The organism is Chryseobacterium sp. OSA05B (assembly GCF_019970065.1).
In the GTDB taxonomy this organism is placed as follows: Bacteria; Bacteroidota; Bacteroidia; order Flavobacteriales; family Weeksellaceae; genus Chryseobacterium.
The window spans coordinates 1-57671 of record NZ_JAHXYH010000006.1; the positions used below are offsets into that span (position 1 = coordinate 1).

The 57671-nt window shown below is 38.4% G+C and carries 50 protein-coding genes (1 of these 50 running past the window's edge); 23 read left to right on the forward strand and 27 right to left on the reverse strand.

Annotation, left to right across the window (positions count from 1 at the left end; all coding sequences use genetic code 11):
* Positions 1-117: 117 nt before the first annotated feature.
* The 17 genes from LC419_RS19840 to LC419_RS19920 form a co-directional block, all read right to left on the reverse strand.
* Entirely contained in the window at positions 118-801 is a 684-nt protein-coding gene (locus tag LC419_RS19840; protein WP_223608974.1) for a hypothetical protein, read from the reverse strand.
* A gap of 2 nt (positions 802-803) precedes the next feature.
* The gene (rfbD, locus tag LC419_RS19845) at positions 804-1682 is read right to left on the reverse strand and encodes a dTDP-4-dehydrorhamnose reductase (RefSeq protein WP_368734506.1); all 879 of its coding nucleotides are present in this window, start codon (positions 1680-1682) and stop codon (positions 804-806) included.
* 66 nt (positions 1683-1748) lie between these two features.
* A complete protein-coding gene (locus tag LC419_RS19850; RefSeq protein WP_034727029.1) occupies positions 1749-2234 on the reverse strand; it encodes a thioesterase family protein in 486 nt (161 codons plus the stop codon).
* Positions 2235-2297: 63 nt separating this feature from the next.
* Entirely contained in the window at positions 2298-2801 is a 504-nt protein-coding gene (locus LC419_RS19855; protein WP_223608976.1) for an OmpH family outer membrane protein, read from the reverse strand.
* Between the two features lie 63 nt (positions 2802-2864).
* Positions 2865-3416 carry an OmpH family outer membrane protein gene (locus tag LC419_RS19860; RefSeq protein WP_223608977.1) on the reverse strand — a complete coding sequence of 184 codons (552 nt, stop codon included), beginning with the start codon at positions 3414-3416 and terminating at the stop codon, positions 2865-2867.
* A gap of 9 nt (positions 3417-3425) precedes the next feature.
* Complete coding sequence (bamA, locus tag LC419_RS19865) at positions 3426-5963, reverse strand: outer membrane protein assembly factor BamA (RefSeq protein ID WP_223608978.1); 2538 nt, start codon at positions 5961-5963, stop codon at positions 3426-3428.
* Positions 5964-5990: 27 nt separating this feature from the next.
* The gene (uppS, locus tag LC419_RS19870) at positions 5991-6740 is read right to left on the reverse strand and encodes a polyprenyl diphosphate synthase (protein WP_223608979.1); all 750 of its coding nucleotides are present in this window, start codon (positions 6738-6740) and stop codon (positions 5991-5993) included.
* A 5-nt stretch (positions 6741-6745) separates the two neighbouring features.
* The gene (locus tag LC419_RS19875; RefSeq protein WP_223608980.1) at positions 6746-7636 is read right to left on the reverse strand and encodes a DUF6089 family protein; all 891 of its coding nucleotides are present in this window, start codon (positions 7634-7636) and stop codon (positions 6746-6748) included.
* A 213-nt stretch (positions 7637-7849) separates the two neighbouring features.
* A complete protein-coding gene (locus LC419_RS19880) occupies positions 7850-10345 on the reverse strand; it encodes an exopolysaccharide transport family protein (RefSeq protein ID WP_223608981.1) in 2496 nt (831 codons plus the stop codon).
* Positions 10346-10347: 2 nt separating this feature from the next.
* Positions 10348-11202: a polysaccharide biosynthesis/export family protein gene (locus tag LC419_RS19885; RefSeq protein ID WP_223608982.1), complete on the reverse strand. Its 855-nt coding sequence runs from the start codon at positions 11200-11202 to the stop codon at positions 10348-10350.
* A 26-nt stretch (positions 11203-11228) separates the two neighbouring features.
* A complete protein-coding gene (locus tag LC419_RS19890) occupies positions 11229-12356 on the reverse strand; it encodes a glycosyltransferase family 4 protein (protein ID WP_223608983.1) in 1128 nt (375 codons plus the stop codon).
* A gap of 115 nt (positions 12357-12471) precedes the next feature.
* Positions 12472-13458, reverse strand: a complete 987-nt coding sequence (locus LC419_RS19895) for a glycosyltransferase family 2 protein (protein WP_223608984.1) — start codon at positions 13456-13458, stop codon at positions 12472-12474.
* On the reverse strand, positions 13455-14231 hold the full coding sequence (locus LC419_RS19900; protein ID WP_223608985.1) for an SGNH/GDSL hydrolase family protein: 777 nt from the start codon (positions 14229-14231) through the stop codon (positions 13455-13457). The genes LC419_RS19895 and LC419_RS19900 overlap by 4 nt, the downstream gene beginning before the upstream one ends.
* A gap of 11 nt (positions 14232-14242) precedes the next feature.
* A complete protein-coding gene (locus LC419_RS19905) occupies positions 14243-15310 on the reverse strand; it encodes a formimidoylglutamase (RefSeq protein ID WP_223608986.1) in 1068 nt (355 codons plus the stop codon).
* 159 nt (positions 15311-15469) lie between these two features.
* A complete protein-coding gene (gene topA / locus LC419_RS19910) occupies positions 15470-18028 on the reverse strand; it encodes a type I DNA topoisomerase (protein WP_223608987.1) in 2559 nt (852 codons plus the stop codon).
* A 274-nt stretch (positions 18029-18302) separates the two neighbouring features.
* Positions 18303-21734: a T9SS type A sorting domain-containing protein gene (locus LC419_RS19915; protein WP_223608988.1), complete on the reverse strand. Its 3432-nt coding sequence runs from the start codon at positions 21732-21734 to the stop codon at positions 18303-18305.
* 312 nt (positions 21735-22046) lie between these two features.
* Positions 22047-23186: an EpsG family protein gene (locus LC419_RS19920; protein WP_223608989.1), complete on the reverse strand. Its 1140-nt coding sequence runs from the start codon at positions 23184-23186 to the stop codon at positions 22047-22049.
* Between the two features lie 332 nt (positions 23187-23518).
* On the opposite strand from LC419_RS19920, the gene LC419_RS19925 reads away from it, so the two are divergent.
* From LC419_RS19925 to LC419_RS19950, 6 genes are all read left to right on the forward strand, one after another.
* Positions 23519-27172 carry an MMPL family transporter gene (locus tag LC419_RS19925; protein ID WP_223608990.1) on the forward strand — a complete coding sequence of 1218 codons (3654 nt, stop codon included), beginning with the start codon at positions 23519-23521 and terminating at the stop codon, positions 27170-27172.
* A gap of 43 nt (positions 27173-27215) precedes the next feature.
* Entirely contained in the window at positions 27216-28130 is a 915-nt protein-coding gene (locus LC419_RS19930; RefSeq protein ID WP_223608991.1) for a dialkylrecorsinol condensing enzyme DarA, read from the forward strand.
* 1 nt (position 28131) lies between these two features.
* Positions 28132-29271 carry a beta-ketoacyl-ACP synthase III gene (locus LC419_RS19935; protein WP_223608992.1) on the forward strand — a complete coding sequence of 380 codons (1140 nt, stop codon included), beginning with the start codon at positions 28132-28134 and terminating at the stop codon, positions 29269-29271.
* Complete coding sequence (locus tag LC419_RS19940) at positions 29271-29702, forward strand: hypothetical protein (RefSeq protein WP_223608993.1); 432 nt, start codon at positions 29271-29273, stop codon at positions 29700-29702. Before LC419_RS19935 ends, LC419_RS19940 begins: the two co-directional genes overlap by 1 nt.
* A gap of 5 nt (positions 29703-29707) precedes the next feature.
* On the forward strand, positions 29708-30151 hold the full coding sequence (locus tag LC419_RS19945) for an ABC transporter permease (protein ID WP_223608994.1): 444 nt from the start codon (positions 29708-29710) through the stop codon (positions 30149-30151).
* A 420-nt stretch (positions 30152-30571) separates the two neighbouring features.
* Positions 30572-30841: a hypothetical protein gene (locus LC419_RS19950; RefSeq protein WP_223608995.1), complete on the forward strand. Its 270-nt coding sequence runs from the start codon at positions 30572-30574 to the stop codon at positions 30839-30841.
* A gap of 78 nt (positions 30842-30919) precedes the next feature.
* Here the strand turns inward: LC419_RS19950 and LC419_RS19955 are convergent, their stop codons facing one another.
* Positions 30920-33832 carry a pitrilysin family protein gene (locus LC419_RS19955; protein ID WP_223608996.1) on the reverse strand — a complete coding sequence of 971 codons (2913 nt, stop codon included), beginning with the start codon at positions 33830-33832 and terminating at the stop codon, positions 30920-30922.
* Between the two features lie 262 nt (positions 33833-34094).
* On the opposite strand from LC419_RS19955, the gene LC419_RS19960 reads away from it, so the two are divergent.
* From LC419_RS19960 to LC419_RS20040, 17 genes are all read left to right on the forward strand, one after another.
* Entirely contained in the window at positions 34095-34499 is a 405-nt protein-coding gene (locus LC419_RS19960) for a hypothetical protein (RefSeq protein WP_223608997.1), read from the forward strand.
* Positions 34500-34566: 67 nt separating this feature from the next.
* Positions 34567-35562 carry a BtrH N-terminal domain-containing protein gene (locus LC419_RS19965; RefSeq protein WP_223608998.1) on the forward strand — a complete coding sequence of 332 codons (996 nt, stop codon included), beginning with the start codon at positions 34567-34569 and terminating at the stop codon, positions 35560-35562.
* Between the two features lies 1 nt (position 35563).
* Complete coding sequence (locus LC419_RS19970; protein WP_223608999.1) at positions 35564-36322, forward strand: ABC transporter ATP-binding protein; 759 nt, start codon at positions 35564-35566, stop codon at positions 36320-36322.
* Positions 36309-37577 (forward strand): ABC transporter permease, encoded by a 1269-nt coding sequence (locus tag LC419_RS19975; RefSeq protein ID WP_223609000.1) that lies wholly within the window; start codon positions 36309-36311, stop codon positions 37575-37577. Before LC419_RS19970 ends, LC419_RS19975 begins: the two co-directional genes overlap by 14 nt.
* A complete protein-coding gene (locus LC419_RS19980) occupies positions 37567-37992 on the forward strand; it encodes a thioesterase family protein (RefSeq protein WP_223609001.1) in 426 nt (141 codons plus the stop codon). Before LC419_RS19975 ends, LC419_RS19980 begins: the two co-directional genes overlap by 11 nt.
* The gene (locus LC419_RS19985; protein ID WP_223609002.1) at positions 37992-39125 is read left to right on the forward strand and encodes a beta-ketoacyl synthase N-terminal-like domain-containing protein; all 1134 of its coding nucleotides are present in this window, start codon (positions 37992-37994) and stop codon (positions 39123-39125) included. Before LC419_RS19980 ends, LC419_RS19985 begins: the two co-directional genes overlap by 1 nt.
* Before the next feature lie 10 nt (positions 39126-39135).
* The gene (locus LC419_RS19990) at positions 39136-39675 is read left to right on the forward strand and encodes a 3-oxoacyl-ACP synthase (protein ID WP_223609003.1); all 540 of its coding nucleotides are present in this window, start codon (positions 39136-39138) and stop codon (positions 39673-39675) included.
* Positions 39676-39755: 80 nt separating this feature from the next.
* Positions 39756-40013 carry a phosphopantetheine-binding protein gene (locus LC419_RS19995; RefSeq protein ID WP_034727005.1) on the forward strand — a complete coding sequence of 86 codons (258 nt, stop codon included), beginning with the start codon at positions 39756-39758 and terminating at the stop codon, positions 40011-40013.
* Between the two features lie 93 nt (positions 40014-40106).
* Positions 40107-41306 carry a beta-ketoacyl-[acyl-carrier-protein] synthase family protein gene (locus LC419_RS20000; protein WP_223609004.1) on the forward strand — a complete coding sequence of 400 codons (1200 nt, stop codon included), beginning with the start codon at positions 40107-40109 and terminating at the stop codon, positions 41304-41306.
* Positions 41303-42364, forward strand: coding sequence for a beta-ketoacyl synthase N-terminal-like domain-containing protein (locus LC419_RS20005; protein WP_223609005.1), 1062 nt, complete (start codon positions 41303-41305; stop codon positions 42362-42364). Before LC419_RS20000 ends, LC419_RS20005 begins: the two co-directional genes overlap by 4 nt.
* Positions 42365-42437: 73 nt before the next feature.
* Positions 42438-43184, forward strand: a complete 747-nt coding sequence (locus LC419_RS20010; RefSeq protein ID WP_223609006.1) for a polysaccharide deacetylase family protein — start codon at positions 42438-42440, stop codon at positions 43182-43184.
* 2 nt (positions 43185-43186) lie between these two features.
* Positions 43187-43813, forward strand: coding sequence for an outer membrane lipoprotein carrier protein LolA (locus LC419_RS20015; RefSeq protein ID WP_223609007.1), 627 nt, complete (start codon positions 43187-43189; stop codon positions 43811-43813).
* Positions 43779-44420: a hypothetical protein gene (locus LC419_RS20020; RefSeq protein ID WP_223609008.1), complete on the forward strand. Its 642-nt coding sequence runs from the start codon at positions 43779-43781 to the stop codon at positions 44418-44420. Before LC419_RS20015 ends, LC419_RS20020 begins: the two co-directional genes overlap by 35 nt.
* Before the next feature lies 1 nt (position 44421).
* Positions 44422-45024 carry an outer membrane beta-barrel protein gene (locus tag LC419_RS20025; protein ID WP_223609009.1) on the forward strand — a complete coding sequence of 201 codons (603 nt, stop codon included), beginning with the start codon at positions 44422-44424 and terminating at the stop codon, positions 45022-45024.
* Positions 45025-45028: 4 nt separating this feature from the next.
* Positions 45029-45400, forward strand: a complete 372-nt coding sequence (locus LC419_RS20030; protein WP_223609010.1) for a 3-hydroxyacyl-ACP dehydratase — start codon at positions 45029-45031, stop codon at positions 45398-45400.
* Between the two features lie 4 nt (positions 45401-45404).
* A complete protein-coding gene (locus LC419_RS20035; protein ID WP_223609011.1) occupies positions 45405-45881 on the forward strand; it encodes a hypothetical protein in 477 nt (158 codons plus the stop codon).
* A 4-nt stretch (positions 45882-45885) separates the two neighbouring features.
* Entirely contained in the window at positions 45886-47058 is a 1173-nt protein-coding gene (locus LC419_RS20040; protein WP_223609012.1) for a DUF2062 domain-containing protein, read from the forward strand.
* A 110-nt stretch (positions 47059-47168) separates the two neighbouring features.
* On the opposite strand, the gene LC419_RS20045 is transcribed toward LC419_RS20040, so the two are convergent.
* The 9 genes from LC419_RS20045 to LC419_RS20085 all read right to left on the reverse strand — a co-directional run.
* The gene (locus LC419_RS20045) at positions 47169-49829 is read right to left on the reverse strand and encodes a T9SS-dependent M36 family metallopeptidase (RefSeq protein WP_223609013.1); all 2661 of its coding nucleotides are present in this window, start codon (positions 49827-49829) and stop codon (positions 47169-47171) included.
* A 185-nt stretch (positions 49830-50014) separates the two neighbouring features.
* A complete protein-coding gene (locus LC419_RS20050) occupies positions 50015-50380 on the reverse strand; it encodes a DUF1648 domain-containing protein (RefSeq protein ID WP_223609014.1) in 366 nt (121 codons plus the stop codon).
* Entirely contained in the window at positions 50377-52059 is a 1683-nt protein-coding gene (locus LC419_RS20055) for a C45 family peptidase (RefSeq protein ID WP_223609015.1), read from the reverse strand. The genes LC419_RS20050 and LC419_RS20055 overlap by 4 nt, the downstream gene beginning before the upstream one ends.
* Positions 52046-53581, reverse strand: a complete 1536-nt coding sequence (locus tag LC419_RS20060; protein ID WP_223609016.1) for an NAD(P)/FAD-dependent oxidoreductase — start codon at positions 53579-53581, stop codon at positions 52046-52048. The genes LC419_RS20055 and LC419_RS20060 overlap by 14 nt, the downstream gene beginning before the upstream one ends.
* Positions 53582-53736: 155 nt before the next feature.
* Positions 53737-54621, reverse strand: a complete 885-nt coding sequence (locus tag LC419_RS20065) for a lipid A biosynthesis acyltransferase (protein WP_223609017.1) — start codon at positions 54619-54621, stop codon at positions 53737-53739.
* A gap of 118 nt (positions 54622-54739) precedes the next feature.
* Positions 54740-54994: an acyl carrier protein gene (locus LC419_RS20070; RefSeq protein ID WP_034727052.1), complete on the reverse strand. Its 255-nt coding sequence runs from the start codon at positions 54992-54994 to the stop codon at positions 54740-54742.
* Between the two features lie 4 nt (positions 54995-54998).
* Complete coding sequence (locus LC419_RS20075) at positions 54999-56219, reverse strand: beta-ketoacyl synthase (RefSeq protein ID WP_223609018.1); 1221 nt, start codon at positions 56217-56219, stop codon at positions 54999-55001.
* A gap of 100 nt (positions 56220-56319) precedes the next feature.
* Positions 56320-57051 carry a 3-oxoacyl-ACP reductase FabG gene (fabG, locus tag LC419_RS20080; protein ID WP_223609019.1) on the reverse strand — a complete coding sequence of 244 codons (732 nt, stop codon included), beginning with the start codon at positions 57049-57051 and terminating at the stop codon, positions 56320-56322.
* Between the two features lie 18 nt (positions 57052-57069).
* Positions 57070-57671: the 3' portion of a WG repeat-containing protein gene (locus LC419_RS20085; RefSeq protein WP_223609020.1), read on the reverse strand. The gene runs 505 nt beyond the window's last position; the window shows 602 of its 1107 coding nt (coding positions 506-1107); its start codon lies off the right edge, out of view; the stop codon is at positions 57070-57072.

A 57671-nucleotide genomic window follows, 5' to 3' on the forward strand; every position in this document is an offset into this window, starting at 1 on the left:
TTATTTAACATAAAATTCATGAAGAACCCAGATTTAATCATAAACGACTGGTATGCAGAGTGAAAAATTTTAAACTAATGTTTAATTTTTTCGCTTTCCTTTTCTGTGGTAGTGATTCTACCTTTTAGTATGTTCATAGATAACGCTCAAAAACTCGGCATAAGACTTTTCCAGACCTATGATATCACCGGATTTTAGATTTAAACCGCCGCTTCCTGATGTATCAGATTTTACTTTTAACGAAGAAACCTGGAAATATAAGTTTTCATCGGCTGTCTTTGGCTGAACCTTAATTGTAGAGCCCAGAAGTTTTTTGGTTGAAATGGTATAGATTTCCCCGGGAATGATATTCAGAGTCAGGTAAGATCTTGGTGTCAATATATAGTCCTTCTTATTGATATTAATCTTCTGATCTTTATCTGATGAAGCAAAAACATACAACATCCCCTTCTGTACCGTCAAATTTTCTTTAGGAGTATAGTATAAAGCAATTTTATAGTTTGCCGGATTGAGGGACTGCGGAGTTCCATCTATGTTTTCAAAAGGCTTAAATGAAAATGTATTGGCTCCAATTTCTTTTGCCTTCTTATATATTAATGAAAAAATAGCAGCGTCATCATTTGAGAATCCCTGAACTTCAATTTCTCCCAGATATTCTGCACCTACTGTAGCTTCTGTTTTTTGATACAGGAACTTGTCTGTGTGGTCATTTGTTTTTTCAACTTTTGAAAGGTATACATTCTGGGCGGTACACAAATGGGCACAGAATAAGGAAAAGGCAACGGTGAGATTCTTTATCATAATTATTGTTGTGTTAGTATTCTGACAGATTCCTCAAGACTGTTTTCCCAATGTTTTGGTTCAATTCTGTAAATTTCTTCTATTTTATCTAAAGACATGGTGCTTCTGGCCGGCCTTTTTGCAGGCGTAGGATACTGTTCTGTAGTAAGAGGATTTAACTGTATTGAAGCGTTTGAAAATGCTGCGATCTTTTTTGCAAATTCAAACCATGTTGTTTCAGGATAATTTGAAAAATGAAAAATACCAAAGGTCTTGTTTGAAGTCTGAATGATATCCATGATCGCTTCTGCAAGATCATTAGCATTGGTAGGCTGACCGAACTGATCGGCAACAATTCCAAGCTCTTCTTTCTGAGAAAAGAGGTTCAGCATTGTTTTAACAAAATTCTTATTGAATTCTGAGTAGAGCCAGGAGGTTCTTAAAACAATGGTTTTCGGATTGATCTCCAAAGCCAGTTCCTCTCCTTTTCTTTTCGATTCCCCATATACTCCCGTCGGGCTGGTGAAATCATCTTCTGAATATGGAAGATTTGTATCTCCATCAAAAACGTAGTCGGTGGAAATGTGGATCAGGATACTTTTGTGATCTGTACAAGCCTGAGCCAAATATCCCACTCCATCAGCATTGACCGCAAAAGCCTTATCACTTTCTTTCTCGGCAAGATCAACTGCTGTATATGCAGAGGCATTGATACAGTAGTCCGGTTTGTTGTCATAAAAAAAACCACTGACTTGATCTTCGTCTGTAATATCCAAGGTCTGTGAATCTGTAAATATGAACTCATATGAATTTTCATAATCAGGTGCAATTTTTCTGATACAGTTCCCCAACTGTCCATTGCTTCCTAATACGGCTATTTTTTTCATCTGCAATTTTATTATTTTACTTATCAAATGTAGTGTTAAAAGAAAATATTCACTTTTATAATAAGGGTTTATTTTTCTTTATTAAGAATTTTTTGCGTTTTGAGATCTTAAAAATTTCACTCTAGGCTGAAAATCTTTCTGTTCAAGGTCTACATAGAACTTATGGAACGTTTCTTTTATATCTTCCGGATGGATTTCTGATTTTCTTGTTTTGATATTGAAATAGATTACTGTAACCCATAGCACGGCATGAACTGTTTTTTCATCCAGGCTTTTCATTAAAATTTCCACCTTAGCTGTTCTGTCTTGTATTTCTATGGTCTTGCTGCTGATCACAACCTGTGTATTGTATCTCACTTCTTTCAGATAAGCGATCTCATTCTGAATGGCTATCCATGTACATCCTGTTTTTTTGGTGTATTCTTCATAGGTAAATCCATAAAATGTTTCTACGTGATCTTCTCTGGCATTGAACATATAATCCAGATATTTTACGTTATTTAAATGTCCTATCGGATCACAATCGCTGAACCTAACTTTTACGGTTGTTGATACTTCTTTTTCCATAGCGCAAAAATAAAAAAACCACCTCTAAAAGAGGCGGTTAATTTATAAAACTTTGTTAATTTATTAGTTGATCCCTAATTCTTTCTTAACAGCTGCTGTAGCATCAGCTCCTGATCTGTAAACAAATGCCGGAGAGTTTGCATCCATGATGAATTCGTATCCGTTAGCTTTAGCTACTTTCTCGATCGCATCATTCAATTTTTTCTCAATTGGTCCAAAAACTACATCCTTCTTAGCTTCTAAATCTTTAGCCGCTTTTTCCTGCATTTGTCCAATTTCTTCCTGAAGCTTCTGTAATTCTCCTTCTCTAGCTTTGTTCTCGTCAGCTGTTTTCTTAGGAGCTTCTTCTGTATAAAGCTTCAATTTAGCTTGACCTGCATCTGCTTTTTTCTTGATCTCAGATTGTTTTGTATCCAAGAAAGTTTTTATATCAGCGTCTGCTTTCTTCTTTTCCGGCATTGCATTAAGAACCCCCATTACATCAACAGTAGCAAATTTCTGAGCTTTTGCCATACTTACCGACACAACCATTATTATCGCGGCAAATAATACACTTAATTTTTTCATAATTGGTAAAATAAATAATTTAATTTGTTTTTAGATTGTAAATTTAAGCAAAAGTTAATTGATTTACTTTTTGCTTTTAGATTTTTCTTTCTTATCAGATGTAGTTCCCTTTAATAAGATGGTCAATACTTTTTCTGTATAATCATATCTTGGCAAAAGGAAAAGCACATTGTTATCGGTTTTATCAAGAACCGTGCCCAATCCATTTTTCTCAGCCATCGTTTTGATAGCATTCCAGATCTGATCCTGGAACGGCACTACAAGATTTGTTCTAAGTTTTGTAATTTCTCCGTTGACTCCAAAACGCAAGCTTGTTGTCGTTTTGATATTCTTTTCAAGATCCATTACTTCTTTTTCTCTAAGCTTCAGCTGGTCTCCTATCAACAATACTTTCTCACTTTCAAATGCCGCTTTTTTTCTTTCGTACTCAGACTGCAGATTTTGAAGTTCTGACTGCCAGGTATCGATTTGGGAATTTAATCTTGCTTCAGCTTCTTTGTATTGAGGCAGCTTATCTAAAATATAGCCTGTGTCTACCACCCCTACTTTCTGAGCGTTTGAAAACCCAAAAAGAAGGAACAATACAAATGTGAAAATGATTTTAAAGTTCTTCATATCTATGAATTATAATGATTGGTTCATCAGGAAGTGAGTTTTCCATCCGGATGGTTCTGTGCCTGAAACGGTCTTATCGAATCCATAAGCAAAGTCAAATCCGATCAAACCAAAAGCACCCATGTATACTCTTACTCCAACCCCTACTGATCTTTTCAATTGGAATGGATTGTATCCGCTCCAGCTATTCCACACGTTACCTCCTTCAGCGAAAGTAAGTGCATAGATCTTAGCGGTCTGGTTCATAGAGATCGGGTATCTTAATTCTAACGTAAATCTGTTATAAATTGTTCCTCCTCCTCTTTGTGTAATATCATCTGCTTCACCTCCATAAGTGGAAGCATTTTCATAACCTCTTAAAGGGATCAATTCACGACCGTCATATCTACCTCCGAATAAACCGGTACCTCCTACGTAGAATCTTTCGAATGGCGGAGCCCCAAGTTTTTTGTTATATCCGTCCATGAATCCCATTTCAGCAGAAGATCTTAATACCAGTTTTCCAGCGATCTCGTTATAGATATCGGCTTTGAACTTGATTTTATAGAATTCCATCCACTTGTATTTATCCACCGGTGACATTGTAGAGTAATCTTTATTGCTGAACAATGAGTAAGGTGCAGTCATTTTCGCGGAAAGCTCAATATTTGAACCCATTGTCGGGAAAATAGGGTCAAGACCTGCAGAGTTTCTGCTTAAACCTAAGTTAAGACTTAAGTTATTGGCATCACCATAATATTCGGTGGTATCTCCAAACTGGAAAGGATAGTTGCTGAATTTATAATTCTGAAACTGAATCCCTGTGTACAGTGAGAAATAATCATCTGGCCAGTTTAATAGTCTGTTCAGACCTACTGATGCCGAGAAAATATTAAGTTTCTGGTCATTTCCACTGCTATCGTTATATTTTACTCTGGAAGTATTTAAACTTACAGAAAGAGCCGTTGGTTTTGTTCCAAACAACCATGGCTCAGTAAATGAAATTCCATAGTTTTGGAAATACTGTCCAGCCTGTGCCTGAATAGACAAGGTCTGCCCGTCTCCCTGAGGTACTGGTCTGAAGTCTTTAAACTTAAGGAAGTTTTTCAGAGAGAAGTTGTTGAACGTAAGTCCTAAAGTACCGATAAAGCTGTTACCACCGTAACCTGCCTGTAACTGAACCTGAGAAGAACCTTTTTCAACTAATTTCCAGTTGATATCTACTGTATTATCCGTCTGATTAGGCTGGATATCCTGACCTACCTGCTGTGGATCAAAGAATGACATTCCTGCCAGATCAAAGTATGTTCTCTTGATCTCTGTCTTTTTGAAAAGCTCTCCCGGTTTTGTTCTCAGGGCTCTAAGTACCACATGGTCATGGGTAGTAGTATTCCCCTGCCACGTTACTTTGTTCCAGGTTGCCTGTTCTCCTTCAGTAATTCTGATCTCAAGGTTTACCGCGTCTCCTGATACCGATTTTTCTACCGGTGTAACGCTGGAGAAAAGGTAACCGTTATTCATGTACACAGACTTGATATCTGAGTCATCTTCCTTACCCCCGTCTTCTCCTACTTTTTTATTGAAACCTACGGCATCGTAGATATCTCCTTTTTTATATCCTAATAATCTCTGTAAATGCTCTGTAGCGTACACTGTATTTCCGGTGAATGTAATATCTCCGATGTAATACTTCTTACCTTCTTTAAGCTTTACGTTGATCTCGTAGTTATTTCTTTTATTTCTCCATACAGAATCTGAAACAATGGTAGCATCTCTGTATCCTAAAGAGTTATAATAGCTTACCAGACTCTGCTTGTCTTCCTGATATTTTTCTTCAATGAATTTAGAAGATTTCAGAATTCCGCCGATACCAAATCTTCTCTGTTTGGTTTCTTTGAATGCTTTTTTTCTAAGCTTGGCATCTGTAACGCTCTCGTTGCCTTCAAATTCGATATGGTCAATTTTTATTCTTTTCCCTTTCTCTACATTGATGGTCCAGTCTACCATAGACGGATCATTTGCGTTTACTTTATCCTGAATCGTAATTTTAGCGTCGGCAAAACCTTTTTTCACGTAATCCTTAGGGACTTTTGTCTTAAGGCCGGAGATCAGGTTTTGGGTGATCTTTGTTCCTGGCTTCAGATTATTGTCTTTTATCAGTTTTTCGTTTTTAGATTTACCAATCCCTTTCCCTGCGAATTTTACTTCACCAAGTTCTTTAAGGTCTTCCAGATAGAATCTTAACACTACGGTTTGCCCTTCAATACTCTGAACATACACTTCAACTTCTGAAAAAGACTGGGTATCCCAAAGCTTTTTAACAGCATTGCTGATTTTCTGTCCCGGAATATCTACAACTTCGCCTTTTGTTAAGCCTGTAAATCTTAAGATCTGAGCCGGCGTATATTTTTTTACCCCATCTACAACAATGTCTTTAAGCGTGTAAGTGCCTGTGCCATTTTCTGCATGTACAGCATTATTTACTTTAGTGCTGTCCTGAGGAGTCACTTGTCCATAAAAATGCGCAGAAGCAGCAAACATTATGATGGGTAATAGTCTAAACTTCATTTTATCGAGTCTTTCTTTTCTTTAAATTTATTGGGCTTTTATCTGATCGCCGGTTAATCCGTATCTTCTTTCCTTGTTTTGATAATCAACAATACACTGGAAGAAAATATCTTTTGTGAAATCGGGCCATAGGACATTTAAAAACTGTAGTTCCGCATAAGCAATCTGCCAGAGGAGGAAATTACTTACTCTTATTTCTCCGCTGGTTCTTATCAGCAGGTCTACAGGAGGAAAGTCTTTTGTATAAAGGTAGCTTTCGAATAATTTTTCATCAATATTCTCCACATCAACTTGTCCTTCTTTCACGTCAGAACTGATTTTTTTTACGGCATCTAGTATTTCGTTCTGTGAGCCGTAGCTTATTGCCAGCACTAAGTTCCCTTTTGTGTTTTCTTTTGTAAGCTCTACTACACGTTCCAGCTGTTCTCTCACCAGGAGAGGGAGCTTTTCGAGATTCCCTATAACATGCATTCTGAGGCCTTTGCTAAAGATTTCTTCAGCTTCCAGCAATAAGGTTTCCACCAACAGATTCATCAGTGTACTTACTTCATCTGCCGGACGGCTCCAGTTTTCAGAAGAAAATGTATACAGTGTTAAATAAGGTATATCAATCTCATTACAGGCATTAATGGCATTTCTTACTGCATTAATGGCATTCTTGTGACCGAAGGTTCTCTCTTCGCCACGAGTTTTTGCCCATCTTCCATTGCCATCCATAATGATGGCGACGTGTTTCGGTAAATTCTCAGAATTTATTTTATCTTTAATCAACGACATATTAATTAATCACAATAGCATGGAGGTCTTCCGAATGAATAGGTAAGTCCTAAACTAAAAGTATTCATCCAGTCCTTAGACCTGTCATCCCCTATATTTCTTTTGTTAAGAAGTTCTTTTTCTCTTTCTTTAGAAACTGCATAATAGTTTCCGGACTGCAGCAGTGAAGCACCGGTAGCAGGATCCAGAATATCCGCATTAAAGCTGGATGTTACATCTTTTGACATTAATCTGCTATGATCAAGCTGATCTGTCATTGTATATCTGAACGTAGCTTCTGCAAATATAGCCCAATTATGGTTGAACTTATATTTTAAACCTACCCCAAAAGGGATATGCATTGTTACTTTTTTTCCTAATGTATATACCGGAGTACTTTTAAAATCCAGTTCATTAAGAGGAGCCTGTGCCACTCCGTCTGCATCTCTTCTGAAGTCATTCACAAGATCAGCCTTTGGAGCATCAAACATCAAAGCACCGATACCTCCGAAGATGTATGGACTTACCATGCTTACCTGCTCATTATTAACAGGGAAAAGATTGTATTCGAACATTAAACTCGCTTCGTATACATTATTTTTTCCATAAGAGTTTCTATTTACTCTGTATTCTTCTTTCGCAGCTTTATCGCTGAACTGAACCTGATTGTAACCCAAGTCCAATCTCACGGTCTGGTGCGGGTTAAAATTAAATCTATATAATAAACCTCCATAAAACGGGAATCCCCATTCTGACATCCTGTCTAAATCCAACGGCTTTTGTAAAATATAATTGGTCCTTCCGATGTCCCCTACTAGGTTACTCATCCCTAGACGAACTCCCAATTCGTTTCTTTGTGCTTTAACACTTACCATTCCAAGGAAGGCAAGAAAGCTAAACAATAATTTTTTATTCATAAAAGAATATGGATTTATGGTTATTTTAAAATTTAATTTTTGCAAATATAAAACATTTTTATATTAATGATATTCTTAATGTATAGTTAAAAATAAACAAAAAAACATAATTTGTTATAAAGTAAACGGCAAAGTGCCAAAAATATTCTTTTTTCCTTAGATTCCAAATACTGAAAGTATAAGAAAACCCCCATTTGCTGAGGGTTTAAAACGCTATTTTTTATTAAATATTGCCTGTACCTTATTTCGTATTTTAATCAGTAACGGTTCTTTATAATTTTTGTCTTCATCAAAATAGCCGTATCCATATCCGTAACCATATCCGTAGCCATATCCATATCCCTGCTTCGTATTATAATCATTATATATCAATCCCAGATGATCAATCTCTCCCTGGTGGTATTTCTCCGTGATCATTTTCAGCATATATTTTTCTGTATATTCATGACGCACTACATAAATATTGGCATCAGAATACTTCATCAGTTCATAAGAGTCTGCTACCAGACCTACCGGCGGGGAATCTATGATGATGAAATCGTATTTTTCTTTCAGCTCTTCAATAAATTTGATGTTTCTTTCACTCATCAAAAGTTCTGAAGGATTGGGAGGAATCGGCCCTGAAGTAGCAACATCCAGGTTCGGGATTTTGGTCTTGTTGATGATCTGCTCAATATCTACTTCTCCTGTAAGATAATTCGAGATACCATATTTATTATCAATTTTAAAATCACCGAAGATCTTTGGTTTTCTAAGATCCATCCCCAGAAGGATTGTTTTTTTATCACTCAGTCCAATTACGGAAGCCAAGTTGATGGAAATATAGGTTTTCCCTTCCCCACCAATTGAAGAGGTTATCAGAATCGTTTTTCCTTTTCCTTCTTCTTTGTTGTCCATCAGGAATCTTATGCTGGCACGTATTCCTCTGAAGGCTTCTGATACTGAAGATTTAGGCTGTTCAAGAACAGTAAGCATATTCTCGTTGCTGTTGTTTCCAATCACCCCCAGAAGCGGGATCTTCGTTGCACTAAGCAATTCTTTGATATTTCTTACCTTATTATCCAGAACTTCTCCGATAAGGATGAATAGTAGCGGCAACAGCAACAACCCGGAAATAATTCCAAACTTGATTGCTTTCACATTCGGCCCTATCGCGCCCTGACCCAGATTCTTCGCAGGGTCAATCACCGTAATGTCAGACTGATTGGTCGCTACTTTCATCTGCGCTTCATTCTGTCTGGATAAAAGACTATTGTAGGTAGCTTCTATCATATTGTATCCTCTCTCTGCATCCAGGTATTTTCTTTCTTTTTCCGGATATGAGTTCAAATCGGAATTGGCATCTGCTACCTGTCGGTCTATCTTATTGATCTCATCATAATATCTCGTATAATAATTTCTCAAAGTACCCGATGAGCCTGATCTTGCTTCATCTATCAGCCTGTTTATTTCTTTCATCGGCTCTGAATTGGGCTTATAAATGGTAGCCATCTCTCTTTTCTTTGTGTACAGCGCCTTAAGTTCCGTAACTGTCGCTGAAAAGAAGCCGTCTTCAAAACCGGCAGCATTGGTGCTGATCATCTTATCGAAGTCCTGCGTCTGCAACGTAGTTTTAATATTATTCAGAGAACTGATCTTACTGATGATATCAGCTTTTTTTCCTTCAAGCTCTTTTATTTTATCCAAAGACTTCTCGTCTCTGTCTTTAATATTGTAGAGTTTTTCTGAAGTTTTTAAATAGTTCAGGACCGCCGCACTGGAATCCAGTTTTTTGCGGATATTATCGATGTTGGCCTGCAGGTAAACATCTGTATTCTTATTGACAATATTTTTGTCAGCCAGTCTTTTCTTCTGAAGCTCTGCAACTGATTTATTTAAGAAATTAACGGTACTGTTAAGATTAAATCCTTTTTTATTAATAATCATGATCGTCCCGATCTCTTTGTCAAATTCTACGGATATGGTAGAAACAATATCATTAACACTCTGGTTCACAGAATTAAGTGTTACAATAATATTATCCACTTTTATTTTAGGGGTCTCTGTATTTTTAACCAGTCTGAATCTCAGATTCGGGGAATTGTACCATTCATTGACTCTGATGATCTTATTGGCAGGTTTGGCATATTCGTTAACTGACTGAAAACCTTCTGATTCATAACTGTATAGATTGGTAGACTGACCTTCTTCAGGAAGAACTACTTCATACATGTCTTTCCCTTTGGGAATAAGAGTCACTGGATAATTGATCTGCTGCAGATGTTTTTTATCGATCTGCATAAAGATCGGTGAATCTGTCTTATCAATATAGGTGGATTTGATCACTCCTTTCGTAGAGTAGTTCACAAAAAGATCCAGCTCTTTCACCAAAAACTCGTTATGAGATCTGGATAAAAGCATTTTTTTCAGATAAACTCCGTCCTGATTTCCGTTTTGTCCCCAGATAAAGTTGATAGACTGCGTGGGGGTAAAATAGCTGGAAGTATTGTTGGATACGCTCAAAGAAAGATTTGAAGCATAAATGTTCTGCGCATAGTATTTACTGTATACCCACGAAACGACATATCCGATACACAGCATAAACACAAACCAATACCAGTTTTTGAGTATTCTTCTCAGGAAATGTTCTATATCAAATAATGCAAACGATCCGTACTTTTCCTTCTGGGGTTCGCTTTTCCCTACTTTGTTGTCTCTTTCTGGAATCATGGTTAAAGATTTTTAAGAAGCAGGTAAATAGATAGTGCTGTAGTAATCACCGATACTCCGGTGGTTAAAGTCTGTACCGGATCTTTTCCAAATCCGTTCAAGCTTTTCCCTCTGGTATTCAGATAGATTTCATCCCCATTCTGCACGTAGTAGAAAGGCGAATTCATTATATCTTCACGGGTAAGGTCAATTCTTGCCTTTTTGATTCCTTCCGGAAGTTTTCTGTGGATAACGATATTTCTACGGTCAATGGTTCTGTTCAAACCTCCGTTAATAGCTAATGCTTCTGTAATCGTCAGCGTATTTTTATGAACTACTTTTTCACCTGAAAGACCTGTGGTTTCCACATCTCCCAAAATATAATAAGTGATTCCGTTCGTATTCAGTCTTACTTCCGCTTTTCCTTCCTGAAAGTTTTCATTTACTTTTTCCTGAAGCTCCTGGGTAATATCTTCCACTGTTCTTCCTTCCGCTTTCACGTATCCTACTCCGAAAACATTGATGTCTCCTTTGGAATCTACCTTCAGACCATTAAAATAGAAGTTCATATTTCCACCGGTAGCAGAGCCGCCAACACCTGATCCTAATGCAGTGGGATTAGCACCACCCCCTATTCCTCCGGATGTATTCAAAGATGAATAAAACTGAGCAGCATCTCCCTTGGGAGTAGTCACAATGTTGAGATTAAGGATGTCGTTTTTTGTAATTCGGTAAACGGGAATATTGTAGGGAATAAGTCCTTCTTCATTGATGACCAGGCTTTCGCTCGGCTGCATATACCTTACATCTTTTTTGGTGATGCAGGATGTCATAAAAAAGGGTAATAGTAAAAATAAATACTTTAAGTTCTTCATCATATTTGAATGTTTTGCAAAAGTAAAAATTAAATTGTTATTTTCTTATTATTTCGTAAATGATAAATCAAATCTGGTAGATAAGCTCCAAAAAAACCTAATAAAACGATTATTAGAAGTAAAAGATTTATATTAAGGTGTCTTAAATAATAAGCCACGGTAACGATCATAAGATAATACACAATGATATAAAATGTGGAACGTCTGTGGGTAAGATCCAGTTTCAGTAATTTATGGTGGATATGGTTTTTGTCAGCGTCAAAAGGCGATTTTTTATTGCACAGTCTTACAATTATCACATTTAAAGTATCCACGATTGGCAGAATAAGAATAGCTACCGCTACTGCAGGTGCCGACTGAAGGTGATACCTCGGAACATTGGGAAGTTCTTTATCAATGAAAATATCGATGAAACAGATGGATGTAAAAGCCAGCAGGAAACCCAGAAGCATTGATCCGGTATCTCCCATGAAGATTTTATTGGTCCTGTAATTCGATAAATTATAATAGAGAAATGCGAGGACGGTGCCTATAATGATCGCGGATAAAACCACCAACGGGTAATTATATTCCCCGAGTCGGTAATAACTTATTCCGAACATGGCGCTGCAGATCACGGAATATCCTCCGGCGAGTCCGTCTATCCCGTCGATCAGGTTGAAAGCATTGATCAAAACTATAAAAGTAACAATGCTGAACAGCACACTCACGATATAATTCATCTCATATATCCCGAAAATTCCGAATAAACTTCTGATCCTTATATCTGATCCTATGACAACCAGTGATGAAACAACGATCTGTGCCACAAGTTTCTTATAGGCCCGCATCACGACAATATCATCCATCACCCCGACATATAACAGGATAATTAATGAGGCGAATAAAAATTTGTAGAGATCAAAGAGTTCATAGGCAAAGATTGATGCACTGATTCCGATCGAGTAAAAGATGGCAATCCCGCCAAGGTTGGGGATCTTTCTGAGGTGGGAACTCCTTACTCCAGGTTCATCCATAAGATTCTTTCTTCTGGATATTTTAATGATGGTGGGTATGGAGAAAAAGGTAATTAAAAAAGCAAACAGAAAACCTAATCCTATTTTCACATAAAAAATAGAAATTCCTGATTCGCTTAAGAACAATTCAAAATTCTTCATTTTTTTTTATCAAGCACATCATCAACGTCTTTGATAAAACTCATCAGGATTCCTCATAAAAGGCTTTCTGTCAAAGTTTTAGTGATGACTGAAATAATTGTACTTATCATTTGTGTTATAACATTTTTCTTATCAGCTTCTTTTGTCCGGCAAAAAATAACAGATAAAAAATCTTTTTTTTCACTGGCAAAGATAAAAGATAATTCTTACCAAAACGACTATAGTTCAATATATCTTGAATATTTATTTTCCTTTCACGCTTAAAAACAGCCAGTTCATCGGCCATTTTATTAAAAGTCTCCTCATTTTTCACAAAAGCCACATAAGCCAGAAATGAATATACCCCTTCAAATATCTGAAAATTTTTCAGTTCCTTCCTTTTATGGGAATATCCAGATTTTTCGAATGCAGATTCTACATCTTTTACGGCTTTCAGGATATCCAGCCCTTTTTCTGTGTGGGTTTTTGTAATGGAATCCGTGCGCTCCAGATACTGATAATGAAAATTCTGGGTCTGAGCCACCACTTCACACTCAAGAAGCAGTTGTGGAATCAGCTGAATATCTTCAAAATGAACTCCCCTTTTAAATCTTTTATGATCGAAAAGCTCTTTTTTAAACAGTTTATTGCAGGCAAAATAACTCAGATCTGAAAAAACGGAAAAATGATCTTTCAGTACTATCTTTTCAGTCATATTGGGAATCTGCGTCAGTTTCTGGGTTACTTTTCCATTCTGATCCACTTTCTGGATATTACAGATCACCATTTTGGATTCATGTTTTTCTGCAAGCTGTACCATTTCTTCAAACATGGTCTCAGTCACATAATCGTCACTGTCTACAAAACCAATATATTCTCCCGAAGCTCTGTCCAGACCAAAATTCCGGGCATCGCTTAAGCCTCCGTTTTCTTTATTGAAAGCCTTTATTTTATCCGGAAAATTCCGGGCGTATTCTTCAATGATCAGTCCGGAACCGTCTTTACTCCCGTCATCAACGACGAGAATCTCAATATCCTGAAGACTTTGGTGAACCAGAGAATTCAGGCATTTGGCCAGATAATTTTCGACATTATATACGGGAACTATAATTGAAACCTTCATCTTTTACCTGTTAAATTAACAATTCCTTTTGCTAAAAATTCACTGAACTTTTGATATCCCAGCTTATTCAAATGCAGAGGATCTCCGAACAGGTTCCGGTCTTTCTCATAATCTTTGGTCACCTCGTCGAAATTTAACACGACGACTTTCTGATCCAGACCATTCTGTTTTAGATCTTCAAGGAGAGCATTTCTGTAATCCTGTATTTTAAATGCTGCACCTCCGTTTAAAACCAGCTCAGCACCTTTGTTGCCAAATCCGCTAATGATATTTTTATTTTTAAAATCTTCTTCTACTCCAAACTCCGGCATAGAAACGACAACCGGTTTAATGTTATAATGCAGCAGTGTTTTAATGATCATCATCATGTGATGGGTGTAAAAATCCGGTCCTACATGGGTCGCTGCATCATTTACCCCGGCAATAACGATACAGTAGTCAGGTTTTTTTTCAATCACTTTTTTGGAAGAAAATTCTTCACCATCCTCTTTAAAAAGGTTTTCATAGATCCTTTTGGTCTTCGCACCCGGATTTCCGGATGAATAGATCTCTGCATGAACGCCCTGATCAGACAACTTCCTGCTTAAAAGGGAATCCAGGTTCTGCCGCACCACCCAGCTGTCACCAATAATACCGATCTGTAAACCTTGTTCGGGTTTTGTGACGGACGAAAAATAATTTTCTTCACCGGCATAAGCGTATTTATTCCAGAAATAAACGAAGCAGAAGGCTCCGGCTAACAGAACAATACTTAAAACAATCTTTTTTTTCATCTTGTGTATACTTAAAAGGTCAGCCTGGGATTAAGCGTTCCTCTTTTTGCTTCTTCAAAATCTTTTTTGGAACATGGAATGCAGTTTTCGATATTGTCATCATCTCCGAAGTACCATAAATTACTGAAAGTATCCCGTTTGAAGGCATACTGATCATCATCTATCAAAACATAGAACAGCTCATAATGTCTTTCTCTGGGATGAGACCGCTGGATATTGATTCCTTCGATCAGATACCAGATCATTTGAGCCAGTAACTGGTGATTCAGTTGGTTTTCCGAATAAATATTATAATTAAAAATCCCGACAGACTTTAAATTTTCACTCAGTCCTATTTCTTTCATGTAGGCACAAATCTCCCTTCTGTTCAATCCGTTGACCTGAGGATTCATAGAAAACGGTTCACTGAAACTTTCAACCGCATCACAGTTCAGTGTCACTAGGTCAGTTTTCCTGAAGAAAGGTTCTGTTTTTTCAGTAGAATTCATCATTTCAGCAAGGCGGACGATGTCAAATTGCACTTCCTTAATCAGTCTGATGGAATCTGCTTCATTCAAATGCTTCTGATAGCCTAAGTGATGGTAATTTTTAATCGAGAAATTCTTGGAACCTAATATTTTCCCTAAAAAAGTATGTTCATTAATCTGCTCACCCTGCTGCAGGGAAATAATATTGCTGATCTGGGTATAGTTGATATTTTTCTTATGAAAATTCAATGTGGAAAACAATGAAAAAGCAAAGTCATTGGATCCCCCGATGATCACCGGAAGAGCTCTTTTGTAATGACATGCCGACAAAACCTCCTGCAGAATATAATGGGAATCCTGAACAGATTTTCCGGAAACGAGATCTCCAAGATCTACGACAGGAATTTCAAAATCCAGCTGTGAAAGTTTATAAAACTCCTTCCTTACCGCTGTAAAATCCTGAACTTCCGCATCGCCGCCCGCACCTCTATAATCCGAAACAAAGAGAAGAACAATGCTGTCTTCTTTGATATCTTTCGTGATCCTGCTGCCTATCTGCCAGCTTTCCGTTTTGAAATTTCTTGGTGAAATGATAAAATCTTCAAAATCCATATTTTTAATTTGAAAACTTGAGAAAATGTTAGTTTATTAATTGCTTTACCGAACAAACATACAAAAAAACCACAGCAAGTACATATGCTGTGGCGCTTTTTGTTGATAAAAAAAGCCGTCAACACATATTGTTAACGGCTTTGTATACTTATTTTAATATTACTTCTTTTTGGCGGCTGGCTTTTTGGCAACAGTTGTTTTCTTAGCAGCAGGTTTCTTAGTGGCCGGCTTCTTTTTCTCTGCAAAAGCATTTTTATCCTGATCCGTGATCCACTTTTTCACCTCATCCAGAGACACATCTTTCAGCTCTTCAGATTCATATTTGGTATCGTCTTTTTTCTTCGGTATTTTGAACATGGCTTTCCCGAATTTCACGAATGGCCCCCATCTTCCGTTTTCAATAGAAATCTTTTCTTTTTCCCATTGCTGGATGTATCGGTTGGCTTCTTTTTCAAGTTTAGCATCAATCAGTTCATTGATGTCATCCTGAGAAAGATTATCAAAATTGTATTTTTTAGGAACATTGATAAACAGATCTTTGTATTTGATAAACGGTCCGAATCTTCCGGTTCCTTTTGTTACAGGATCTCCTTTATAAGAAGCAATCGGTGCATCAGCTTTTTTCTTTTCATTGATGATCTCTTCTGCACGCGCCTGGCTTACTGAAAGTGGATCTTCTCCTTTCGGAATGCTGATGAATGTTTCGCCCCATTTCACATAAGGTCCGAATCTCCCCACTCCCACGGAAACAGGCTGCCCGTCAAATGCGCTCAGTTCAAACGGCAATTTGAAAAGTTCCAGTGCTTCTGCCAGAGAAATGGTTGCAATATTCTGCCCTGTCATCAGTGAAGCAAAGATTGGTTTTTCTTCATCTTCCGTTTCGCCGATCTGGATCATCGCTCCGAATCTTCCGATTCTTGCATGAACATTTTTACCGGTCTTCGGATCTACTCCAAGCAATCTGTCACCATTGGCTCTGTCTGCATTTTCTTCTACATCTTCAATTCTCGGGTGGAATTTTGAATAGAAAGTGGTCATCATTTCTTTCCACTTCTGATCTCCGTTGGCAATTTCGTCAAAACTTTCTTCTACTCTTGCTGTAAATCCGTAGTCGAGGATTTCTTTGAAGTTATCCGTCAGGAAGTCATTTACAACCTCACCGATATCTGTAGGGATAAATTTATTTTTGTCGCCCCCGAATTTTTCTTCAAGAACTTCTTTTTTGATCTTATCTTTTGTAAGAGACATTCTCACCACCTCACGGGTGTGAGGATCGATCTCTCTTTTATCCACATATTCTCTGTTCTGAATGGTCTGGATCGTTGGCGCATAAGTAGACGGACGTCCAATTCCCAATTCTTCCAGCTTTTTCACCAAACCTGCTTCCGTATATCTTGCGCTTGGTCTCGTGAATTTTTCTGAAGCTGTGATTTTCTTATAACTTAAGATTTCACCTACACTTACTTTAGGAAGTAACTTTTCATTGTTTTCCTCATCATCATCTTCTGTCTTTACAATTCCGTAAGCTTTTAGGAAACCATCAAAAATGATCACTTCACCTTGTGCTTCAAAATTCTGAGGCAGTGATGCATTTCCTATTTCGATCACTGTTTTCTCAATTTTAGCATTCGCCATCTGAGAAGCCAGCGTTCTTCTGTATATTAATTGGTATAATCTGTTCAGTTGGGCATCACCGATACTTTTAACGGCAAAATCAGTGGGACGGATCGCTTCGTGAGCTTCCTGTGCCGATGCAGATTTTGTGGTGTAATTTCTTGGTGAAGAATATTCAGCGCCGTATTCTGATGTAATTTGTTTTTTTGCGCCTTCGATAGCTTCCTGGGAAAGGTTCACGGAATCCGTTCTCATATAGGTAATATATCCTTCTTCATACAGCCTTTGGGCAAGACGCATGGTGTTGGTTACATTATATCCTAATCTTGATGAAGCTTCCTGCTGTAATGTGGAAGTAGTGAACGGTGCAGATGCAGAACGTGTTCCCGGTCTTGTTTCCACATTCAGAACTTTAAATTCTGTAGTCTTTGCTTTTTCAAGGAATTTTTCTGCGTCTTCTTCTTTCTCGAAGTCTTTTTTAAGTTTAGCAGAAATTTCCTGCTCGATTTTATTTAAGAAGATTCCGTCCAGTTTAAAGCTCGCTTTCGGAACAAACTCACGGATTTCTTTTTCTCTCTCTACGATTAATCTTACGGCTACAGACTGTACTCTTCCTGCAGAAAGACCCGGTTTTACTTTTTTCCAGAGTACCGGAGACATTTCAAAACCTACGATTCTGTCCAGAACTCTTCTTGCCTGCTGGGCATTGACAAGATTCTGATCGATATCTCTTGGATTTTCAATGGCTTTCAGAATGGCATTTTTAGTAATCTCGTGGAAAACAATTCTTTTTCTGTTTTCAGGTTTTAATTTCAGCTCGTCTGCAAGGTGCCATGCAATAGCTTCCCCTTCGCGGTCCTCATCGGAAGCCAGCCATACCATCTCTGCTTTCTTTACTGCGGCCTTTAATTCTGTTACCAGTTTCTTTTTATCAGCCGAAACTTCGTAATCAGGACTGAAGGTGGCAAGATCTATTCCCATTCCTTTTTTTGGAAGGTCACGGATGTGTCCGAAACTCGATTTCACTTCGAAATCCTTCCCTAAATATTTCTGAATAGTTTTTGCTTTTGCCGGGGACTCTACGATTACTAAATTTTTCGACATTCTAAAAAAATTTTTTGCAAAAGTAAAGCTTTTTTATTATATACTTTTTGTTAAAACAGTTTAATTTAATATTTAGATGCGTTTAACAGGCCTTCCCGAGGGCATTTTAATAGATATCAAGTCCTTTAGGACGTACGGTTTAGGGCAAATTCCAGCGCTTATAAAATAAATGATATAGAATTTTTCACCAATGCTGATAGATGCAAAGTATATGGAAGGCATAAAAAAGCAGAACAGGAAACCCTATTCTGCTCTGCTATTGCTTTTTTAAGTTTTATTGTTTGATGATTTTCACAATTTTTTCAGAATTATTGATTCTTACCAAATATATTCCTGAAATAAGGGCAGAAAGATCTGTTTTCCCGTTTTCAAACTTGCCGGATCTTACCAGCTGTCCGGACATATTATAGATCTGATAAAAGTATCCGTCTTTTTCCGGTGCATCGATATAAAGAATATCTTTTACCGGATTCGGGAATAAAGTGATCTTGTTCTCACTTACTTTTTCTTTCACCTCAACACTGCTTAAAATTTCCGCTCCTTTTCCTGATGCTAAGGCTGTAACCTGTAATTTCGGAATAGGGCCGGCTTCATTTCCATCGGAATCATATTTCATTTTTACACATCGGCAGCTTGTTCCGAAATACGGATCATTATTATCATGAAAAGCAATGAAACGGTTGGATGTAGATGCTGCATCAAATAAAATATTAATGGATCTTCCCAGATAATTGGCCGCCAAGGCTCCCGTCCATACACCCGGAAACTGGAAATTTACTGTATTGAAGGTTCCTTGCGGAGACTGATTCGCCAGAACACTTCTGAATCCGCGGGATCCTGAATCGGGAAAATTTCCTACCGTGTAATTAGGACCGTTAAACATATATCCTATGGTGGATGTTGTAGAAGGATTTCTCACCCTTGTTCCTGAATAATCTGTGGTTACACTATAAAAAGTGGCTGCATTTTTATCTTTTTTATACCATGGCGACTGTCCAAAATCCTGGTTCGAGATCAAAGCAGAGCTTGTAATATCCGGAATTCTCCAGCCTTCAGGACATGGATCAAAAGGAGACTTCTTCCCTCCTCTTCCCCATCGGTCCGGAGCAAGATTCGGTTCATTGGCCAGCCAGTCCGTTCCATTGGTGTAATTCGGCATTGCACTGTTATAGGGGGCAAAAGAACTCGGAATCATATATACCAAAGGATTTTTAACGGAGTACGACAGTACTTTCGCTATTTTTTCTGCCGGTCTGTCTGTACTCTGTGCATTGGAAGCCGCTGCATACGTACTGTAAGGAACTATATAATTTCCTGACATATTATTATAAGTAGCAGGAGTAAGTGTTGTATAGGTCACTGTTCCGTTATCTGCCGCTGCTCCTAAAAATATATTATAGGAAGCTCTGTTATCTGCGTACTGAAAGGTAGGAATCGGATCTTTTCTTCCCCACTGATAATGCATTCCTGTCGAAGATCTGATTTTGGCAAGCTCTGCAGTAGTGGGACTAAGTCCGTTCCCCACCATCGGAAAAACATCTGTTGCACCCAAATTTCTGTCCATGAACTCTGTCTGAAGAACAACATCTGCCTTATTCACATAATTCACATAATTCACCGCCTCAATGGACGGAAGCTCTGTGGTATAATTAAAGGATCCAAGAGCAGAATCCGTGATCCAGATATGCCAGCTCCAGTATAGCGGAGATGTAATACTTCCGTTATGAAGTGTTACCACAGCATTTCCGCTTTGATTGGGTCTGATCTCCACTGAAATTTTTGAGCTGCTGATGCTTTGAAGTGAAGACGGTGAAGGATTAAACACACTGATTTTATTGATCAAAGCGGTATTGGTCGTCCACAGCACGTTTGCTTTTAAATTGCTGAAACTCGAAGGATTCAGAATTCCCTGGTTATTCAGTAACTGACTCTGAACTGAAAATGCTTTGCTTACAGGAATTTCTACTGTAAAAGATTGAGTACTCTTAACAGCCTGATAAGTATTGGGATTATTGATGCCCTCTCCGTATTCTGAAGCCGGAGCTAAATATTCAGAAGGGAAATTATATTTATTCACAACATAAAGCGGGTCTTTGATACATCGGCAGCCATTGGCTTCGGAGGTATACATTCCGGACATTGGCATGTACGTATATCTTCCTTTAATATTGGGATAAGCAGGATCAGGAACATCCGGCTGCCCTTTGTCGGGGATCATATAAAGTCCTCTTGTAAGTACCGTGGGAGATCCATCAAAATGTCTGCTCATCGTAGCGGTCCATAAAGCTACATGATGCTGGTCGGTATACTGTCCTTCATGTGCAGCCCTGATCAACTGTCCTGTCCCCGGAAACATGCCCATATTGAACCCGCCTACATTAGAAAGATCAAAACCGAGGTTGGGATAAACCCGGAATCCGGTCATGAATGAAGGGACACCGGCATCGGTAGGTTTTATGATATGGTATTTATTCGTTTCAAAAACGTTTTTAGCCATATTGGTTCTGACCCCAAAAGGAGAAAAATCTACCCTGATATCATCTGCATAAGACTGAGAACCTAAATTGGCAACAAGCATTGAGGGCACTCTCCATCCGTTCGGGCACGGGTCGTAAGGTGACTTGTCCCTGTATGGCTGTGCGCTGCCGTCATTATTATAGTCATCATTGATCATTCCCCGGGAATTGTCAGACCAAAGATTAAGCTCCGAAAGCCTTCCATCCCCCATTTCTGAGAAACGCCCAAACCAGTTGACAGGAAGATTCGGATTGTTATTATAATAGGCCTGGCTGCTGTTGTCATCTTTATTTACATAGATCAGACTTAACGGATTTTTCACTGAAAGCCTGATATTCCCGATCACTTCAGCATTTGCTAATGTGACGAACTTCGTGAGGTTATCGATACTTACAGCACCGTTAAAGTTCTTCGCTGCTCTGTGTCTAACTCTCCCCACGGAACCCGAGACTTCATAAAAATCATTCCCTCTCGTTACCAAGGGTGGCATCGGGTCTTTCCTTCCCCACTGATAGAGCAATCCTATATTTCTGTTCCAGTCTGAGGAGGTAATGGAACTGCTCAAAGCACCGAGATTACGGTCCATCCATCCCCACTCCGCATCGGGAATGGGCTCAACAGTTCCGTTGGCCCTCATTCTTGTAATATTGCTAAAGCTTTTGTAAGTTGATCCGTTACCGGGATCATCAGTTACCCAGATATGCCAGCTCCAGTAGATCTCTCCGTTTACCCTTAATGCAATGACCGCATTTCCTTTTTTGGTTTTATTGATGGGAACTTTTATTTTGGCATTCTGATTAGAATCCAGAATCTCGAGAGCATAGCCCGTTCCTGATTTGATGAGACCGTGGGTATCTTCCCACAATACATCCGCTGTTACCGTACCGGCAGGAATTCCGCCAGCTTTAACGTATTTATCTTCTGCCCACATGGCGTAGGCTTTTCGTACCGGAACCAGAAGGCCTTCACTACTTTGTCCGGGATCAAAAACATAGCTGTTGGGAGCTTTTGTCCAGTCCTGAGCTGCTTCTCTGCTACCAAGTTTCCGTAAGGTATCACCTGCTGACACTAATCTTTCCGTATATCTATACGAGGGAGGAATTTCATTTAATTCCCTGCTATTCATGGAATAGGTACCAATCGACACTAAGCAAAAAATTGCCGCAAAATTTTTAACTAAATTTTTCATATCCTTAGACTTGTGTGCCCTTTAGGAAATACAACTTTTAAGCCTTCGCCAATCATAAATCATTAATAATATAAATAAGAACATTATATTCAAATTACAATATTAATAATCAATAAGTAAAAGATTATAAATACAAAAACGGCACAATTCGTTTCACAGGATGCAAAAATAGATGATTCAAATGACATATCAGATCCGGAAATTTCAACTTGAATATATCTTAATATTCCGGAGGAAATCATCCAGAAAAGACCACAAAAAAAAGACAGGTCTGCCGCTGTCTTTTATATGATATGATCGATAGATTAATTACTAAGGAAGAATGTGATTTTTATAAAGTTCGGTTGTAAATCTGCCTACTTTTATATTATTAAAGGAGCAGAACACCACAAAATTAAAAATAACAAGGGCTATGATAAAGGAGTAAATTACCTTTTTCATTCCACTGGAAACCACATACATTGTATTGGGGATAATGATATAAGAAAACCCGATAAATGCTCCTACCAGCCTGGATGAGAATACGGGATTGTTTCTGAAAATAAAGTAAAAACATATCCCTATTACCGCATAGGCTCTATGGTATTCGTAGTACGGATACAGTTCTTTCATTTTGGTATCGAACGCAAAGAGGAAGAAGGTGAGGATCATCATCATGGCCTCCGGGATCCCGAAACCACCATTCAGTCTTTCTATGGACTCATCCATGTATCCATTCAGACCTTCTACAAGGATATTGTCAGACGCCATACCACTCAGGAAATCTCCAAAAACCCGGTAGATTTCAAACGGCGAAAGAAATATTGAAACTATGATCAGCACCAGCATTACGGTTTTGCTCAGAGGAATACGGGCTAGCCAATACAGCGGAAGAAACAGATAACTTACCGTGTGGATTCCGGATGCAATAAATATAAAGAAGAGATAATGCCAGAGTTTCCGCTCTTTGATATACCGGATGGCAAAGTAAACAATGAATGTTCCTAAGTTCTGCCGGATCTGCCCACTCTCCCCAACAAAGAAGTAGGGGACAAACATAAACAGGGTAAATGTGAAAGGATAAAAAGTATTGTCTTCCGTATATTCTATCTTAAAAGAAATAGCGCAGATCGCAATCACGAGCGTGAGGACGTAAAAAGGTGCATCAAAAATATTGAGCAATATCTTATTGATCAGAGTATACAGCCATTCTACATCCAGCTGATCGGGGCCTTCAATATGCAGCATCTTCAGAAAGATACTTTCATAACTTTTGGTATCGGAATAGATGTACAATCCTCTGTAACTTCCGTAGTCGGGTCCTACATTATCACGGAAACCAACCAGGATAATAAGATATACTCCCAAAAGCCAAAGCCACTTTTTTTCTACTTTTTTTCCAAATACTTCCATCAGACTGAAAAAAAGCATGTAGACCATTGCAACTAAGAAATATGGATGTAATATACTCATGCTAGTCTATCGTTTTTTTTAATCGGTACATTGCACAGGGAAAATCCAGATCTGTCACTAGATAGGAAATACAGCAGAAAAGGAAATACTATGGGAAATAGAAATCCGTCTATTTTTTCATCATTTTTTTTCAACATATCTAAAACAGATTCTTATTTCTTTAATAATAATATGGGTTGAAAATATATTTTTTGAAAGGGAACTTTTGCAAAAGTAGAATATTTTTTTATTCTGCCTAGAATATTTTGTTGATTTTCAGACAAAACTTATAGCCCAAATGTTTTGAACTAATGTTGAAAAAATTAAATTTGCAGACTTGATTTCACAATGTAATGCATCGTTTTTTTATATTTTTATATTATCTGATTTCCAAAAATAAGATTCTTTCTGCAATTATTACGCTAGGAATAGCTGTAATATGCGGTTTTTTTGCTTCAAAAATTAATTTTGAAGAGGACATTAACCAGATCATACCTAAAAATGAAAAATCAGATCTTACAGCAAAAGTTCTTAAACAGCTGAATTTTTCAGACAAGATCATCGTGATCATAGAAAACAAATCTAAGGAAGATGAATTCCAGCTTTCCGAGACGGCTGACACTTTTCTTCAGAAAGTGGAACCTCTGAAAAAATACATCGGCTCTGTTCAGGGAAAGGTCAATGACGGTGAAATCTCTGAAACATTTGATTTTGTGAACCAAAATCTCCCCCTGTTCCTTGATGAAAACGATTATAAGGAAATTGAACGGAAACTTCAGAAAGACAGCATTTCAAAACAGGTAGAGAACAATTATGTGTCCCTGGTTTCTCCAACGAGTCTTGTGACAAAAGAGTTTATCAAAAAAGATCCGCTGGGAATTACGTATTTAGGCATCAAAAAATTAAATGCTTTAAACATCAGCAAAGATTTCAAACTTGAAGATAATTATATCGTAACCAAAGACGGGGAAAATCTTCTTCTCTTCATTGAACCGAAAAATAAAAGCAATGACACCAAGGGCAATGAGGCTTTTATCAACCAACTTAACGAGATAAAAGATGGTATCAACAAACAGTTTAAAGGAAAAACAGAGCTCAGCTATTTCGGTTCTCCGGTAATTGCCGTGGCGAATGCTCAACAGATCAAAAAAGATATCCAGAATACGGTCATGATTTCAATGACAGTGCTATTGGTCCTTCTGATTTATTATTTCAGGAACTTTTTTACTCCGATCATCGTATTTCTTCCGACTGTGTTTTCGGTGCTCCTTGCCCTGCTGATCCTTTATTTCATTAAAGATAAAATTTCCGCTATTTCTTTAAGTGTAGGCGCTATCCTTATTGGAATTACGATAGATTATGCTCTTCATATTCTTACCCATTACAAGCATAATAACAATATAGAAGAGCTTTACAAAGAGATCACACAGCCCATCGTACTGAGCAGTGCCACGACGGCTGTTTCTTTTCTGTGTCTGGTATTTGTACGTTCTGAAGCGCTGAAGGATCTAGGTCTTTTTGCCGCAATTACTGTTATTTTATCTTCGGTCACGGCATTGATCATTGTACCTCAACTTTATAAACCTAAACAGAAAGAAGATCATCACAGTACCAATTTCATCGATAAGATCGGGTCTTATCCTTATGAGAAAAACAAACCTCTGATTATAGGCTGTTCTATCATCATCGTTGCCTGTCTTTTTGGCTTCAGGCATGTAGGTTTTAATGAAGATATCGGGGACCTCAATTACATTCCGAAAGACTTAAAGATAAGTGAAGCCAAGTTGCAGAAGCTTTCGGACATCACTTCCAAATCTATTTATACCATTTCTTATGGAGATTCGGAGGAAGAGGCACTGGCAAGAAACTCCCGCCTGAGCAATTTCCTTGAAAAAGAAAAAAAGGAAGGAAAAATCCTGAGCTACAGCTCCCTTGGAAACGTTGTCCTGTCTGAAAAGGATCAGAAACAAAGAATCGAAACATGGAAGAAATTCTGGGATCCGGATAAGAAAAACCGAACGGTTTCAGAAATGGTGAGCAGTGGAAATAAGTTTGGCTTCAACAGCAGTGCTTTTGATACTTTCAATGAAGTTTTAAATAAAAACTATACGGAATTAAGCCTCAAAGATTATGAGAAAGTAAAAGCTTTACAGATCTCCGAATTCCTGAGCAATGAAAACGGTTTTTATACGGTTTCCAATGTCGTCAAGGTAGATGAGAAGAAAAGAGACAACTTTATAAAAGATGTTGAGAAACATCATGATGCACTGGCTATCGACCGCCAGCAGATGAACGAAAACTTTCTGGGACTGCTGAAGAGAGATTTCAGTACGCTGATCAATTATTCTCTTCTCGCCATTGTTCTGACGATCATTGTTTTCTTCAGGAACTTCGAACTTACGGTTCTTACCATGTTTCCGATTGTATTGACCGGTGTGGTAACGGCTGGTATTCTTTATTTCCTGGGATTGGAATTGAATATTTTCAGTACAGTAGTTTGTACACTGGTATTCGGTGTGGGAGATGACTTCAGTATTTTCCTTACAAAGGCGATGCAGAAGGAACATACAACCGGGAAAAATGAACTTCCGACTTACAGAACCTCCATTATTCTGGCAGTTTTCACAACGATATTGTCTATTGGCTCTCTGATCTTTGCCAAACATCCGGCTTTACATTCACTGGCGCTGGTGGCCTTGATCGGGATGTTTTCCGTGATCATTATTACCTCAACGCTTTATCCCTTCTGGTTTAGATTACTCATTACAAACAGGGCCAAAAAAGGACTTTCGCCTATCACTTTCAGACTGTTTTTAAGATGTATCATTTCCTTCTTTTACTATGGATTGGGAGGTTTGGTTTTTTCACTGATCGGAAGTGTCTTTGTCAAAAAATCAAAAGGGAAAATGTTAGATATTATTAAATTAATTTTAGCTAAATTTTTAACATCGGTACTGCACATCAGTCCTTTTGTAAAGAAAACAGTGATAAAAAATCCGGCAGAAGATTTTAGCAGACCGGCCGTGATCATTGCCAATCATACCTCTTTCCTGGATACACTTGCCATCGCCATGGCAACGCATAAGATCATTTATCTGGTGAATGACTGGGTGTATGATTCTCCGGTTTTCGGAAAACTGGTAAGAGCGCTCGGCTTTTATCCGGTTTCGCAGGGAATAGAGAACGGTATAGAAAAGTTGAAAGAAAAAATTGATCAGGGATATTCGCTGGTTGTTTTTCCGGAAGCGGAACGTTCTTATACAAATGATGTAAAAAGATTCCACAAAGGAGCATTCTATCTTGCAGAACAGTTCGGATTGGATATTCTTCCATTATACATTCATGGGAATTCTGAAGTACTGCCGAAAGGGGATTTCATCATCTACGACGGAAGCATTACGGTAAAAGTAGGTGACAGGATCAGCAAAGATGATATGAGCTTTGGGAAAAACTATTCAGAAAGAACGAAAAAGATCAATGCGTATTTCAGAGAAAAATTTGCCGCGCTTAGAAACGAACTGGAGGATGAAAATTATTTCAGGAAAAAATTATTCCTGAGCTATTTATTCAAAGACAGTGAGGTGGTAAAAGAAGTTAAAGATGATTTCAATGCGAACAAATCAGTTTATTTTGAATTGAATAAGCACATTGCAAGGGATGCATCTATTCTGCATATGGCTAATGACTTTGGACAAAAAGATGTACTTTTAACCCTTTATCAGGCAGAAAGAAGGATTTTTTCACTCATTACAGATGAAGAAAAAAGGCAGGTTGCTATGCAGACTTATCTGGTGAAAAGGAGAAAGATTCATTACATCAAAACTGTTTCTGAGATCCACAAGAGCACTGATACTCTTCTGGTTACGGATCACCATTTTGACCTTCATACGCTGGAAAAACTTCCTGAGACGATTATCTTCCTGAATACAATTAATTCAGACTTTAATAATTCAGATTATTATGAACAATTTAATTCAAAAGGAATAAAAATATTCAAAAAACACTAAATAAATATGAAAAGCATATTTTTGTAACCGCTAAAGAATATTAATGAAAAAAAATATACTCGTAATCTATTATTCGCAGACAGGACAGCTGGAAGATATTGTGAAGAATGTGGCGCAACCTTTTGAAGCCAAAAAAGAGGAATATGATGTTACGTATTATAATATTCAGCTGAAAGAGGACTTTCCTTTTCCATGGCCGGAAGATGTTTTCTTCAATACTTTTCCTGAATCTTATCTTCAGATCCCGAAAGAGATCTTTCCACCTTCTGAAGAGATACTGAACAAAAAGTATGACCTCATCTTATTCGGATATCAGGTATGGTATCTTACCCCGTCTATTCCCATCATCTCCTTTTTAAAGAGTGGCTTTGCGGAAAAGATTCTGAAAGATACTGATGTGGTAACCATTTCCGGAACCAGAAATATGTGGATGCTTTCTCAGGAGAAACTGAAGGTATATCTAAAAGACCTTGGAGCAAAATTAGTAGGAAACATAGCGTTAGTGGACAGACACGACAATTATACAAGTGTACTGACGATCTTACGCTGGCTGACTACGGGAAAGAAAGAGAAATCGGGAATGCTTCCTGCTGCTGGGGTTTCGGATGAAGAGATTTCAGGATCTGTAAAGTATGGCCGCATTATAGAAAAGCATTTCAACAGTGGAAATCTGTCCGGTCTTCAACCTGAACTGGTACAAAACGGAGCGATAGAAATCCGCCCTTTTTTAGTGAGAGTGGAAAAAGTAGGAAACAAAATATTCACCATATGGTCTAATCTGATTATAAAGAAAAAAGAGAAACGTCCATTGCTGATAAAATTCTTTAAGGTATATTTGATGGCCGCGATATGGATTATCTCACCTGTCGTCTTAGTTTTACACCTACTGACAACCCCCATATTCTGGTTTAAAAGACAAAAACAAAAAACATATTTACAAGGAATTAATTTAAAATAGAATGTACGACGTATTTATAACAAAAGCATCAACATATTTACCTAACAACCCGGTATCAAATGATGAAATGGAGACTTATCTTGGTCTGATAAATGACGCTCCTTCTAAAGCAAAATCATTGATTTTAAGAAACAACAAGATCACGACAAGATACTATGCTTTGGACAAAGAAGGAAATCCTACTCACACCAATGCACAGCTGACAGCAAAAGCTGTAGAAGGACTATTCGATGAAAATTTCAAAAAGGAAGATATGAAACTGTTGTCCGTAGGAACTACTTCTCCGGATCAGATGCAGCCTTCACACGCTTCTATGGTTCATGGTGAGCTGAATATCGGTAAATCTATTGAAATTAATACCGCTACAGGTCTTTGTAATTCCGGGATGAATGCCCTGAACTACGGATTCCTTTCTGTAAAGGCCGGTGTGAATGAAAATGCAGTATGCGCAGGTTCAGAAAGAATGTCTGCATGGATGACCGCCGATAAATTCAACCATGAAGCTGAAAATTTAAAAGCACTGGAAGAAAGACCTATCATTGCCTTCAAGAGAGAATTCCTGAGATGGATGCTTTCTGACGGTGCAGGTTCATTCCTTCTTGAAAATAAGCCGAGAGAAACTGGAATTTCTTTAAAAATAGAATTCATCGATTTCTATTCTTACGCTCACGAGATTGAAGCGTGTATGTATGCAGGATGCGACAAGCAGGAGGACGGAAGCCTTAAATCATGGGCAGACTACCCTTCTGATGAATGGCTGAAGCAATCTATCTTTGCGATCAAGCAAGATACCAAGATCCTGGACAAATACATCCTGGTAAAGGGTGCGGAAAGCTTAAGATCTTCTTTCGACAAACATCAGTTGGATCCCGCAAAGATCGATCACGTTCTGGCTCATATTTCTTCAGGCTATTTCAAAGACGGTCTGAAAGACGAGTTTGCTAAAAAAGGAATGGATTTCCCGGCAGAGAAATGGTTCTACAACCTTTCTGACATCGGAAACATCGGAGCCGGTTCTATCTTCGTAGCCCTGGAAGAATTAATGAATTCCGGAACGCTGAAAAAAGGAGAAAAAGTATTACTTTGTGTTCCTGAAAGCGGAAGATTTGCTTACTCTTGTGCGCTATTAACGGTTTGCTAATGAAACACCAACTGCCAACATCCGATACAGATTTTGTAGGAAGCCTTATTCCACAGCGTTTTCCGTTTGTCATGGTTCATGAGCTTACGGAATTTTCTGAAAGTCATCTTATATCAGGATTTGAGATCAAAGATGATAATATTTTTATCCAGGACGGAACATTTCAGGCTTCCGGACTTATAGAGCATCAGGCACAGAGTGTGGCTTTACATACCGGTTACAAATATTATCTTCTAGGAAAAGAAGCGCCTACCGGATATATCGGTGCCATCAAATCTTTTGAAGCGGAAACCCTTCCTAAAACAGGTGACCGTCTGGTATCGGAAGTAACGATCCTGAATGAAGTAATGGGCGTAACGCTGGTAGATATTGTCACGAAACTGAATGGCGCAATCATTGCAAAATCCCAAATGAAAACTGCTGTAAAATAACTGTCATGGAGATCAGAGAAGACCAACTTATCAATATACATAACTTTCTGCCGCACCGCGAACCGATGCTGATGGCAGATTATATCCTGGAATTGACCAAAGAAAAAGTTGTGACTTCCTTTGAAATTAAAGAAGATAATGTTTTCGTCCACAATAATGAACTTGCAGAAGCCGGCCTGATTGAAAATCTTGCTCAAACCTGCTCTTCTATTCTGGGACAAAGCTTCTTCGAAAATCCAGAAGCAGATACCAAAGTGATCGGCTTTATCACCAATATTAAAAAGATCGAACTTTTTGGTCTTCCGAAGACAGGAGATAAGATCATTTCAAAAGCCTCACTGATCTCTCAGTATGAAAATGTCTGCAATATTTTTTGTGAGACATTTAATAATGAGGAGCTGCTGATTAGGGCAGAGATCAATCTGTTTATTCAGGAGGTAAAATCTTAAGAATCCACTTCAGTGAAAATATAGAACCGTACGATTATCGTGCGGTTTTTTTTTTGCTACATCAGATCAAATGTAGGTTTTAGCTAAATCCGGATCGATCGGATGTTGAACGTTAAGCGCCAAACAGACTAAAGTCCTTCTATTGATCTGCCTATTCGTGAAAAGATGAGTTTTTATGTTTCTAACCACGGATGGCACGGATTTTCAAAGATGATTGTGGAGAAGAAAGATAGAGGCTGGGAGTTATTGAAGTCGGGGAATAACTTTATGCCTGTTTTATTGTTCCTTTAAAACTCCCTTATCAAATTGTATAATAAGCTATCATACATTAAAAACCTGCCAGTAACTTCCAGCCTTCATCTTCCTTTCCCAAATACTTAATAACCCTTATTTTTCGATATATTTGATGAAAATAAAAGTATGAGTGTAAAAGTAAGGTTCTATTCAGATAATGTTGAATTTGATTTTGAAAATTCTGTTGAGTTTCCAATCGCTCCGCAAATTGGGGATGAAGTGAATCTTATTTCATTTTTTAAATACAAGACCTCTGAAAGATTGGAATATTATAACAATATGGATGATCTTGATCTGTATAATGATGCTGTTGTTTCTCAGCGCACCTGGTGCAACGATCTTGACAAAGAGGAAGTATATCTGCTGGTAAAACTGACTTACCGTCCAAACAGATAAATGTATTTCGAAATTAAAATCAGAAAATAAAAAAGCGGAGCATTGCTGCTCCGCTTAAAAAATTGGTATCATAAAGGGTTAGTACCCGAAGATTTCTTCAAGAGATACCTCCTGGAACGTTCCCATTTTATTGATGGATTCCATATTCAGGTTTTCTTTTTTACCAATGATCGCTGTATTGTATTTTACAGGTTTGATCTCAGTATCATAGAAGCTCGTAAGCTGCGGTAAGGTCAGCCCCTGAATCTCAGAATATATATCTTTTCTGATATCATAATCTACTCCCAGCTTTTTCAGTGCCATCTGATTAAAGAAAATATTCGTTCTGTTAATTCTGTTAGAAGCAATCTGCTTCAGCGCAGAACCCCTTGAGTTCTCGAACTGTGCAGGAATCTGTGGCAGAGACACCATAAGATCATTCATTGCATTGACTGCTAACGGAAGCTTATTGGCCTGAGTTCCGATATAGTTTGTGATATAGTTCGCATGTCCCTTTTCCGTTGCATTAGCGTAAGAAACATAAGCAGAGTAAGCCAGTGACTTACTTTCTCTGATCTCCTGAAATACAATAGAAGACAGTCCTCTTCCAAAATACTCGTTGAAAACATTCGCTTTTCCGAAGTTGCTTAAGTTCACCTCATTTCCTTTGGCTACTTTAGACATTTCCATCTGAACCATATCGTAGTTGGTGAAATATACTTTTCCCTCAGCAGCAGGCTCAGCATATTCTTTAGCTTTTGCCGGCTGAACACTTGTTTCAGCGATATATGGCTTCACTGCTTTTTCTAAACCTGACTGCTCCTGTCCGTAAAGAAATACTTCATAGGGAGACTGGTTAAGTACTTTGATTTTCTTAGTCAGTTCGTTCACATCAATACTCTCAAGACGTTCTTTAGAAACAATGTCCGTCATTCTTGAATTCTTACCATACTTAGCATAATTCGTCAGAGCAGCCATGATTCTTGTTTTATCCTTTTTACCGGCGGCTCTTGCCTCCAATATAGTTTTTACAGTCTTCGAATAAGTGTCTTTGTCTGCTTTTACATTCGTCAGCCAGTGATTCATCAGCTCAGCACCTTTCTTCATATTGGCTTCAAGACCGCTTAAAGTGATTATCACCTGATCATTTGAAGTTCTGAAACTGTAAGAGATTCCCAGTTTGTAGAACTCACCTTTCAGCTGTTCAGGAGTATATTTATCCGTTCCAAGATATTCGAAAAGGGTCACTGCGATGGACAGCTCCTTATCATTATCAGTTCCGAAAGGGAAAATATAGCTGATCTGCGCTACATCATTATATTTATTTTTTACAAAGCTAACTTTCTTGTCCTTGATCTGAGTGGTCTGGATCGCCGCTTTATAATCGATGAACTCAGGTTTCGTCTCAGCTACTTTACTGCTCAATATACCTTTAAGGAAAGGTGATTGTGCTTCTCTGTTCAGCTTGATCGGGGTAATTCCAGGATTCTGTACACGAACCAGTTTATCATTCACTCCTTTTTCTTTATACACAACCACATAGTTGTCTTTGAAAAATTCGTTGGCAAATTTCACGACATCAGCTTTTGTGATTTTTTCATATTGATTGATATCATTCAATTCCTGCTCCCAGGTTTGCTCGTTGATATAAGTACTGTACAATGTGGTCGCTAATCCGTCTGCCGTTTCCCACGACTTCATACGCTGTACTTTCTTATCATTAACGATCGCTTTCAGCATCCAATCCGGAAATTGTCCTTTTTTCACAAGATCCAACTGATCTAACAATAATTTTTTAGCATCATCAAAACTCTGTCCTTCTTTCGGAGTTACAGACATTGTAAAAGCACCATAGGTTTTAAAGGCAGATTCGTAAGCGCCTGCACCCAGTACTTTTTGTGTTTGGTTCATATTAAGATCTATAAGACCGGCATCTCCCCTGTTGCTTAAAATTTCTGCAACTACGTCTGCTAACCTTGCATTCTGGCTTCCATTGGAATCGGATCTCCATGCAAGAGTCATTCTCGGTGTGCTCGGGCTTTTCACGGTTCTCGTCACAATGCTTTCCATAGGCTGTTCCGATACCATCTTTTTCATCGGCAGCTCTTTGTATTTGAAAGCTCCAAAATACTGATCTACCATTTTTATGGTTTTATCAAAATCAAGATCTCCTACCAGAACAACTGCCATATTGTTAGGCACATAATAGGTGTCAAAATATTTATGAATAGCAACCATTGACGGGCTTTTCAGGTGTTCTGAAGTTCCGATAGTTGTCTGCTGACCATTCGGATGTTTTGGGAAAAGAGCCTCCATCATGGCATAATTGACAAGACGGCCGTCATTATCCTGAGCTCTGTTGTATTCCTCATACACCGCTTCCAGTTCTGTGTGGAAAAGACGCAGTACCAGTTCGGAAAAACGTTCTTTTTCCACCTGCAGCCATTTTTCAAGCTCGTTGGATGGGATATTGTTTTTATAAACCGTTTCATCAAGCCAGGTGTGAGCGTTTGTTCCCGTGGCACCTAATGAAGAAATCGCTTTATCATATTCGTTAGCGATCGCATATTTGGAAGCTTCCTGAGAAACCTCATCTATTTTCTTATAAAGCAGTTTTTTCTTTTCAGGATCCTTTTCAGCTTTGTGTTGCTCGTAAAGATCAGAGATCTGTTGCAGCAATGCTTTTTCCTTTGCCCAGTCCTGAGTTCCCAAATGAGAAGTTCCCTTGAAAACCATATGCTCCAGATAATGCGCCAAACCGGTATTGTCGCTAGGGTCATTATTGGATCCTGTTCTTACCGGAATATAGGTCTGAATTCTCGGAGCATCATCATTTTTAGCCAGATACACCTTCAATCCGTTTTTCAGAGTATACACCCTTACTCCGGACTGATCATTCTTTACCGTTTGATAGGTATAGCCCTGGTTATCTGTAAGTGTTTGTGTGTCAAATTTCTGCGCCATCGCACTGATCATACAGAAAAGCGAAACAGAAATAAAAAATTTCTTCATAAGTCTTATTTATTTTATCCAAATTTCTTAGAACTCTATTAGTCTACGAATATTATACAGTTGTTACAGCATAAATGTTACAAATTAGGAATTAATAATTTTGCATCAAAAACAGTCTGATCCCTTTCAGTAGCCCATCCTGAGCATTCTGATTTAATATGATTTACATATAATGTATTTTCACTATTTTAGCCAACTGATTAAAAAGAATTAAAAAGGTGAATGAATTTTCATCTTAAAGTAAAACAATAATACGGTTTACATGAAAAAACAAGACCTGCCTCAGGATGAAAGCAATCTGAAGTCAGCAAACATGACTGAAGTCTTGTATGTGACGGATGAAAACGATAATTATACGACGGCCAACAGCATCGGTTGGGAAGCTAAAAAAGCAGCCCTGGAAGAATCTTTGGAACTTATTCATGAAAGAATTGAAGAAGCCAGACAGGACGTCGCTAATCAGATATCAAGTCCCATCATTTATTTCATGGAACTGAATAAAATGGATCTGAGTGTGCTCGCTTCCTATGTCGGAATGTGGCAGTGGAGAGTGAAAAGACACGCAAAACCAAAAGTATTTAAAACACTAAGCGAATCCGTACTGAAAAAATATGCCGATGCATTCGGGATTTCAGTGGATGAATTAAAGAACTTTGACGGAAAATAATATTGAAATGAAGCATACCATCCTATGCATAATTTCATTTCGCCAATGAAAAAGATAAAAGCAGCAAATGAAACTTAACTTTGAACACCATCAGACCGCACATTGCGAAAACGGTGTTGCCTCCAATCTGTTACTCAACAAAGGCTTAAAACTCAGTGAACCAATGATCTTCGGGATCGGTTCCGGACTGTTTTTTGTCTATCTGCCATTTTTGAAAGTCAATTTTGCTCCAGGCTTCAGCTATCGTCCGATGCCGGGTGCTATTTTCAGTAAGGCAGCCAAAAGATTGGGAATTAAAATCAAAAGAGAAAAATTTTCTAATCCTAAAGAGGCCCAGTCCGCTCTGGAAAGAAACTTAAATCAGAATATCCCGACAGGACTTCAGGTAGGCGTTTTCAACCTTACCTATTTCCCTGAAGAATATAAATTCCACTTCAATGCCCACAACCTTGTAGTCTACGGAAAAGAGGACGGGAAATTCCTGATCAGCGACCCGGTAATGGATTATACAACTTCCCTGTCCGAAGCTGAACTGGAAAAGGTAAGATATGCCAAAGGCGCATTACCTCCAAAAGGACATATGTACTACCCGACGTACATCCCGGACCATGTAAATATTGAAGAAGCCATTAAAAAAGGAATCAAAGATACTTGCAAAAATATGCTGGCTCCGGTTCCCCTTATCGGTGTAAAAGCTATGAGATGGGTTGCTAAAAGCATCCCGAAATGGGCAGAAAAGAAAGGAACCAAAGTCACCAACCATTATCTCGGACAGCTGATCAGAATGCAGGAAGAGATCGGTACCGGCGGCGGCGGTTTCAGATTTATCTACGGAGCATTTCTTCAGGAAGCGGCCGTGATTCTTAAAAATGATGAATTAAAAGAACTATCCAAAGAAATCACCGCCATCGGTGATCTGTGGAGAGACTTTGCCGTAGATATTGCGCGTGTTTACAAAAACCGAAATTCAAAAAGCGACATCTACAACAACCTTTCAAAATCTATGCTTCATATTGCAGACCTGGAAGAAGCTTTCTATAAAAAACTGAGAAAAGCGATCTGATATGGCGGAGAACATGATTGAGATCAAAAATCTATACAAAAAGTACAAAAACTCCGAAGAGTTTTCTGTGAATGATATCTCGCTGAATATTGAGAAAAATGAAATTTATGGTATTCTGGGGCCAAACGGTGCCGGAAAAACCACTCTGATTTCCATGCTTTCAGGATTAATCAAACCCACTTCCGGACAGTTTACGATCAACGGTCTGTCTCCTCAGAAAGACAGTTTCAAGATCAAGGAGATCATCGGAATCGTGCCTCAGGAATATGCGCTCTATCCTACTCTTACGGCAAAAGAAAACCTAATGTTCTACGGAAGTCTGTACGGATTAAAGCATAAAGAACTTAAAAGAATCATCGATGAATCTTTAGAAATCATGGGCCTTTCAAAGTTTGCAGATAAAAAAGTAGAACAGTTCTCCGGAGGAATGAAACGCCGCTGCAATCTTATCGCAGGAACGCTTCACAATCCTAAAGTACTGTTTCTCGATGAACCTACGGTAGGTGTTGATGTTCAGTCTAAGAAAGTAATCATTGATTTCTTGCAGGAGCTGAATAAAAACGGAACGTGTATCATCTACACCTCCCACCACCTTTCCGAGGCAGAAGAATTCTGTACAAAGATCGCCATTATCGACAGAGGAAGAATTCACGCCGTAGGAACGCCGGAAGAACTGGTGGCACAGATTGCCAACGCTGAAAACCTGGAAGACGTTTTCATATCATTAACAGGAAAAGAACTAAGAGATGTTGTTGTATAAACTTTGGAGAAGCTTCGTGAAGGAAATCCTTCTTCTGAAGAGAGATATCGGGGGAATAGTCATTATTTTCGTCATGCCGTTGCTGTTAATTGTAACGATTACTTTAATTCAGGATTCTACTTTCAAAAATCTGGAAGGTTCAAAAATCCCGATTATTTTCATTGACAATGACAAATCCGAGGTATCTAAAAACATAAAACAGGAACTGGAAACCAGCAAAACGTTCCAGCTGCTGACCAATTACACCGAAAGGTCAGCACAGGAAGCTGTATTTTCCGGAGATTACCAGATGGCGATTGTTATTCCTGAAAACTTAACGAAAGATTTAAATTCAAATATAGATTCCAAAGTTCAGACGATCGTAAGTTCATTCGGACTGGAGGGAGATACGGCAGCTGTGAAAAAAGCAGCTCCGAAAGCCAAAGAAATTCATCTGTATTTTGACCCGGCAACCAATGTTGGATTCAAAAACTCCGTGATGAATTCCGTGAATAAAATGGTTTTTGAGATCGAAAACAAAAAGATCTACAAAGCATTTCAGGATCAGTTAGGAACGGAAGAAAACCTTGATGAAAACAAAAACCTCATCAGCTTCAAAGAGATCACCCCGAAAAAAGGAGCCATGGATGTGATGCCGAACTCGGTTCAGCACAATGTTCCGGCCTGGACGCTTTTTGCGATCTTCTTTATTGTCGTTCCGCTTTCTATCAATTTAGTCAAAGAAAAAAGTCAGGGCACCAGCGTAAGAGCAAGAATCAGCCCTACACCGTACTTTGTTCATATTTTAGGAAAAACATTTACGTATCTCATCATCTGTATCATTCAATTTTTACTGATGGTCGCTGTGGGAATCTATCTTTTCCCTTATATGGATCTGCCGGCATTTGATGTCTCAGGAAAAATGTTACAGCTTATTGTGGTCACTTTATTTTCCGGACTGGCAGCCATCGGATTTGGAGTTTTGCTGGGAACTATTGCAGATACTCAGGAGCAGTCTGCGCCTTTCGGAGCCACTTCAGTAGTGGTCTTAGCAGCTATCGGAGGAATATGGGTTCCCGTATTTTTAATGCCGGAATTTATGCAGACTGTAGCTAAATTCTCCCCGATGAACTGGGGACTGAATGCCTATTATGATATTATTTTAAGAAACAGTGGTATCGGAGGAATTGCCAAAGAACTTGCTTTCCTCTTTGCGTTCTATATTGCGATGGTCGCGATTTCTATTTTTTACGAAAGGAAACAAAATGCAGTCTAAAGAAAACATATTAACCTGTACAGAAGAAGTAAGGGTAAGATTCAATGAAACAGATCCGCTGGGCATCGTCTGGCACGGACATTATATCGTGTATTTTGAAGATGGAAGAGAAGCCTTCGGAAGAGAGCATGGCCTTACTTATCTTGATATTCAGAGAGAAGGCTACGTGACGCCTATCGTAAAAAGCACCTGCGAACATTTCCTTCCGTTAAAATATGGAGAAACATTCAGGATCGTTACCACGTTTGTGAATTCGGTATCTGCCAAACTGATCTATACCTATGAGCTTTTAAATCAGGATGATCAGCTGGTATGCAGTGGAGAAACCATTCAGGTTTTCTTAGACAGCAACGGAAGCCTGTGCCTTTATAATCCTGAGTTTTTTCAGGCATGGAAAGATAAAATGGGATTATAATGAAGAAAGAAATTTATATTACAGACTACAACTGTGTCACTCCTTTAGGATTTGACATCACTTCGAACTGGAATCATCTGGTAGAAGGAAAATCAGGCGTTGGTCTGCATCAGGTGATAGAAAATCAGGAAGCTTTTTATGCTTCCATTATTGACACTGAAAAGCTAGAAGAAGAATTTAAAAACAATTTTGACGATCAGGATTTTACAAGACTGGAAAAAATGTTTCTTCTCAGCTTAAAATCTTTGGTTGAAAAGCATGAAATTACTGAAGAAACCGCTTTTATCTTATCAACTACCAAGGGGAATATCAGCTTATTAAAAAATCAGACGGCATTACCGGAAGGTGTTTATCTTTCAAAATTAGCACAAAAAATTGCTGATTATTTTGGGTTTAAAACAAAACCCATCGTGGTTTCCAATGCCTGCGTTTCAGGAGTAATGGCTATTGCTGTTGCTAAAAACATGATCCAGGCTGGAAAATACAAAGATGCCTTCGTAATAGCAGGTGATGAGGTTTCGGAGTTTGTAATCTCAGGATTCAACTCTTTCCAGGCCATCGGAACAGAGCCATGCAAACCTTACGACAAAAAAAGAAACGGAATCAATATCGGTGAAGGCACAGCAGCAGTATATATTACTTCTGCCCCAAGTGAAAACGAAAAATTTAGGTTTAAAATACTGGGCGATTCCGCAGTAAATGATGCCAACCATATTTCCGGACCTTCCAGAACAGGAGACGGACTGTATGCAAGCATCAAAAATGCAATGACTGAAGCGAATATCACCGCTGATCAGATTGATTTTATTTCCGCCCACGGAACCGCCACGATCTATAATGACGAGATGGAAGCCATCGCTTTCAACAGAATGAAACTTCGAAATGCTCCATTGAACAGCATGAAAGGATATTACGGACACTGTCTTGGTGCGTCGGGACTTTTGGAAAGCATTATCTCCATGGAAAGCGCCCGCCACGGACTGCTGATTCCTTCTAAAAACTTTGAAGAAACGGGAGTTTCCCAATCTTTAAATATCATTACAGAAAACCAGTCTGCATCCATTCAATATATTTTAAAGACAGCTTCAGGCTTTGGCGGATGCAATGCAGCGATTGTTTTGGAAAAATGTTAAAATGAAAGTGATGAAGAAAACTGACAGCTGTACCATAGAACATTCAAAAATAACCGTTAACGGACTTCCTGTTTTTGAAAGCCAGGCGGAAACATTTCACGATTTCGCGAAAGAAGCTTATAAAAGTTTAGAACTCAATTATTCCAAATTTCACAAGATGGATAACCTGAGTAAGCTTGCTTTTCTCGCTGCTGAAATGATTTTAAAAGACGAAGATCACAGCAGAACAGCAGTGGTTCTTGCCAACCGATCATCCAGTCTGGATACCGATTTCAAATATCAGGAAAGTATCAACTCAGAAGAAAATTACTTCCCGAGCCCTGCCGTATTTGTCTACACCTTACCTAATATCTGTGTAGGTGAGATCAGCATTAAACATCAAATGCAGACGGAAAATGCTTTTTTCGTTCTGGATGAATTGGATGAACAATTTTTAAACGACTATGCAGAGCAGATCCTGCTGTCCGGGAAAGCAGAAAAAGTTCTCTGCGGCTGGACGGAACTTTATCAGGAAAATTATAAAGCTTTTGTATATTTGCTAACCTTATAAAAATGTAACACTATAACAGTGTAGCAATGTAACAATTATTGGTAAACTGGTACATTGCCAAACTGGTAAATTAAATAATTATGGAAAACTTAAAAACAGAATTAAAGCACAAAATCATTGAAGTTCTAAACCTTGAAGACGTTTCTGTAGAGGAGATCAAAGATACGGATCCTCTTTTCGGAGGCGGATTGGGTCTTGATTCTATCGACGCTCTTGAGCTTATTGTTCTTTTGGATAAAGACTACGGAATAAAATTAGCCGATCCTAAAAAAGGAAAGGAAATTTTCCAATCTATTGATACAATGGCTCAGTTCATTGAAGACAACAGAACAAAATAAATAAATGTACCCATGTAATAGTTTAACAGTGCAGCAATTATTGGTAAACTGGTACATTGATACATTGGTATACTGTTTATATTAAAATAATAAATGAACAAGAAAATTGCCATCACAGGAATGGGCATCATTTCTTCCATCGGAAACAATGTGGAGGAAAATTTTATTTCGTTAAAAACCGGAAAAAACGGAATTTCTGACATCCAGATGTTTGAAACCCGCCATGCCGGAAGTATAAAAACAGGCGAAATAAAATGGTCTAATGAAGAGCTTGTACAACAGCTTCAGCTGCCTGAAGACAATAATGTGACGAGAACTTCTTTATTGGGCATGATGGCCGCAAAAGAAGCTGTAGCATCTGCCGGAATTTCAGATATCAATGAATACAAAACCGGTCTGATCTCTTCTACCAGTGTAGCCGGAATGGATATCACTGAAAGGTATTTCTACTCTTACGAAGACTTTCCTGAAAAGCAAAAATACATCGATGCTCACGATGCAGGAAATTCCTCCTTGGCCATCGCTGATTATCTTGGATTAAAAGGTATGGTTTCCACCATCAGTACAGCCTGCTCTTCAGCCGCGAATGCTATCATGATGGGTGCTAAACTGATTAAAAACGGAGTTTTAGACCGTGTGATCGTGGGTGGAACGGATTCTCTTTCAAAATTTACTTTGAATGGCTTCAACACGCTGATGATCCTTACAGATTCTTACAATACACCATTTGATAACGACAGAAAAGGCTTGAATCTTGGTGAAGCTGCTGCTTTTATCATTCTTGAATCTGATGAAGTCGTAAAAAAAGAGAACAAAAAAGTCCTGGCTTATCTTTCCGGCTATGGCAATGCGAATGACGCCCATCATCAGACCGCATCGTCAGAAAACGGACAGGGAGCTTTTCTCGCTATGCAGCAGGCTCTTAAAATATCCGGACTGGAAAAAAAGAACATCGATTACATCAACGTTCACGGAACGGCGACTCCCAATAATGATTTATCAGAAGGAATTGCCATGATCAGAATCTTCGGTGAAGGACAGGTTCCTGAATTCAGTTCTACCAAAGCTTTTACAGGACATACTCTGGCAGCAGCGGCGGGAATTGAAGCCGTATTTTCCATTTTGGCGATGCAGCACAGCATCATTTTCCCCAATCTGAATTTCAAAACGAAAATGACAGAATTTGATTTAACTCCGGTTACAGAACTGAAAGAGAAAAATATTAATCATGTTCTTTCCAATTCATTTGGATTCGGCGGTAACTGTTCCACCTTAATTTTCTCAAAATCATGAACGCAGTATACATCAACAGTGCATCCTGCATCTCTGTTCAGGACACTTTAAAAGAAAATTTCTTCTGGGATCTTAAAGCTGACCAGTCGGTTCAGATTTTAAAAGCTGTAGATCCTAACTATAAAGAATTTATTCCGCCTGCGATGATCAGGAGAATGTCTAAAACTGTAAAAATGAGCTCCGTAGCTTCCAGTTACGCTTTAAAAGAAGCAGGAATTGAAAAACCGGATGCCATCATTGTAGGAACGGGAATGGGATGTTCCCAAGATTCTGAAAAGTTTCTGAAAAACGTCATCGATAATAATGAAGAGTTCCTGACTCCGACATTTTTTATCCAGTCGACTCACAATACCGTTGCAGGGCAGATTGCTCTGGGACTTCAGTGTCATGCGTATAATTTCACGTATGTCAACACCTCTTCCTCACTGGAATTCTCTTTTCTGGACGCTAAGCTTCAGATCAACGACGGAGAGGCTGAAAATGTTCTCGTAGGTGCTGCAGATGAGCAGACGGACAGAACAATGGAACTTTACCGTCTCAACAATACCATTAAAAAAGAAGATGATCTTCCCGCTGATTATTTACATTCAAAAACGGATGGTGTGATCTGGGGCGAAGGTGCTGCTTTCTTTGTTTTAGGAAAAGATCAGACGGAAAGTTCTTACGCAAAACTTAGAGACATTCAGATTATTAATAGATTGGATGCAGAAGAAACACCTTCTTTTATAGCAGACTTTTTAGCAAAAAACAATTTGAAACATGAAGACATCGATGCTGTGATCTTAGGATTCAGTAGTGACTCTACATCCGATGTTTATTATACAAAAGCAATGGATGCATTCCAGAATTCAGCTTTACTGTATTATAAACATCTGAGTGGGGAATTCAATACGGCAAGTGGTTTTTCCACATTTATGGCCTGTCATATTCTGAAGGAACAGCACATTCCGGAAATCATGATGATCCGTTCAGCACAAAAGACAGAAGTTAAAAATATCCTTCTGTACAATCATCTGGCGGGAAATGACCATAGTCTGATGCTGCTGGAAAGAACTTAATAAAAGGAAGAAAGTGACCCGTTGGCTTTCCGCATACACTGATTAAAATAATTACAATTCAAAATACCGGAAGATGAAGCACTATCCATTTATTCTATTTTATCTTTTCTGCAACGTATTTATTTACGCGTTTCATGGAAGTTTCTGGGTTTATCTGGCAGGTTTTCTGGCTTTTTCTTTCGTTGTGGTCTGGGGATCATTTGATATCACGCTGGGATATTTTGTGAACAGCATTACCCATAAAAGAACGAAAATCAATGAAGTTGCCCTGACTTTTGATGACGGACCCACTGAATTCACTCCGAAATTTTTAGATCTGCTTAAAGAACATCAGGTAAAAGCTACTTTTTTCTGTATCGGAAAACAGATCGAGAAATATCCGGAAACCTTTCAGCGGATAATTGCTGAAGGCCACACCATCGGAAATCACACGCTTTCACATTCAAACAATACAGGATTTCTGTCAACCTCAAAAATGGCAGAGGAGATTGAAAAATGTGACGAAATCATCTTAAAAACCGGTCATATTAAAACCGATTTGTACCGACCTCCTTTTGGTGTTACGAATCCGAATATCGCCAAAGCCATCAAAAGAACTCATAAAAAAAGCATCGGCTGGAATGTCCGTTCACTGGATACCATTACAGAAGATGAAAAGAAAATCTATAAAAAAGTAACCAAAGGCCTGAAGAAAGGAAGCATTATCCTTCTTCACGATACCTCTGAAAAGACGTATAAGGTATTGGTCGATTTATTGTTATTTTTGAAGGATAAAAAATATTCGACGTTTACAGTCGATTCAATTAACAAAATCAAATAAAAATGATTAAAAATATTGTTTTCGGAGCATTTATATTCATTTCAGGCTTCTTTTCAGCCCAGATGACCGCAATGTCCGGGGCAGAAGCCAAAGCATTTGTCACAAAAGTATCTTCCGAAACCCAGGAGATCAAAACACTTCAGAGCGATTTTACCCAGACCAAAAAGATGGATTTTCTGGATAAAAGCATTGTTACTTACGGAAAAATGTCTTTAAAATCGCCGAATATGCTGAGCTGGAAGTATACAAAACCTTATCAGTACAGCATTGTTTTTAAAGAAGGTAAAATTTTCATCAATGATCAGGGGAAAAAATCGTCTGTAGATGCCAAGAGTAAGACTTTTGAGAAGATCAATAAGCTTATCGTAGGAAGTTCAAACGGAAAAATGTTCAGCGATCCTGAATTTACAGTGTCCTATTATAAAAACGGAAATTTCAATGTGGCTAAATTCACCCCGAAATCTTCCCAATTGTTGAAATACATCAAACAGATCGAGCTTCATTTTCCCAAAAACCAATCTACGGTTTCACAGGTGAATATGACGGAAGCTTCGGGAGATACGACCAATATTGTATTCAAAAACACCAAGATCAATGCAGCGATTGCAGCTTCAGAGTTTAGTTTATAGTCTGGTTTTCCTGCTGTTTGTTTCGTGCAAAAGCTACCAACTGACAGATGCAAAACCGGTTCAGAGTTCTGAGAGAAAGGTCGAAAATTTATATTTTTCTTCCGGAGAAGATTATGTTTATAAATGTCAGATGGATATTTATAAAAATCATGTAAGCGGAATTCTAATTATTAAAAAGCTCAATGAAACAACGCATCGCGTGGCCATGACTTCAGATTTTGGAAATAAATTAATTGATTTTGAAATTTCTGAGAACGATTTTAAATTGAACTATGTCCTTCCGGATCTTGATAAAAAAATTGTCATTAATTTTTTAAAGAACGACTTCCGGGAGCTCCTGAAAAGAAAATTTCCAGTGAGTGAATCTTTCGAAAACGATCATTCTAAAATCTATCTTTCCAAAGCCGACAAAAGGGCTTACTATCTGTTTTTCAATAAGGAAAGCGGACTACTGAAGAACATCATTTACACCAAAAACAATAAGGAAAAAATCGATTTCAGTTTTGCAGCAAAAAAACATATCTTCGCAGATAGCCTAAGCCTGCAACATAAGGATTTTAAGATCAATATAAAACTATTTCAAATAACCGAAACCGAAAAAAATTAACATGAAAAAGCTTCTATTTTTAGTTGTCGCCTTACTGTCAGGACTGTCCTTTGCACAGGTGACTTTCAATCCGGGAATCAGAGCGGGTGCTAATTTCTCTCATTTCTCCAATAGTGAAGAGTTTAATTATTACTATCAGCAGGAATTCCCCAATGCGGCTACGCCTTATCTGGATTATAAAACCAAAACAGATTTTTATATCGGTTTTATAGGAAATATCCGTTTTGCAAAATTTTATGCTTTGCAGCCGGAGATCAATTATTCCAGACAGGGAGCGAAAATAAGCACGAATGTAAACAACTGGGACGGAAAAACGCTTTCCGTATCTTATCTCGGATTACAGCTGATCAATAAATTCTATTTCAACCAGTTTAATGTACATGTTGGACCAACTTTAGAATTTGTTGTAGATAAAAAGAATTTTGATCCTGAAAATGAGGTCGATTTGGGAATTACCGCCGGATTAGGATATGATATCACCAAAAATTTCGGTATCGAAGCCAGAGTGAAAAAAGGTTTTGTACCGGTGGACAGCTACAACAGGAATCACTCCAACGTTGTTTTCCAGACAGGGCTTTATTATACCTTTAACATGAAAAAATAATTGTATGCAAACTATTCTTACAGACTTTTACACTTTAGAATCCTTTGAAAAGGGAGACCATGGAAGTTTCACCGCAAACATTCATCTGAATAAAGATCATGATATTTTTAAAGGCCATTTTCCTGGCAATCCGGTGACGCCGGGAGTTTGTATGATGCAGATCGTAAAAGAGCTTACAGAAGAATTCACCAGTTCCAAATTATTTTTAAAAACAGCCTCGAATGTAAAATTCATGGCCATTATCAATCCTTTTGAGACGCCGGACCTGAAACTTCAGCTGGATATTACTGAAAATGAAGAAGATGTTAAAGTAAAGAATATCACTTCTTTTGGCGAGACTATTGCATTAAAAATGTCTGTAAGCTATAAAAAATAATTTCATGAAACTTCTCCTATCTCTCGTAACCGCTTTTATCCTTTTCTTCCAGACTGATCTTGAATCTTTAAGAAACAGCTATGCAAAGGCCAATCAGTCCAACGAAAATACCCAGGCGTTCATCAATCTTGCAGAAAAACAATCCGGTTCTGATGCCGTTACCACAGGCTACAAAGCCGCTGCACAGATCATGGAAGCGAAGATTGCTAAAAAGAACAGAAAAGCCCTTGTAAAAACCGGTGCGACTAGCCTGGAAAGCATTATCAAAAGTAATCCGAACAATATAGAATTACGCCTGATCAGACTGAGTGTTCAGGAAAATATTCCGAAAATAGTAGGATATAGAGGCAGTATCAAAGATGATAAAGCATTTCTTATCAGTAACTACAGCAAGCAGAACGCAACCCTGAAAAGCTATGTAAAAAAGTTTGCGATGCAGTCTAAATCCTTTACAGACGCAGATAGAGCCACTATAAAATAAAACAATGACCCTTCCAGAAGTACAAAATGCAGTGACCGAGAAAAAGATCTGTATTTTAATACCTACTTACAATAATGAAAAAACTCTGAAAAGAGTAATAGACGGTGTTTTGGATTACACCGAAAACATTATTACGGTTAATGACGGGTCTACCGACTCTACTCCACAGATTTTAGCAAACTATCCACAAATAACGGTTATTTCCCTGCCTGAGAACAAAGGCAAAGGAAACGGGCTTAAAATTGGCTTCAGAAAGGCCAAAGAGCTGGGTTATCATTACGCGATCACCATCGATTCTGATGGTCAGCATTATCCGGATGATATTCCTGTATTTGTAGAAGCACTCCTTCAGGAAAAACACGATGTGCTTCTGATCGGAAACCGCAATATGTCACAGGACGGAATTCCGAAAAAAAGCAGCTTTGGCAACAGGTTTTCCAATTTCTGGTTCTGGTTTGAGACCGGAATCAAGCTGGAAGATACCCAATCCGGCTACAGACTATATCCATTGTTAAAAATTCCGAAGAAATATTTTACGCCAAAATTTGAATTTGAGATCGAAATCATTGTAAGGACTGCCTGGAGACATGTTCCTGTAAAAAATGTACCGATCAAGGTTTTATACGACCCTGCAGAAAGGGTTTCTCATTTCAGACCGTTCAAAGATTTTACGCGGATCAGCATTCTGAATACGATTTTGGTGACGATCACGCTTCTATACATTATTCCGCGAAACTTCGTGAATAATTTCAAAAAAAAAAGCTTTAAAAGATTCATAAAGGAAGATGTTCTTGAAAGTAACGGCAGCAACCGTACAAAGGCATTTTCTATCGCTCTCGGCGTATTTATAGGGTTTTCTCCGTTCTGGGGATTCCACACGCTTCTTGTCATCTCGCTGTCTATTCTTTTCAAGCTGAATAAAGTTCTGGCTTTTGTGGCATCAAACGTAAGTCTTCCGCCATTTATTCCTTTTGTTATTGCTGCTTCGCTATTTTTAGGTTCTCCTTTTGTACACGGCGACAGTAATATTTTAAGCACTGAACTCAATTTTGAGCTGATTAAGAATAATCTACTTCAATATGTGATCGGGAGCGCTATTCTGGCCACATCTATGTCTGCCCTATCAGGTATTGCAACATTCCTTTTCCTGAATAAACTGAATCCGGAGAATGAGTAGGGAAATTTCAGATTTCAGACATTCTCAAACTCAGAAACACATCCAAAAAACAAAAAAGCCCTGAAGCAGAGCTCCAGGACTTTCCTCTCTATGTGGTTATTATTCTACTTTTATTTTGAAACAATAATTTTCTGGCTGTAATCAATGGTATTACCCTTGATCGTCACCATATAAGCTCCGTTCAGTAATTGACTTGCATTCACTGTAGTTTGCTTATTAAGATTGATTTTTTCTGAAGAAACCAATTTCCCGGTAAAATCATAAATTGAAACTGTAGTGATTCCTGAAAGATCCATTCCTGAAGGTGTTTTGATGGTAAATTCAGTTTTCACAGGATTCGGATAGATGGATATTCCTTTGGTGTTAGCAGCAGCTTCATTCACTGCCAATGCATTACATTCTGCAGGAACATCGAAATTTTCAACCTGGTCGCTCAAATCCGGAGCCGGCTGGTTGAATCCCTGCCAAACACCCGTCAATCCACCAGGAGCCGCATTGACACCAAGACCTCTTTTCGCAAATACTTTCCAGATCAGACATTTATCTGCTCCGTTAGTTTTAGCCTGATCCGCAGCTAAGATGGCGTCTCTTCCCTGTATAAAATTGGGGTTACACTGCTGTAACTTAAGAGCATCAACAACCAGTTGCAGTACTCTTGCGCTTCCACTGTTAGGATTAGCCAGTACATTACTGTTATAGCCGTATTTTTCTACATATTTCCAGTTAAGATCCCAAAGCATCGTTGCCCATACAAATCCTATACTGTGAACATCAGCTCTTGTAACAGGAAGAACTCCGCCAAGAATATCATTCACCTTCATCCCGTTAGTTCTTGCGTATGTAAAGTTATTAACAGCAAAATCAGGTGAATATTTAGCAGGTCTTATCCCTGGTCCATCTGTAGTCTGGCTGGCTGTAAAAGTAGCCATACCTCTAGGAATAGCAGCATTGTCTCCGGGTTTGTTGGTTAGCATTAAGGCAAAGAAATCAGACCATCCTTCTCCCATCTGCTCATTGGAAGTACCAAAATTCAGACAGTTGTTTCCTGTACCCGTCATACGGTTGGTAATTCCATGTCCATATTCGTGGGCCATAACTCCATTGTCTAAGCTTCCGTCTTTATAAACGTAATTTAATTTATCATATTTTAATGTTGCATTAATCGTTGCCCCACCAGTAATTTCAGCCGTCAAAAATTCTCCTTCCGTTTTTCCGATCATAATCGTAGGGATCGTAATCGTAGTGTCAGTCCCTCCTAAAGGTATTGGAGTATCACTGTTTGGATGATATTGTACAACTCCTATAGCACCGGCATTCTGCAAATTTTTGGTTTTAACTGCAAAACCACAAGTTGCTGCAGTTACTACTGCTATTTTACCCGTTAAGCTTCCCGCTGCTACAGCGGTACATGCATCTGCCGGTACAGAAAGCGCTAAATTTCCGGTTACAGGCGCATTTCCTTCAAGCCTTGGACCAAATTGTGCCGTCTTACTTATCGGTGTTCTTCCTGTATAAGTTGATGGTGAATTATAGAAAAGGTTCTGCATCTGCGTAGGCTCAAACAGATACATCTGCATTCTAGGTGCAGATCCGTCTGCCGGTGATTGGAAGTTTGCGTTATTATAGGCTCCACCGTCTCTGGCTTCTGCTAAAACAGCATCATTTCCTGTACCTCCAATGCCGAAGTTATTAGTTTGAAAGTTTCTTGCCGTCTCCGTGAATCCTAATTTATAAAATACATCATGCATTTTATTATTGACGTAAAATAAATTAGTTACAGCCGCAGAGGTATAGTTCTGTGGAGGAAGGGTCACATCCATTGGAAAATCAAAAGCTCTTGCTGCTCCGCCATCGGCAGAAAACTGAACTGTATTATTGTTATTTTCGTCGGTGTATGCGTAGGCATTATTCCCTCTTGTGTTGGTGTAATGATTGGTTCCATCCGAATGCCATCCTTCAGGAGAAGCGGTCAGATCCCAAGGGTTATTAAGCAGTGCTCTTGCCCCAAAAGAAGGTGCTTCCACAGGGAAAGGCAGGACATTATAAGAGGCATTGTCCGGAGCCAGAACAAAATTCTTGTTAAGGCTGTTATTTTCCTGCTTCATGTAAGCAGGAAGTACGGAAGGCTGATTATTCAGTTCTGACTGATGTAATTCGGTAGGAAGATGTTCGTGGTCACCGTCATGGAAATTACATGAAATAGTAAGATTTTCACGGTATAGAACTGAACCATCTTCTGTGCTGATCACCAAACTCCAAAGATTGCCACTTCCTTTCTCCTCTACATTGAACAAATATCCAAGGATAAGTTCTCCGCCTTTTGCGAAATAAACAAGCTTAGTTTTTATAGGCTCTTCTTTTCCTTCATTATTTTTAGCGGTAGTCAGTCCGTTCAATTGTTTTGCTGCTTGTGCTACCAGTACATCTTTTTGCGCACTTTGCTTACCTTTTACGCTGGAAGGATAGGTTTTAAGAAAAGTATCTGCAAAATTCAGTACTTTATTCTCTCTGATCAGTACATTCGCTGAACTTCCAAAGACAGGAACTCCATTAATGGTCTGCTGTATTCCTACAATGTCTCCGTTCAAACTTTTAGAAGGGTCAACATTCACAATTGTAAATGCTTTCAGTTCGGGATTTATTCTTTGAAATGTTTTTTCAGAATTAACGTAGTCTTTGATCACCTGCTCGTGTTTTTGAGCAGATATTGCGCCAAAACCAAAAAAAGAACAAAGCAATAAAAACTTAACACTTAGTCGAATTCTTTTCATATGATTACTTTTTAACGAAATATTAATTAAATTACTTCCCTAGTTAGTAGTAAAAATAACAAAATGTTACACGATTCACATCTTAACTTTAAAAATTAATTATCATATGAAGCAAAAAGTTCATTTCATATTCAATATGACTTATCCATTGATCCAAAAAATGAAATGGTAATGATTCTTCCTATTTATTTAAATACAACATGCGAAAAAGATAACGGACTCATAATCAAGGTTACAAATATGGCGAGAATGATTAAAACGAGCTGGTACTGATAATAGCTTTTTTCTTTATCTTCTTCTTTCACTTCAAAAGTAAATTTAATTTTGTCTGGTTTTCTGATTATTAGCCAGATAAAACCTAGAATAATAAGATTTAAGACGATGGGTGCAAAAAGAAACAGTTTACTACCGAATCCGTCATTCTTTCCTCCATACCCATGAATTGGGATAATATCCGGAATAGCGCTGTATCTGGTAAGCAAATAAGCGGTGTAACCGATAATGATGACGAAAGGAATACAGAACAGCAGTTTGATATGTTTAGGGATCATTTTAATTTTTTTAAAGTCTTCTTGAGATATTTCTCCACATTTTTCCGGTCCGGAACGGTAGTAATTTCTTTTGTCAGAGCTTTTTCAAAAGCTATTTTAGCATTTGAAAACTCTTTTTTACTGTAATAATATTGGCCGGACTGGTAATAGACCAACCAGAAATCAGGATTCAAAGACTGATAATGAGGAATGAAATCGTCTGTCAGGACTATATCTTTACTATCTGTCGCAGCACTTACCTCTTCGCTCATCATTTTATACATTTCATAGTTCTCAAATTCCTGAGAATCTACAAAAGGATCTCTCGCGATATTCAGTACTGTTTTTGCCTGTAAGCTTTCCGCTGCCTTTTTACCGGAAAAGATTTCATTGAGATCGTAGCATACGAATTCCCCCAGCTGATAAGGATTGGAAGAAACCCAGACAAGCCTTTTTTCAGGTGAAAATAAAACGGCGTGATGTGCCAGCAGCTGATTGATTGCCTTTTCATTTCCGTAGCCTATCTTCTGGCCTTTTAACCCTGATTGATCACGTAAAATAGCTGCCATTTTTTCAGGATTGAGCTTTTTCTTTTCCTCAAGAAGTTCCTGAAGCTTTTCGTAGCGGTATTCGGAATGACTTTCTACTATATGTTTCTGATTTCTTTTATCGTCTTTATAGGCTTCCGACTGAAAATGATTGGTACAAAAAACCCGGCTTGTATTTTCAACTTTGTAGACTCCGAAATTCTCAGGTGAAACTTCAATAATCACCGCATTTTTATCTTGAGCGCTTCCCACCAGAATAGATTCGGAGACGAATACTTTTCTTTTTTTTGCAATGGAAATCGCCTCGTCAATATTTTTCGCATACTGCAGAATTTCCCGTGTCACCAGAGAAATTGGAGTTTTTGCAGTCAGCGGGATTTTAGATTTCCCTGCATTGATTGTTACGCTGATCCCTTCTTTATTCATCCCTGAAACTACGCCTATCATTCCCGGCCAGCTGACGGACATATAGGGAATTCCGGTGTCCGGCTCTACAAATTCGATCAATTTATTTTTAGCAAAATCGTCTCCGACATAGAAATCAAAGTTTCTTCCGATCAGCAGCTGACCGTCTTCCGTATTTTCATTCCAGACCGCAATTGAGGTACATCCTACCATCGCCAGATCCTGCATGGCGTGGCCAATGTCGTGAGCACCGTGAAGATAGAGGTTACGAAGATATTTCGGAGCAATAAAATTGTATTGATCTGAGGAATACTGCGCCAGACCGTACAATTCAGCCTGATAATCTTCCCTTACATTCAGATACATTTTCCTGTTGTACCATTTTAAAAATCCACGAAGCAGTTTTTGTTTAAATTTTGAAGGAACAAAGCCTTCCACTTTGGAAAAAAAGATCTCTTCCTGCTGCTGCATCAGATTTTGAGTCAGAGCTCCGTTGTTATATCCCAGCTGTAAAGGATTTCCTTTGATATAAAGTTCCCAGAGCTGCTGTTTGTTTTTGGTTAAATAATTCTGATTAAAACTGAATGTAGAATCATTGATCTTATTGACTTTTGGAGTTTCCAAAGCATATCTGCTGATATCCGGAATATGATGAACCGATTTTGAAACGCCACACGACACAAGAGAAAGGATCAGGAAAAACTGAATTCCCCGGAATACTGCAGCGAGTCTGTTATTTGTTTTCATGGGTGTTGATCATTTGTTTCAGACGATCGTCTATCGTTTCTTTTCCGAGAATTTCCGCACAGGTATTGAATGCGCCTATCGTTACACCCAGAATTCCATGCATATTCACAGACTGTCCGGTAAGGAACAGGTTATCGGTCTTTGTGCGGGGCGAAACCATTGTTTTTAACGGGTTATCCGAATTTTTCATGTATCCGTACATATTTCCTTCAAAACTGCCTATATAGTCCCTATAAGACAGCGGCGATGAAGTATAGATGCTTTTTATGGAATGTCTCAGGTTTGGAATTTTATTTTCTAAGGCCGAGATCATTTTTTCCGCCTTTTCAAGCTTGAACTGTTCGTACTTTAATCCTCTTTCATGCTCTTCTGCAACGGTATTGATGGTTTTCTCCCAAGATTTAACCTCATCGAAATCCATATAAGAAATTGCGGTAAGGCTTTCCGCATAATCCGGATGATGCTTTGATTGTGTAGAGGAAAGCATATAGGTTTCCGGCCAGCTTTCTTTGCAGTAACGGAATGCATTCCACACCATTTCTTCCGATGAATAGTGGTAAATATTGTAATTAAAATTTGGGAAAGAATGCGGTTTTAATACCAGATAGACGCTGAAGCATGAGGAAACAGGCTCCCAGCTCATGACTCTGTTGGAAAAGGATTTTCTCAATCGGTCTTCCCCCATCAGTTTCATGGCAGAACGAATTTCTATGTTTGAAATGAATTTTTTCGCTGCATATTCCTTTCCATCCTTCGTTTTTACTGAAGACAGAACATTATTTTCATTAAAGATAAATTCCGAAACTTCGGAATGCTTGTGAACTTCGGCTCCATACTGGCGAAGTTTTTTAATCAGAAGTTTGGTAATCTGGCTTCCTCCTTTGACACATTTATAGGCACTCTGAATGTAGGAATTCACTGTAAGGGCATGAACGTAGAACGGTATATGTTCCGAATCACCGCCATATAAAAAATTGGACCCGAGCAATACGGCCTGCAGCTTTTTATCCTGAGTCACGGACTCTATGAATCTTTTGGTATTGAGGTGAAGAATTTCTTCATTATAACTGTCTTTTCCTATGACCTGATATCTCGGAAACTGTGCACAGACATACTGGATCTCTTCGCAATAGCTTTCCAGATTTTGTTTTTCGTTGGGGAAATATGCGGCGAGCTGTTCAACAAAGTTTTCATAGCCCTGCGCATGAGGATATTCTATGCTTTCTTCACCAAAAGAAATTCTATCGTAGCCATCTTCATTCATCTTATGAAGTTCCAGATCATCCATAATCTCAAGATAGGAAAAGAAACGGTGAAGATTCTGTCCTTTTGAAAGGCCTCCAAGGTAATGAACTCCGGTATCGAAGATCAGTTTGTCCCGCGAGAATGTCTGCAGATTTCCGCCATACTGGTTATTTTTTTCCAGGACACAGACTTTCAGACCTTCTTTCGCCAAAATTAGAGCCGAAACAAGACCTCCCAATCCGCTACCGATTACAAGTATGTCGTATTCTTTTTTCAAAAGGAGAAAAGATGTGTTTTTATTTCAAAAATTAAGAAATCCAGTGATTAAAAAAATAATAGATGAACCCGAATGAAAGGTTCAACGCTCCAATTTCTGAATTTATTTAACGATTTGAGTTTATTAATTAGTTTTCAGGGATAAAATTAGAAAAATTAATCAATATCATCCCAAAAATCGAAATAATTGAACCATTGAAGGGAATATTTTCTGATCATAGATTCCAGATTCTGGACATAAGAATTGAGAAGTCCCTGAGAATCACGGTTTTTAATATTTTGTGCTACCCTTGCGTACAAATGGTAATGAAGATTTTTTTCTTTCATTACATATACATAGACAACGGGAACGCCAAGACGGGAAGCAATAAGGAAAGGACCGGCCGGAAATTTAGCACTTTTTCCCAGCAGATCGGCTTCAAGATATTTTGAACCTTCGAAATAACGGTCTCCGGTAAAGCAGATCAGTTCATTATTTGACAAAGCCTGATTGATCTCAAAAATATGGGACATATCTTCTTTGACATAGATGAATTTGATATTGCTCTGTTTTACGGCAACGCTTTCAAGATATTCTTTAATGACCGTCACTTCCTGATCTGTAGTCACCAGATTGATCTGACAGTCGAAATCGATATCAGCAAAGAAATGTTCTGCAATTTCAAAGTTTCCAATGTGAGCACTGATAAGCACCCCGCCTTTTTTTTCGGCCAAAAGATTCTTAAGATTTTCTACACCATCAAATTCATAGGTGTATTTTTCCCTTAAACCGGCAGAAATTGCTGTTTTATCAATTAAAACTTTTCCAAAAGTAAAATAGCTTTTAAAGACACAGGCTTTTGATCTCCAGTAGCCGTAATTCAGTCTTTTCTGAAAATAATAAAAGATGTAGCGATTGCTCTTTTTTAAGAATAAAAAGTAATAGGAAGCTACGAAATAGAGTACAACATATGAACTCCGGATCCCGATATTTCTAATACACCAGACGAATATTTTATATCCCAGTATGGTTCCTTTAGATTTACCTTTCCACTTGTTCATATTTCAATTTACCAATTTATCAATATACCAGTGTAACAATATTTCTTCTGAAGTTATTGTTACACTGGTACATTGTTTTATCGTTACATTATTAAAAAGAATAAAGTTCAATCGATAGTTATGCGTTTTTTTCAGCGATCTTCTGCTCAATCGTAGTATAGAAATCGTCAAACGTGACCATTTTTTTAAAATCCGCCTCACCTAATTTCACTCCGAAATTAGATTCAATCACTACGACCATATCAATATAGTCCAGACTGTCCAGTCCAAGCGTCTTTTTCAGGTTGGCGTCATTACTGATCTCATCGCCGTCTACCTCGAATTCGTTTACTAAGAAATCATTAACGATGTCAACAATTTTTTCCCTTTCCATGTTTTTAATCAAATTTTTTAACTATTAATGCAGAGTTGGTTCCCCCAAATCCGAAAGAATTCGACAAAAATACGTCAATTTTTTGAGTTTTCGTTTTTGAGACCAAATTTATCTTTTTCGCCTCATCGTCAGGGTTTTCCAGATTGATGTTCGGTGCAACGAAATCATTCTGCATCATCAAAATGGAGTAAACAACTTCACTTGCCCCTGCCATCCAGCATTCATGACCGGTCATGGACTTGGTAGAACTTACTGGAATTTCGCTTCCGAAGATCTCGTGAATGGCTTTGGCTTCATTGGCATCTCCGATAGGTGTGGAAGTCGCATGAGCGTTGATATAATCGATATCTTCTACTTTTAATCCTGATTGTTTAAGCGCTCTTTGCATCGCTAAAGCAGGACCATCCACATTCGGTGTTGAAATATGTCCGCCGTTTGATGAAAAGCCGTATCCTACAATTTCGGCAAGAATGGTAGCTCCTCTTTTCTGGGCAGATTCTAAACTTTCCACCACAAGACTGGCTGCACCTCCACTTGGAATCAGTCCGTCTCTTCCGGAATCAAAAGGTCTTGATGCTTTGGTAGGTTCATCTTCTCTCACAGAAAAAACGCCCAGCCCGTCAAAGCTTGCCATTGAATATTTGTTCGTTTCCTGAGCACCGCCGCAGATAATCATATCCTGAAAACCATTACTGATCATCATATGCGCCAGTCCCAAAGAATGCGAGCCGCTGGCACACGCTGCACTGATGGTAAGATTGATTCCTTTCAGTTTAAAAATAGTAGAAAGGTTCATGGTTACTGTAGAATTCATTGATTTAAAGATCGCTCCGGATCCCATCAATGTTGTATCTTTTTTTTCTCTGGCAATATCGATAGATTCTACAACCGCCTGAGAAACACTGTCGTTTCCGTATAGAATCCCAACTTCATGGCTGTCCAGGAAATCCTGGTCTAAACCTGCCTGTTTAAGTGCATCGCTGGTAGCAAGATAAGCATATTCGCTTTCCTCACCCATGCTTACACGCTGGCGTCTGTTGAGTAGATTTTTAAGATCCGGTTTCGGGACTACACCTGTAAGGCCTGATCTGAATCCGAATTCTTTTCTTTCCTGTACTAAAGCAATACCGGATTTTCCTTGATATAGGGATTCTTTGACTTCTTCCAAAGAGGTCCCGATGCAAGAATAAATTCCCATTCCGGTAATTACAACCCTATTTTCCATGTCTTTATATTTGAATGTAACAATGTATCAGTATAGCAATGTAACAATATTTCGGATGAAGGTTGTTACATTGCTATATTGTTACATTATTTTTTTATTGTTAAGAGTAAATTCCTCCGTTGATGTTCACTATTTCTCCGGTAATGTATGACGCTTTTCTTGAGGCTAAAAACGCAACCAGATCTGCTACTTCTTCCGCTTCTCCAAACCTGTTGGCAGGGATCATCGCTTTAAGTTCGTCTTCATTGAAGTCCTGAGTCATATCTGTTCTGATAAATCCCGGAGCTACTGCATTGACCGTGATATTTCTTTTCGCCACCTCCTGAGCCAAAGCTTTTGTAGCACCTACCAAAGCTCCTTTTGCTGCAGAATAATTGGTCTGTCCAGCCGTCCCTTTTACTCCGGAAACAGAAACCATATTGATGATTCTTCCATATTTATTGCGCAGAAGTTTCTGGATAAAGAAATTGGTTACGTTGAAAAAGCCGTTCAGGCTTGTGTTGATGACACTGTTCCAGTCTTCACTCTGCATCCACATGAACAAACCGTCTCTTGTGATGCCGGCATTATTTACGATCACCTCAACGATGGCATCAGGGTTGCCTTCCTGCCATTGGGCCAAAACATTCAGGCTTTCTTCTGCATTCGCTACGTCAAATTTAAGGAGCTCTCCTGTAGCCCCCAACTCCTGTACTTTAGTTAAAGTTTCCTTGGCTGCAGTATCGTTTGAGGTATAATTAATTAAAATATGATAATTTTTTTCTTCTGCCAGTTTGAGACAAATTGCCCTTCCAATTCCTCTGGATCCGCCTGTTATAATTGCACATTTCATGTCTTAGTGTTAGTTTTTTTAATTTTGAAAAAGCTCTGCATTATAGAACCATTTATCGCCAAGCAGGTTTCCGGATGTATCGATGAATCCCCATTTTCCGCCTTTTTTCACTCTTGATACGCCCTGGTTGAATCCTTTATTTTTTTCTCCGAAGCCAAAACTTGCAGAGATTTCGTATCCCATCGGAATAACTATTTTTCCGGTATTGTCGATAAATCCCCAACCTTTTCCTCTTACCGGAGCAAGATTGTCACTGCTGAAAACTTCTGCATCGCTATACTGTGGCTCTATCACAAAGTTTCCTGTGGGATCAATATATCCCCATTTATTTTTCAGACAAACCGGAGCTAAGTTTTGACTAAAGCTTCTCGCCTTCTCAAATTGCGGTTCGATAGTCCATTTTCCCGTTTTATCTACGAAACCGATTTTGCCATTTTTTCTGGCATGAGTCATCGGCTGATTATCGAAATCCCAAATTTTATCAACTCCGTCGATTACTTTAAAGTCTTTGCCATCAACAAGCCCAAAGGATTTGTCTTTTTGTGCCCAGGTAATTCCGTCTGAATATTCTCCAAGATCGTCATACTCAAAAGGAACAATGGTTTCGCCTTTTGTATTGA

Excerpts from the sequence above, each read along its gene's own strand:
- LC419_RS20065 (WP_223609017.1), bottom strand. The coding sequence starts at position 54,621 with ATGAACAAGTGGAAAGGTAAATCTAAAGGAACCATACTGGGATATAAA.
- LC419_RS19980 (WP_223609001.1), top strand. The coding sequence starts at position 37,567 with ATGCAGTCTAAAGAAAACATATTAACCTGTACAGAAGAAGTAAGGGTA.
- LC419_RS19940 (WP_223608993.1), top strand. The coding sequence starts at position 29,271 with ATGAAACACCAACTGCCAACATCCGATACAGATTTTGTAGGAAGCCTT.
- LC419_RS19920 (WP_223608989.1), bottom strand. The coding sequence starts at position 23,186 with ATGAGTATATTACATCCATATTTCTTAGTTGCAATGGTCTACATGCTT.
- LC419_RS20000 (WP_223609004.1), top strand. The coding sequence starts at position 40,107 with ATGAACAAGAAAATTGCCATCACAGGAATGGGCATCATTTCTTCCATC.
- LC419_RS19890 (WP_223608983.1), bottom strand. The coding sequence starts at position 12,356 with ATGAAGAATTTTGAATTGTTCTTAAGCGAATCAGGAATTTCTATTTTT.
- LC419_RS19915 (WP_223608988.1), bottom strand. The coding sequence starts at position 21,734 with ATGAAAAATTTAGTTAAAAATTTTGCGGCAATTTTTTGCTTAGTGTCG.
- LC419_RS20040 (WP_223609012.1), top strand. The coding sequence starts at position 45,886 with ATGACCCTTCCAGAAGTACAAAATGCAGTGACCGAGAAAAAGATCTGT.
- LC419_RS19935 (WP_223608992.1), top strand. The coding sequence starts at position 28,132 with ATGTACGACGTATTTATAACAAAAGCATCAACATATTTACCTAACAAC.
- LC419_RS19895 (WP_223608984.1), bottom strand. The coding sequence starts at position 13,458 with ATGAAGGTTTCAATTATAGTTCCCGTATATAATGTCGAAAATTATCTG.
- LC419_RS19965 (WP_223608998.1), top strand. The coding sequence starts at position 34,567 with ATGAAACTTAACTTTGAACACCATCAGACCGCACATTGCGAAAACGGT.
- LC419_RS20035 (WP_223609011.1), top strand. The coding sequence starts at position 45,405 with ATGAAACTTCTCCTATCTCTCGTAACCGCTTTTATCCTTTTCTTCCAG.
- LC419_RS19945 (WP_223608994.1), top strand. The coding sequence starts at position 29,708 with ATGGAGATCAGAGAAGACCAACTTATCAATATACATAACTTTCTGCCG.
- LC419_RS19925 (WP_223608990.1), top strand. The coding sequence starts at position 23,519 with ATGCATCGTTTTTTTATATTTTTATATTATCTGATTTCCAAAAATAAG.
- LC419_RS20075 (WP_223609018.1), bottom strand. The coding sequence starts at position 56,219 with ATGGAAAATAGGGTTGTAATTACCGGAATGGGAATTTATTCTTGCATC.
- LC419_RS19975 (WP_223609000.1), top strand. The coding sequence starts at position 36,309 with ATGTTGTTGTATAAACTTTGGAGAAGCTTCGTGAAGGAAATCCTTCTT.
- LC419_RS19855 (WP_223608976.1), bottom strand. The coding sequence starts at position 2,801 with ATGAAAAAATTAAGTGTATTATTTGCCGCGATAATAATGGTTGTGTCG.
- LC419_RS20015 (WP_223609007.1), top strand. The coding sequence starts at position 43,187 with ATGATTAAAAATATTGTTTTCGGAGCATTTATATTCATTTCAGGCTTC.
- LC419_RS20025 (WP_223609009.1), top strand. The coding sequence starts at position 44,422 with ATGAAAAAGCTTCTATTTTTAGTTGTCGCCTTACTGTCAGGACTGTCC.
- topA (WP_223608987.1), bottom strand. The coding sequence starts at position 18,028 with ATGTCGAAAAATTTAGTAATCGTAGAGTCCCCGGCAAAAGCAAAAACT.
- LC419_RS20050 (WP_223609014.1), bottom strand. The coding sequence starts at position 50,380 with ATGATCCCTAAACATATCAAACTGCTGTTCTGTATTCCTTTCGTCATC.
- LC419_RS19970 (WP_223608999.1), top strand. The coding sequence starts at position 35,564 with ATGGCGGAGAACATGATTGAGATCAAAAATCTATACAAAAAGTACAAA.
- LC419_RS19840 (WP_223608974.1), bottom strand. The coding sequence starts at position 801 with ATGATAAAGAATCTCACCGTTGCCTTTTCCTTATTCTGTGCCCATTTG.
- LC419_RS19875 (WP_223608980.1), bottom strand. The coding sequence starts at position 7,636 with ATGAATAAAAAATTATTGTTTAGCTTTCTTGCCTTCCTTGGAATGGTA.
- LC419_RS19860 (WP_223608977.1), bottom strand. The coding sequence starts at position 3,416 with ATGAAGAACTTTAAAATCATTTTCACATTTGTATTGTTCCTTCTTTTT.
- LC419_RS19930 (WP_223608991.1), top strand. The coding sequence starts at position 27,216 with ATGAAAAAAAATATACTCGTAATCTATTATTCGCAGACAGGACAGCTG.
- LC419_RS19900 (WP_223608985.1), bottom strand. The coding sequence starts at position 14,231 with ATGAAAAAAAAGATTGTTTTAAGTATTGTTCTGTTAGCCGGAGCCTTC.
- LC419_RS19880 (WP_223608981.1), bottom strand. The coding sequence starts at position 10,345 with ATGATTCCAGAAAGAGACAACAAAGTAGGGAAAAGCGAACCCCAGAAG.
- LC419_RS19990 (WP_223609003.1), top strand. The coding sequence starts at position 39,136 with ATGAAGAAAACTGACAGCTGTACCATAGAACATTCAAAAATAACCGTT.
- LC419_RS19850 (WP_034727029.1), bottom strand. The coding sequence starts at position 2,234 with ATGGAAAAAGAAGTATCAACAACCGTAAAAGTTAGGTTCAGCGATTGT.
- LC419_RS20005 (WP_223609005.1), top strand. The coding sequence starts at position 41,303 with ATGAACGCAGTATACATCAACAGTGCATCCTGCATCTCTGTTCAGGAC.
- LC419_RS19960 (WP_223608997.1), top strand. The coding sequence starts at position 34,095 with ATGAAAAAACAAGACCTGCCTCAGGATGAAAGCAATCTGAAGTCAGCA.
- LC419_RS19905 (WP_223608986.1), bottom strand. The coding sequence starts at position 15,310 with ATGGATTTTGAAGATTTTATCATTTCACCAAGAAATTTCAAAACGGAA.
- LC419_RS20070 (WP_034727052.1), bottom strand. The coding sequence starts at position 54,994 with ATGGAAAGGGAAAAAATTGTTGACATCGTTAATGATTTCTTAGTAAAC.
- LC419_RS19950 (WP_223608995.1), top strand. The coding sequence starts at position 30,572 with ATGAGTGTAAAAGTAAGGTTCTATTCAGATAATGTTGAATTTGATTTT.
- uppS (WP_223608979.1), bottom strand. The coding sequence starts at position 6,740 with ATGTCGTTGATTAAAGATAAAATAAATTCTGAGAATTTACCGAAACAC.
- LC419_RS20045 (WP_223609013.1), bottom strand. The coding sequence starts at position 49,829 with ATGAAAAGAATTCGACTAAGTGTTAAGTTTTTATTGCTTTGTTCTTTT.
- LC419_RS20010 (WP_223609006.1), top strand. The coding sequence starts at position 42,438 with ATGAAGCACTATCCATTTATTCTATTTTATCTTTTCTGCAACGTATTT.
- LC419_RS20030 (WP_223609010.1), top strand. The coding sequence starts at position 45,029 with ATGCAAACTATTCTTACAGACTTTTACACTTTAGAATCCTTTGAAAAG.
- fabG (WP_223609019.1), bottom strand. The coding sequence starts at position 57,051 with ATGAAATGTGCAATTATAACAGGCGGATCCAGAGGAATTGGAAGGGCA.
- LC419_RS20020 (WP_223609008.1), top strand. The coding sequence starts at position 43,779 with ATGCAGCGATTGCAGCTTCAGAGTTTAGTTTATAGTCTGGTTTTCCTG.
- LC419_RS19955 (WP_223608996.1), bottom strand. The coding sequence starts at position 33,832 with ATGAAGAAATTTTTTATTTCTGTTTCGCTTTTCTGTATGATCAGTGCG.
- LC419_RS19885 (WP_223608982.1), bottom strand. The coding sequence starts at position 11,202 with ATGATGAAGAACTTAAAGTATTTATTTTTACTATTACCCTTTTTTATG.
- bamA (WP_223608978.1), bottom strand. The coding sequence starts at position 5,963 with ATGAAGTTTAGACTATTACCCATCATAATGTTTGCTGCTTCTGCGCAT.
- LC419_RS19995 (WP_034727005.1), top strand. The coding sequence starts at position 39,756 with ATGGAAAACTTAAAAACAGAATTAAAGCACAAAATCATTGAAGTTCTA.
- LC419_RS19985 (WP_223609002.1), top strand. The coding sequence starts at position 37,992 with ATGAAGAAAGAAATTTATATTACAGACTACAACTGTGTCACTCCTTTA.
- LC419_RS20055 (WP_223609015.1), bottom strand. The coding sequence starts at position 52,059 with ATGAAAACAAATAACAGACTCGCTGCAGTATTCCGGGGAATTCAGTTT.